This window comes from Sporolactobacillus shoreae, from assembly GCF_004684935.1.
Classification (GTDB): domain Bacteria; phylum Bacillota; class Bacilli; order Bacillales; family Sporolactobacillaceae; genus Sporolactobacillus; species Sporolactobacillus shoreae.
Genome location: NZ_SRJD01000025.1, coordinates 1 through 43,071, shown reverse-complemented (window position 1 = coordinate 43,071; position 43,071 = coordinate 1). Strand labels below are relative to the sequence as shown.

48 protein-coding genes, 1 rRNA gene and 1 riboswitch are annotated in these 43,071 nt (G+C 44.3%); of the genes, 39 read left to right on the top strand and 10 right to left on the bottom strand.

The genetic code is table 11. The features are described 5' to 3' along the window. Positions 1 to 182 precede the first annotated feature (182 nt). From E4665_RS15765 to E4665_RS15755, 3 genes are read left to right on the top strand one after another with little or no spacing between them, the layout of a single operon-like run. Complete coding sequence (locus E4665_RS15765) at positions 183 to 431, top strand: hypothetical protein (RefSeq protein WP_135349759.1); 249 nt, start codon at positions 183 to 185, stop codon at positions 429 to 431. After that, the gene (locus E4665_RS15760; protein ID WP_135349758.1) at positions 428 to 814 is read left to right on the top strand and encodes a phage holin, LLH family; all 387 of its coding nucleotides are present in this window, start codon (positions 428 to 430) and stop codon (positions 812 to 814) included. Before E4665_RS15765 ends, E4665_RS15760 begins: the two co-directional genes overlap by 4 nt. Further along, positions 807 to 1,817 carry a GH25 family lysozyme gene (locus E4665_RS15755; RefSeq protein WP_135349757.1) on the top strand — a complete coding sequence of 337 codons (1,011 nt, stop codon included), beginning with the start codon at positions 807 to 809 and terminating at the stop codon, positions 1,815 to 1,817. The genes E4665_RS15760 and E4665_RS15755 overlap by 8 nt, the downstream gene beginning before the upstream one ends. Positions 1,818 to 1,857: 40 nt before the next feature. Here the strand turns inward: E4665_RS15755 and E4665_RS15750 are convergent, their stop codons facing one another. The 3 genes from E4665_RS15750 to E4665_RS15745 all read right to left on the bottom strand — a co-directional run bounded on the left by E4665_RS15750 (position 1,858) and on the right by E4665_RS15745 (position 3,334). Further along, the gene (locus E4665_RS15750) at positions 1,858 to 2,037 is read right to left on the bottom strand and encodes a hypothetical protein (protein ID WP_135349756.1); all 180 of its coding nucleotides are present in this window, start codon (positions 2,035 to 2,037) and stop codon (positions 1,858 to 1,860) included. A gap of 485 nt (positions 2,038 to 2,522) precedes the next feature. Then, positions 2,523 to 2,696: a hypothetical protein gene (locus tag E4665_RS18230; protein WP_167815227.1), complete on the bottom strand. Its 174-nt coding sequence runs from the start codon at positions 2,694 to 2,696 to the stop codon at positions 2,523 to 2,525. Positions 2,697 to 2,797: 101 nt separating this feature from the next. Then, on the bottom strand, positions 2,798 to 3,334 hold the full coding sequence (locus tag E4665_RS15745) for a hypothetical protein (RefSeq protein WP_135349755.1): 537 nt from the start codon (positions 3,332 to 3,334) through the stop codon (positions 2,798 to 2,800). Between the two features lie 239 nt (positions 3,335 to 3,573). On the opposite strand from E4665_RS15745, the gene E4665_RS15740 reads away from it, so the two are divergent. Beyond that, positions 3,574 to 4,461: an ATPase, T2SS/T4P/T4SS family gene (locus E4665_RS15740; RefSeq protein ID WP_135349754.1), complete on the top strand. Its 888-nt coding sequence runs from the start codon at positions 3,574 to 3,576 to the stop codon at positions 4,459 to 4,461. Then, positions 4,436 to 5,467: a competence type IV pilus assembly protein ComGB gene (gene comGB / locus E4665_RS15735; protein WP_135349753.1), complete on the top strand. Its 1,032-nt coding sequence runs from the start codon at positions 4,436 to 4,438 to the stop codon at positions 5,465 to 5,467. Before E4665_RS15740 ends, comGB begins: the two co-directional genes overlap by 26 nt. On the opposite strand, the gene E4665_RS15730 is transcribed toward comGB, so the two are convergent. Together E4665_RS15730 and E4665_RS15725 are read right to left on the bottom strand one after the other, a co-directional pair. Beyond that, on the bottom strand, positions 5,454 to 6,257 hold the full coding sequence (locus tag E4665_RS15730; protein ID WP_135349752.1) for a YqhG family protein: 804 nt from the start codon (positions 6,255 to 6,257) through the stop codon (positions 5,454 to 5,456). The two genes, comGB and E4665_RS15730, sit on opposite strands and share 14 nt — an antisense overlap. Beyond that, positions 6,235 to 7,911, bottom strand: a complete 1,677-nt coding sequence (locus E4665_RS15725; RefSeq protein ID WP_135349751.1) for a DEAD/DEAH box helicase — start codon at positions 7,909 to 7,911, stop codon at positions 6,235 to 6,237. The genes E4665_RS15730 and E4665_RS15725 overlap by 23 nt, the downstream gene beginning before the upstream one ends. 130 nt (positions 7,912 to 8,041) lie before the next feature. Continuing rightward, positions 8,042 to 8,130: riboswitch (glycine riboswitch) on the top strand. Between the two features lie 182 nt (positions 8,131 to 8,312). On the opposite strand from E4665_RS15725, the gene gcvT reads away from it, so the two are divergent. Genes gcvT through gcvPB form a run of 3 tightly spaced genes read left to right on the top strand, consistent with a single transcriptional unit; the run spans position 8,313 to position 12,247 of the window. Further along, positions 8,313 to 9,410: a glycine cleavage system aminomethyltransferase GcvT gene (gene gcvT / locus E4665_RS15720; protein WP_135349750.1), complete on the top strand. Its 1,098-nt coding sequence runs from the start codon at positions 8,313 to 8,315 to the stop codon at positions 9,408 to 9,410. Between the two features lie 16 nt (positions 9,411 to 9,426). Beyond that, entirely contained in the window at positions 9,427 to 10,782 is a 1,356-nt protein-coding gene (gcvPA, locus tag E4665_RS15715) for an aminomethyl-transferring glycine dehydrogenase subunit GcvPA (RefSeq protein WP_135349749.1), read from the top strand. Next, positions 10,775 to 12,247, top strand: a complete 1,473-nt coding sequence (gene gcvPB / locus E4665_RS15710) for an aminomethyl-transferring glycine dehydrogenase subunit GcvPB (RefSeq protein ID WP_135349748.1) — start codon at positions 10,775 to 10,777, stop codon at positions 12,245 to 12,247. The genes gcvPA and gcvPB overlap by 8 nt, the downstream gene beginning before the upstream one ends. 100 nt (positions 12,248 to 12,347) lie before the next feature. Here gcvPB and E4665_RS15705 read toward each other — a convergent pair whose 3' ends face one another. Further along, on the bottom strand, positions 12,348 to 12,731 hold the full coding sequence (locus tag E4665_RS15705; RefSeq protein ID WP_135349747.1) for a rhodanese-like domain-containing protein: 384 nt from the start codon (positions 12,729 to 12,731) through the stop codon (positions 12,348 to 12,350). A gap of 201 nt (positions 12,732 to 12,932) precedes the next feature. On the opposite strand from E4665_RS15705, the gene mntR reads away from it, so the two are divergent. After that, positions 12,933 to 13,364, top strand: coding sequence for a transcriptional regulator MntR (gene mntR, locus E4665_RS15700; RefSeq protein ID WP_135349746.1), 432 nt, complete (start codon positions 12,933 to 12,935; stop codon positions 13,362 to 13,364). A gap of 104 nt (positions 13,365 to 13,468) precedes the next feature. Beyond that, entirely contained in the window at positions 13,469 to 14,353 is an 885-nt protein-coding gene (locus tag E4665_RS15695) for a patatin-like phospholipase family protein (protein ID WP_135349745.1), read from the top strand. A 60-nt stretch (positions 14,354 to 14,413) separates the two neighbouring features. Here the strand turns inward: E4665_RS15695 and E4665_RS15690 are convergent, their stop codons facing one another. Further along, complete coding sequence (locus E4665_RS15690) at positions 14,414 to 14,821, bottom strand: SA1362 family protein (RefSeq protein WP_241654917.1); 408 nt, start codon at positions 14,819 to 14,821, stop codon at positions 14,414 to 14,416. A gap of 16 nt (positions 14,822 to 14,837) precedes the next feature. After that, positions 14,838 to 15,785: a DUF1385 domain-containing protein gene (locus E4665_RS15685; protein ID WP_135349743.1), complete on the bottom strand. Its 948-nt coding sequence runs from the start codon at positions 15,783 to 15,785 to the stop codon at positions 14,838 to 14,840. A gap of 220 nt (positions 15,786 to 16,005) precedes the next feature. Between E4665_RS15685 and E4665_RS15680 the strand changes: the two genes are divergently transcribed. The 27 genes from E4665_RS15680 to E4665_RS15550 all read left to right on the top strand — a co-directional run bounded on the left by E4665_RS15680 (position 16,006) and on the right by E4665_RS15550 (position 40,223). After that, the gene (locus tag E4665_RS15680; RefSeq protein WP_241654915.1) at positions 16,006 to 16,521 is read left to right on the top strand and encodes a YqhR family membrane protein; all 516 of its coding nucleotides are present in this window, start codon (positions 16,006 to 16,008) and stop codon (positions 16,519 to 16,521) included. A gap of 180 nt (positions 16,522 to 16,701) precedes the next feature. Further along, a complete protein-coding gene (efp, locus tag E4665_RS15675; protein WP_135349742.1) occupies positions 16,702 to 17,259 on the top strand; it encodes an elongation factor P in 558 nt (185 codons plus the stop codon). A gap of 190 nt (positions 17,260 to 17,449) precedes the next feature. Further along, a complete protein-coding gene (spoIIIAA, locus tag E4665_RS15670) occupies positions 17,450 to 18,394 on the top strand; it encodes a stage III sporulation protein AA (RefSeq protein ID WP_277752229.1) in 945 nt (314 codons plus the stop codon). Continuing rightward, positions 18,391 to 18,906, top strand: a complete 516-nt coding sequence (gene spoIIIAB, locus E4665_RS15665) for a stage III sporulation protein SpoIIIAB (protein WP_135349740.1) — start codon at positions 18,391 to 18,393, stop codon at positions 18,904 to 18,906. The genes spoIIIAA and spoIIIAB overlap by 4 nt, the downstream gene beginning before the upstream one ends. A 46-nt stretch (positions 18,907 to 18,952) precedes the next feature. Next, positions 18,953 to 19,156, top strand: coding sequence for a stage III sporulation protein AC (spoIIIAC, locus tag E4665_RS15660; RefSeq protein WP_135349739.1), 204 nt, complete (start codon positions 18,953 to 18,955; stop codon positions 19,154 to 19,156). A 10-nt stretch (positions 19,157 to 19,166) separates the two neighbouring features. Next, on the top strand, positions 19,167 to 19,568 hold the full coding sequence (gene spoIIIAD, locus E4665_RS15655) for a stage III sporulation protein AD (RefSeq protein WP_135349738.1): 402 nt from the start codon (positions 19,167 to 19,169) through the stop codon (positions 19,566 to 19,568). A gap of 1 nt (position 19,569) precedes the next feature. Beyond that, entirely contained in the window at positions 19,570 to 20,766 is a 1,197-nt protein-coding gene (gene spoIIIAE / locus E4665_RS15650; RefSeq protein ID WP_135349737.1) for a stage III sporulation protein AE, read from the top strand. Between the two features lie 10 nt (positions 20,767 to 20,776). Further along, positions 20,777 to 21,409 (top strand): stage III sporulation protein AF, encoded by a 633-nt coding sequence (gene spoIIIAF, locus E4665_RS15645; RefSeq protein WP_135349736.1) that lies wholly within the window; start codon positions 20,777 to 20,779, stop codon positions 21,407 to 21,409. Further along, on the top strand, positions 21,409 to 22,077 hold the full coding sequence (spoIIIAG, locus tag E4665_RS15640; RefSeq protein WP_241654913.1) for a stage III sporulation protein AG: 669 nt from the start codon (positions 21,409 to 21,411) through the stop codon (positions 22,075 to 22,077). Before spoIIIAF ends, spoIIIAG begins: the two co-directional genes overlap by 1 nt. A gap of 14 nt (positions 22,078 to 22,091) precedes the next feature. Continuing rightward, complete coding sequence (locus E4665_RS15635; protein ID WP_135349735.1) at positions 22,092 to 22,619, top strand: SpoIIIAH-like family protein; 528 nt, start codon at positions 22,092 to 22,094, stop codon at positions 22,617 to 22,619. A 343-nt stretch (positions 22,620 to 22,962) separates the two neighbouring features. Then, a complete protein-coding gene (gene accB / locus E4665_RS15630) occupies positions 22,963 to 23,433 on the top strand; it encodes an acetyl-CoA carboxylase biotin carboxyl carrier protein (RefSeq protein ID WP_135349734.1) in 471 nt (156 codons plus the stop codon). A gap of 14 nt (positions 23,434 to 23,447) precedes the next feature. Then, on the top strand, positions 23,448 to 24,800 hold the full coding sequence (gene accC / locus E4665_RS15625; RefSeq protein ID WP_135349733.1) for an acetyl-CoA carboxylase biotin carboxylase subunit: 1,353 nt from the start codon (positions 23,448 to 23,450) through the stop codon (positions 24,798 to 24,800). A gap of 21 nt (positions 24,801 to 24,821) precedes the next feature. Then, positions 24,822 to 25,229, top strand: coding sequence for an Asp23/Gls24 family envelope stress response protein (locus E4665_RS15620; protein ID WP_135349732.1), 408 nt, complete (start codon positions 24,822 to 24,824; stop codon positions 25,227 to 25,229). Positions 25,230 to 25,410: 181 nt separating this feature from the next. Continuing rightward, positions 25,411 to 25,800 carry a transcription antitermination factor NusB gene (gene nusB / locus E4665_RS15615; RefSeq protein WP_135349731.1) on the top strand — a complete coding sequence of 130 codons (390 nt, stop codon included), beginning with the start codon at positions 25,411 to 25,413 and terminating at the stop codon, positions 25,798 to 25,800. Between the two features lie 76 nt (positions 25,801 to 25,876). Further along, positions 25,877 to 26,749, top strand: coding sequence for a bifunctional methylenetetrahydrofolate dehydrogenase/methenyltetrahydrofolate cyclohydrolase FolD (gene folD, locus E4665_RS15610; RefSeq protein ID WP_135349730.1), 873 nt, complete (start codon positions 25,877 to 25,879; stop codon positions 26,747 to 26,749). Further along, positions 26,739 to 28,094 carry an exodeoxyribonuclease VII large subunit gene (gene xseA / locus E4665_RS15605; protein WP_167815226.1) on the top strand — a complete coding sequence of 452 codons (1,356 nt, stop codon included), beginning with the start codon at positions 26,739 to 26,741 and terminating at the stop codon, positions 28,092 to 28,094. Before folD ends, xseA begins: the two co-directional genes overlap by 11 nt. Beyond that, complete coding sequence (gene xseB, locus E4665_RS15600; RefSeq protein ID WP_135349728.1) at positions 28,087 to 28,344, top strand: exodeoxyribonuclease VII small subunit; 258 nt, start codon at positions 28,087 to 28,089, stop codon at positions 28,342 to 28,344. The genes xseA and xseB overlap by 8 nt, the downstream gene beginning before the upstream one ends. Continuing rightward, positions 28,341 to 29,225 (top strand): polyprenyl synthetase family protein, encoded by an 885-nt coding sequence (locus tag E4665_RS15595; protein WP_241654911.1) that lies wholly within the window; start codon positions 28,341 to 28,343, stop codon positions 29,223 to 29,225. The genes xseB and E4665_RS15595 overlap by 4 nt, the downstream gene beginning before the upstream one ends. A 756-nt stretch (positions 29,226 to 29,981) precedes the next feature. After that, a complete protein-coding gene (locus E4665_RS15590) occupies positions 29,982 to 30,605 on the top strand; it encodes a CNNM domain-containing protein (RefSeq protein ID WP_135349727.1) in 624 nt (207 codons plus the stop codon). A gap of 4 nt (positions 30,606 to 30,609) precedes the next feature. Beyond that, on the top strand, positions 30,610 to 32,532 hold the full coding sequence (gene dxs / locus E4665_RS15585; protein ID WP_135349726.1) for a 1-deoxy-D-xylulose-5-phosphate synthase: 1,923 nt from the start codon (positions 30,610 to 30,612) through the stop codon (positions 32,530 to 32,532). Then, a complete protein-coding gene (locus E4665_RS15580) occupies positions 32,529 to 33,362 on the top strand; it encodes a TlyA family RNA methyltransferase (RefSeq protein ID WP_135349725.1) in 834 nt (277 codons plus the stop codon). Before dxs ends, E4665_RS15580 begins: the two co-directional genes overlap by 4 nt. A gap of 186 nt (positions 33,363 to 33,548) precedes the next feature. Next, a complete protein-coding gene (gene recN / locus E4665_RS15575) occupies positions 33,549 to 35,249 on the top strand; it encodes a DNA repair protein RecN (RefSeq protein WP_135349724.1) in 1,701 nt (566 codons plus the stop codon). Between the two features lie 172 nt (positions 35,250 to 35,421). Beyond that, the gene (gene spoIVB, locus E4665_RS15570) at positions 35,422 to 36,708 is read left to right on the top strand and encodes a SpoIVB peptidase (protein ID WP_135349723.1); all 1,287 of its coding nucleotides are present in this window, start codon (positions 35,422 to 35,424) and stop codon (positions 36,706 to 36,708) included. Positions 36,709 to 37,158: 450 nt separating this feature from the next. Further along, a complete protein-coding gene (gene spo0A / locus E4665_RS15565; RefSeq protein ID WP_135349722.1) occupies positions 37,159 to 37,965 on the top strand; it encodes a sporulation transcription factor Spo0A in 807 nt (268 codons plus the stop codon). A 315-nt stretch (positions 37,966 to 38,280) separates the two neighbouring features. After that, a complete protein-coding gene (locus tag E4665_RS15560) occupies positions 38,281 to 38,550 on the top strand; it encodes a hypothetical protein (protein WP_241654910.1) in 270 nt (89 codons plus the stop codon). A 329-nt stretch (positions 38,551 to 38,879) separates the two neighbouring features. Continuing rightward, complete coding sequence (locus E4665_RS15555; protein WP_241654919.1) at positions 38,880 to 39,755, top strand: GRP family sugar transporter; 876 nt, start codon at positions 38,880 to 38,882, stop codon at positions 39,753 to 39,755. 198 nt (positions 39,756 to 39,953) lie between these two features. Continuing rightward, positions 39,954 to 40,223: a phosphocarrier protein HPr gene (locus E4665_RS15550; RefSeq protein ID WP_135349720.1), complete on the top strand. Its 270-nt coding sequence runs from the start codon at positions 39,954 to 39,956 to the stop codon at positions 40,221 to 40,223. A 144-nt stretch (positions 40,224 to 40,367) separates the two neighbouring features. On the opposite strand, the gene E4665_RS15545 is transcribed toward E4665_RS15550, so the two are convergent. Beyond that, the gene (locus E4665_RS15545; RefSeq protein ID WP_135349719.1) at positions 40,368 to 41,048 is read right to left on the bottom strand and encodes an LrgB family protein; all 681 of its coding nucleotides are present in this window, start codon (positions 41,046 to 41,048) and stop codon (positions 40,368 to 40,370) included. Between the two features lie 3 nt (positions 41,049 to 41,051). Beyond that, positions 41,052 to 41,435, bottom strand: a complete 384-nt coding sequence (locus tag E4665_RS15540; protein ID WP_167815225.1) for a CidA/LrgA family protein — start codon at positions 41,433 to 41,435, stop codon at positions 41,052 to 41,054. 147 nt (positions 41,436 to 41,582) lie between these two features. Here E4665_RS15540 and E4665_RS15535 point away from each other — a divergent pair, with 147 nt between their 5' ends. Both E4665_RS15535 and E4665_RS15530 read left to right on the top strand, forming a co-directional pair. Beyond that, positions 41,583 to 42,467 (top strand): LysR family transcriptional regulator, encoded by an 885-nt coding sequence (locus tag E4665_RS15535; RefSeq protein WP_135349717.1) that lies wholly within the window; start codon positions 41,583 to 41,585, stop codon positions 42,465 to 42,467. A 477-nt stretch (positions 42,468 to 42,944) separates the two neighbouring features. Beyond that, positions 42,945 to 43,071 (top strand): 16S ribosomal RNA (locus tag E4665_RS15530); the annotation flags it as partial.

Sequence of the window (43,071 nt, the reverse complement as noted above, 5' to 3'; positions counted from 1 at the left end):
CGATTATATTAATGGTTCGATTCACATCACAGTTGAACAGTTCACCGCGACGGCCGGTAATGTCGATCAGATCAATGCACTGATCGCACCGGCCATTTCTGCACTGAATACGCCGCCGGCAGGCTAAAAGAGGGTGATGATGGGTGAGGTTTTTAGGGATTGACTTGCAGGAGTGGGGGGCATTGTTAGGGATTATAGCCACCGCTATTGCCCTTATTCGGCGTTTTGTTGTTCGTCCGCTGACAAAGTTTATCAGCGACACAGTCAAAGATTATATCGAACCGTTGACCAAGGCGATCACGGACAACACCAATAGCTTAAACCTAGCTAAGGTGGAACATAAGCAGCTTGGTAAGCGGCTGGACGTGGTCGAGGGCACAGTTAGAGATCACGGGGAACGCATTAAAAATGTAGAGGAGCGATTGAAATGAATCATATTTACCTGTTGATTGGAGCGGCCATCTTACTGGTCGCTATTTTATTTGTCTTGGCACTCGTATCCGCACGGATCTGGGCAAGCCTTACGGCGGCACAGCGGAAGCATGTGGAGCAGGCGGCAGCCCGCGCTGTATTGTTGATTGAACAGCAGGCTAAAGAATACTATGATTCACCGTCTGGGCAGGAAAAGCGGAAACTGGCGCTGGAACTACTCGCATCATGGTTGAGCCGGTCATTTTTCCATATCCGGTTTACTCCGGAACAGCTTGAGGGATTCATTCAGGAAGCGTTTGACTTGTCCGGTCTGAAACATCAGGTTGACCAGGTACAGGCGAAGGTGGAAACCGCAGCCAAGGAAGGTGAGCCAGTTGGCTAAGCTATTTATTGACCTTAATCACAGCCGAGGCGTTCGATCGGTGAGTGAATTCCAGCAAATGAAGAAAGACGGTATTTTAGCTGTTACGATCAAGCTATCAGAGGGTCATACCTTTAAGGATCCCATGGCGGCTAGTTACATTAAGAATGCTACGGCAGCAGGGTTACTCGTCAATGCCTACCATTTTTTCCGGGCGAACAGTCCGGAAGAAGCGAAAGCTGAAGCAGAGTTTTTTCTCTCACTCGCTAAATTCTATGGTGTGCCTAAAAATGCACGCATACCGTTGGATATTGAGGTTGTACTCGGTGGGAATATGACGGAGAATGCCCTTGTATTTATCAATACGGTCAAGGCTGCTGGTTATCTTAACGTCACCTGGTACAGCAATCAGCCGTTTACTGATGCACACCTGGACGAAAGTAAACTGCCAGCAAACCCATGGAAAGCAGGCTATCCGGCAAAAGTGGATCTGAACAAACCGCCTTTTAAAAATGTTGGCGCGTGGCAGTATACGGACAAAGTCAAACTTAAAGGGATCAGTGGTACCTTTGACTGCAGTGTGGACTATACTGGCGCATTCACTAGCCGCCCGCAGGCTAAAAAAGCTGTGAAACAGGCCAGCAAACCGATGACGCTGGTGCAGTACCTGGACGCCAAGAAACAGGATAGCAGCTTTAATGCCCGTGCCAAACTGGCCAAGCAGTACGGCATTAAGGCTTACATTGGTACGGCTGGGCAGAACACTCAGCTTTTGTCCTATCTGCAAGCAGGAAAGAAACCAGAGCTGGTTAAGGCAGCACCGAAGCCGACAGTCGAAAAGACAGTGTCCTATATCGTTGCGGCCAGCCTACTGAATATCCGGAAGGCACCGAATGGTCAGGTCGTTGGCACACTAAAGCAAGGTCAGCAAGTCGAGGTTGAGAGAATCAGCAATGGCTGGGCGCAGATTAAGAGCGGTACCGGCCATGTGTACGTCGGAGCGCAATATCTGAAAAAGAAATGACATAATGAAAAAAGCCCGCCGTGGTGGCGGGCATACATAATTATTTTAGGGTGATAAGTTTCCGTCGTTCAGCAATTAATGACTCGAGGTCGTCCAAGTCCTCAGCCGTTGCGTCCTTACGTATAAAGGATTTAGCCGTTGATCGCTTTGATAAGTATCGTTTGTGTTCGCGGTTCTCGTTCGCCCACTCCTTATCATAGCTCAGCTGGTTTTTATGCATGATCACCAGTCCTTTTTAAATAGTTTAAGCAAAATCAAAATGAACCAAACACCCACAGCAATCAGTCCGATTATTTTTATAACGGACAAGTGAGAGAAGTCTGTATCAGATAGCCATGACAAAAAGAGAATGAAAAACAAAATGTCAACAGTTTTGAGTTTTTTCATAATTTAAAGTGGTTATGATATAATAATATGTGGGGGATTTCTCCCCCGGGGTGTTACTTTCGGCGCTTCTTTCGAGGCTTCCGATGATCTTTGATGAGGTAGTAGATGCCGATAACCGCGGCCACGGTTGTTATTGCATTTCTTACCTCATCAATTATTTTATCAACCACTTTTTCACCTCCTTCCATATTTTTATTATAGTACATGTACTATATGAGTGCAAGTCCTTTTGGAAAGTTTTTCAGGGTTTTTCTATAAAAAAATCCCACGCTATAGCGCAGGATAATAGGGATATCGGCGGAGATGCCCACCACATATTTACTGCAATCCGCCCTCAGCGCGCTGTGTACGCTTCACTTTATCAATGGCCTTTTCGATCTCTTCGGGATCATGACCGGTTCGCTGTTCCAGATCGGCGATCTGTGTGACACGGCCCATTGATCGATCGTTGCGCATGATTTGCGCTATTTTCCGCTCAAAATCGCTTAGCATGAGATCATCTCCGCATAGAATGTATGTTCTTATTTTAGCAAAAAATTATTCCCTGCGCTACATGGAAAACGCAGGGAATAAATATCCTTCTTAGAGTTGATTTATTGGAGCTTAGTACAGGCTTTTGATTCATTAAGATATTGTTTTTGATAGGTTTGGAAAGTGAGCGCATAAGTATTGTTAGGCTTCGGATTGTTTACAAAATAATAGAATTGGGAAACGGTATCATAAAATTTTTTAGCGGCGGCTTTTTTCTCTTTGCCCTGTTTAATATTCTTTAGGCTCAACTTCATTAATGAAGTATAGGCAATATCCATTTTCATATTGTAGTCATTTAATTTAAGCGTTTTTCCCTGAGTGAGAAGTCGCGTTTGTTCCTGATCGATTAAACTACTTAAATCACTTCCATTTGCACCAGAATACATAATAATACTTTCGTAATTATGCCCTAAATTGTCTGCTTCAATTCCAGTATTTAAAGCTGTGCCAATAACATTCGAAAAAGCTACATCAAATTGGTCATTGGCTTTGGAGATAGCTTGTTGTTCGTGATACCAATTTATTATAAAAGGGATAAGTATTATAGCTGATATAACAATGCCGAATATGCTGGTAAGGATCCATCGTTTTTTATTCATTATCTTTCCCCCGGTATATTTTTCCTTAATTATACAAAAAATCCCGCACAATGGCGGGATAAAAATAATAATCTGGGCTGTTTTACGTCAGCCCCACGGTTTTAATTGAGGTAATATGCCCCCACAGCTGCCCCAAGAAACATCTTAATCATTCTTAAACATTCGTACCCGTACCGTTAAAAAGCCTTATTTACAGCCTTTTCCGCAAGTAATCGGATTAAAAAATATATTTATCCGGAATGGATATCGGAGAGCGGCGGCTTCCCCAAAGCGGCGCCATGATCACCGTGATCAATCACGATACTTTGTCACTTCGGATGTCAACACTACCAACCCCTTATAATGAAAGCCTGGTTATCCGATTACTCCCCCAAAACAAAACACTTTCCATTAGTGACTTATCCGTATTTGATGAAGCAGTAAAAAGCCTGTCATCACTACTGAATTATGAGAATGGGCTGATACTTGTCTCAGGTCCTACCGGTTCCGGGAAAACGACAACTCTTTATACCTTGATGGCGGCTTTGCAAAAACGTTACCACGCCCGTATCATCACTCTTGAAGACCCCATTGAAAAAAGAAATGAAACCTTTGTTCAAATGGAAGTGAATGAAAAAGCTAATTTCACATATGCCGATGGATTTAAGGCAATTCTGCGTCACGATCCGGACATCGTGATGATCGGCGAAATCCGTGATGAAGAAACGGCAAAGTTAGCTGTAAGGGCGAGCTTGACAGGACATTTAGTACTTTCAACGGTGCACGCCTCTGATGCGGCGGGGACACTCCGACGTCTGACTGAGCTCGGAATACCGCGTTTTGATTTAAGGGATACGTTAGTCGGAGTGATTGCTGAACGCCTTGTGACGATTCAATGCCCTGAATGTGGGAATAACTGTTCACCTGAGTGCGCAAATCGCCATCACCCAAAAAGAACGGGCATTTTTGAGATATTGGCTGGGAGGCCGCTTCAGGAAATTCTTTCATCTGACGATCAGCGGTCCCGGATTCCGCAGTATAAAACAATTGAGGATTATCTGGAAGAAGGGATCGCTTCGGGATGGATTGCGAAAGAGATTCTGAAGGGAGGTGTTTCACCCATTGATTTTCAAAAAAAACTGGACTAAAAAAGAGCAGGCCGAATTTCTGATCCATGTCGGTGAATGTCTTAGTGATGGGTACCCTTTAGAACTTTCTATCCGCCTCCAGTTATTTAATCAAAGCCTGCCTGCCCGGGATGAACTTGAAATGATGCTGGAAAGGTTAAAAAATGGATCATCCTTTTTAGACGCTTTGTCGGATTCTGGGTTTCCAAGAGAAATCTCAAGCTCAATTTATTTTTCGGAAGCAAGTGGGAAACTTGCCCGGGGGATGATTGAGGCGGGGAGGATGATGGAGAGGCGTGAGGGGTATAAGAAAAAACTGTCACAGTTACTCCGCTATCCGATTATGCTCCTATGGATCCTCACGTTAATGTTTATTATTATCGGCCGCTTCCTGCTGCCCAGCTTTAGCCGGCTGTATCAGACACTCTCTATAGATCTCCCTCTGACGACAAAGCTCATTATCTATCTGACAGATCATAGCTACTTTTTAATCGTGCTGCTTGGCTTTGCGGTAGTCTCTTTTACTTTGACTTTTTTTCACTTTCGCAGACTATCTGCTGAGAAGCAGTTAAGTATTTTGATTCATTTTCCCCTCGCGGCCTCTTTTACGCGTCACTATATTACCTATCACTTTTCATTTTATATAGGCAGCCTGCTTCGCGCAGGCCTGTCGATCCGACAAGCTGTGGAAACGTTATCGGAAAAAGGTACGACAGCATTCCTGAAGTACGAAGCGACTCGGATTCGCCGTTCCCTTCTGGACGGAATTCGATTTGAAAAGATTGTGCTGGATTCCCCCTTTTACCTTCCGGAGCTGGCGACTGTGCTTTATCATGGACAGCTGAACAGTATCCCCGGTGAAGCGCTTTGTAAATACAGTACAGTCGTTATGGATCGAATGGAGCGGAGAATCCACACGTTCCTGTCAGTCCTTCAGCCGGCACTCCTGTTGATTATCGGTGGGCTCATACTTGGAATGTTTGCCTCAGTGCTTCTGCCTGTTTTTCAGATGGTCAACGGCCTTTAGAAATGTCAGGAAGAAATGATCTGGATTGAAGATAAAAGAGGCCGGCATTGATCAATCTGATCACTGTGCGTGGCTGATATTGGGCCTTCAGCGCTTCTTTTTCTTGAAAATAGGCTTCCGGTTTCTCTGTCTCGAGTTCATAGAAGGAATCCAGCAGTTCCTGATCCCGTTCCCATCGTTTTCCCGCACTGTCCGACCAGTCTGACGGCTCACAACGTAATTCCGACTCGATCAGCTTTTCTACGCGTCTGATACCGCTTCGAACAGTAATCAGGGGGCTAAGGGTATAACAGTAATCCGGTGCTTTCGGACTGAGGGTAAGCTTAGACAGTATTTCATGGAAACCCTCGACCAGCGTTCCGTTTATCAGCTGAAGTCCGACAGAGTAAATCCGATCCCTTTTCAGGTCACACTGATCACTGATTTTCATGTTCAGACATAACCAGGGCTCAAGAGCGGGTGACGAATGGATTAATGGCTCCTGATAGATTCGGACGAATGGCGCCAGTTTTTTTGCGACTTCGAAGATCTGGTGGAGCCGAGGGGATCCGAAATAGATCAACTCTCCGTCGTCAGACTTTTCATCAGTCCGAAACAGAAGCGTTGCTGTTTCGGGAATTCCACCGGTTTGCCTGATATAATGCCAATAAAAAGGTCGGTTCATCAAAAGTTGGTCCATTTCTTCACTTAGCTTGACCTTAAGCTGTCCACCAGTTTCTGTTGGAAGCAAGGTACAGCCGGAAGTCTTAAAAAAGCGTGTGAGAAAATCAAGTATTTCCGCTTGCTGCATGGTGAACGTCCTCCAAGAAATGACGATTTTCTGAGTTGATCACACTGCTTAGGTTATCCAGCTTTATGCGCAGCTCGCCATCTGACTCCGATTCCTCAAATATCTGCTGCACCTGCCGATCAACGTCTTTCAGGTCAATCTTTTCAAGAATTTCATCGAGTTCGCCAATCACTTGTTCAAACAGATGGATTTTATTGTACAGCAGATTCAGAATATGGCTTTCAACAGTCCCTCGGATTGCCAAATTATAAATGTGTACATCTTTTTTCTGGCCCAGCCGGTGAATGCGCCCGATTCTCTGTTCAATACGCATCGGATTCCATGGAAGGTCGTAATTGATCAGGTGGCTCGCAAATTGAAGATTGATTCCTTCACCGCCGGCTTCAGTCGCTATTAAAACCTGCGCTTGATTCTGGAATAATGTGCGCATCCAGTCTTTTTTCCCTCGTCTGAAACCTCCGCTGAAAGGAACCGAGGTGATGCCATGCTGTTTGAAAAACCACTGGAGGTATAGCTGCGTCGCACGGTATTCTGTAAACACGATGACTTTGTCATTAATTTTGCGGATTAAGTCAAGTGTTTTCTCGGCTTTTGAATTACTTTGCACACCGTTCAGTTTTTCGAATATCGTGTTCCAAAGAACGGCAGTTGAAGGCTCTGCTTTATCTCTGTAAATTTTTCTCAGCGTAACAAAAGCAGCTTCCCGGCTGCTGCAGGCCTCTCTCTGTAGAGTGAGCAATGAGAATCCCTGAATGAGCCCGGATTTCCGGAGCTCAGAAAGCGTATCATAAAAGGTCTGTTCTTCCTTAGAAAAGGACATGTCAAGTGATGTCACAATCCGCTTCGGCCAATCAAGGCCTGTGTCATCTCGGCGATTGCGGACCATCAGCTGATTGACAAGCTGTTTCAGCTTTTCTTCATTCCTGACTGATCGGATTCCGGATTTATAGGTCTTAGCAAAACTTTCTTCGTCTCCCAAATATCCGGGCTTGAGGAGGGAAACCAAATAGAAAATTTCACTGAGCCTGTTCTGAATGGGTGTTGCCGTAAGCAGGAGACAGAACTTTTTCTTAAGCAGCTGGACAAACTGATAGTTTTTCGTCTGATGATTTTTAAGTTTATGCGCTTCATCTATAATGACAAAGTCATAATTCTGTTGCAGAACGAGACTCCGGTGGGGTTCACGTTTCGCAGTATCAATAGACGAAACAACAACGTCGCACTGGCTCCAGACATAGGACTTACGCTGCGGGACAGCGGGTATGGAGAACTTCGTATTAAGCTCAGACACCCATTGAAGCACCAGTGAAGCAGGCACAAGGATCAGTACTTTTTTTGCCAGTCCACGAATCATATATTCTTTGATAATCAGTCCCGCTTCAATCGTTTTTCCAAGACCGACTTCATCAGCGAGAATTGCTTTGCCGTGCATGTCTTCGATGACCGTCTTAGCTGTTTCAATCTGGTGCGGATGGAGCTTGAGCTTCGGCAGCATACCGGGAGCGATCAGGCCGTGAAAAGAGGGAACAATACGCTCACTGTCAGCTTGATAAGCCAGTTCAAACATTTCAAGTTTTCCCCAAGGGCCGTCGTTCTCTATCCGCTTAATAAAGTCTTCCTGCCAAGATCGGTCAAATAATAGGATCGGTTGCATATCTGACACCTTTTATTTGTTAAAATTTTGTGAACAAACCATTGCTTTTCATCTGTTTTTAATGATAGGATAGTAACTGTTAGTATGTGCAACATTGGTTGGGGATAAACAACAATTGAATGTTTTGCGGATGATGTCATGAGGAGAGGGCGCATTCATGCGACGCCGAAGGAGCAAGCGAACAGTGAATCTCTCAGGCAAAAAGACTCGTGGCAGACGCACCTCTGGAGAGTGCTGAATCAGCCACCAAAGGGGATACCGCTTGACGCTAAATATTAAGCGATAAACTTTCAGGTTTAAGGACAGGGGAAAACACAGCTGTGTTTTCCCCTGTCCTGTTTTGTTTCTTTCACTTTTCAATGCAAGTGCACTTCATTTCTCAGAGGGAGGATTTGTAGAGGATGTCCGGTTTGAAAACAACACCGCTTTACGGAACTTACCAAAAAATTGGTGCGAAATTAATCGATTTTGGAGGATATCTGCTTCCAGTCCAGATTTCAGGAATTAAGCAGGAGCATCATGCGGTAAGAAGCACGGCGGGAATATTCGATGTATCACATATGGGCGAATTCAGCCTTGAAGGAGCGGATTCCGAAGCTTTTCTTCAAGGGATGGTCACCAATGATGTTTCAAAAGCGCATCCGGGAGACGCAATGTACACAGCTATGTGTTACCCGGATGGAGGTACAGTGGATGATTTGATGATCTACCGCCTCTCAGCATCCTCGTTCATGCTCGTTGTCAATGCGGCAAATATTGAAAAAGACTTTGAATGGCTGCAGTCCCATCTTGACGGGAAGGCGGTGCTGAAGAATGAATCTGAAAAAATAGCTTTGCTCGCCGTACAGGGTCCTCTGGCAGAATCAGTAATTCAGAAAATTACCCCGTTTGATCTGAAAAGTATCAACCATTTTAAATTTGAACAAAATGTTCCGTTGGACGGTATCCCAGTCCTTATTTCCCGAACGGGTTACACGGGAGAAGACGGGTTTGAAATTTATTGCCCGTGGGATCACGCCGAACAGCTTTGGAACAAGCTGCTGAAGTCTGGTGAAAATGAGGGACTGATTCCGTGTGGCCTTGGTGCAAGAGATACCCTTAGATTTGAAGCACGGCTGCCACTTTACGGTCAGGAGCTGAGCGCCTCGATTTCACCTCTTGAAGCAGGTATCGGTTTTGCAGTGAAAACGAAGAAAATAGACGATTTTATTGGGAAGACTTCACTGACCACTCAGAAACTGAATGGACTGAAAAGAAAAATTGTCGGAATCGAAATGATTGACCGGGCGATACCGCGGACTCATTATGCGGTTTATGATGGTGACCTTCAGATAGGGGAAGTAACGACAGGCACACAATCACCGACATTAGGAAAAAATCTCGGGCTCGTACTGATCGATGAAGCACATACGTCAATTGGTACCGTCATCGATATAGATGTCCGTGGCAAACGGAAAAAGGCAAAGGTTGTCAAAACTCCATTTTATAAGAGAAGCTGAGGAGGCAATTAAAGAAATGGCAGGATTCCGCTACTTGCCGGTAACTGAAGACGACCGGCTGGCTATGCTGAAAACAATTGGTGTGGCTGATGAAGAAGAACTTTACTCCGATATACCGGAGAAAATTCGGTTCAAAGAAGGGCTTAAAGTAGAGAAGGCTTTGTCTGAACCCGAGCTTTTGAGATTTTTTTCTGGACTCGCGGAGCAAAACATCAGCACGAGTCGGCTCCCCTCGTTTTTGGGCGCTGGCGTGTATGACCACTTTATTCCATCAGTGGTAGATAGTGTGATTTCAAGGGGAGAATTTTATACAGCTTACACCCCATATCAGGCAGAAGTTTCCCAGGGGGAACTACAGGCGATTTTTGAATTTCAGACTTTAATCTGCGAATTAACAGGGATGGATGCCGCCAACTCCTCAATGTATGACGGTTCGACGGCACTCGCTGAAGCAGCGCTGCTGTCATACGGAGCGAGTGACCATTCAAAGATCATTGTGTCCGAAACAGTCCATCCTGAATATCGGGAAGTTTTGAATACTTATGCGCACGGACGCCAACTAGAAATTGTGACTATTCCGTCTCTTAACGGAATGACAGACCTTAAGAAACTTGAAAAAGAGTTGGATGAGGAAACGGCATGTGTCATTGTACAATATCCTAATTTTTATGGGCAGATCGAGCCTTTGAAAGAAATTGAAGCAACGGTTCACCGCTTGAAAAAAGCGCATTTGATCGTTTCGAGCAATCCATTGGCATTGGGTTTACTCACTCCCCCAGGTGTTTTCAATGCCGATATTGTTGTCGGAGACTGCCAGCCACTCGGAATATCTGAATCATTCGGAGGACCGCATTGCGGTTACTTCGCAGTGACTAAGAAACTGATCCGAAAAATTCCCGGCAGGCTTGTCGGTGAAACAGTAGATGAAAAAGGCCAGCGTGGTTTTGTTCTGACCCTACAGGCACGTGAACAGCATATACGACGTGACAAAGCTACATCCAATATTTGTTCGAATCAGGCGCTTAATGCTCTGGCTTCTTCAGTTGCAATGATCGCTTTTGGGAAAAAAGGAATTCGCAAACTTGCGGAACAGAACGTGCAAAAGGCACATTATGCAGTCGAGCGGTTGAAAAAAGAACGACTGACCATTGAGAATGAGGGATCCTTCTTTAATGAGTTTGTGATCAATTGTGGAAAACCTGTTAAAGAGGTCAATCAGGCACTGATCAAGAAAGGATTCATCGGCGGTTATGATCTGGGAAGGGATTCGGCCAGCTTAAAGAATAAAATGCTTATCGCAGTGACGGAAATGCGTACAAAAATAGAAATTGATCAATTTGCGGAAGCATTAGGAGGGATTGTCAATGTCTGATCAGAATCAACCGCTGATTTTTGAAGAATCGAAAAAAGAACGGGTTGCATTCAGTCTCCCGGAAATTGATGTTCCTGAGAAAACTTTGAACAGTCTTATTGATGACGAGTATATCAGAAAAAACGATCCGGAATTTCCTGAAGTTTCGGAGCTTCAGCTTGTTCGTCATTACATGGCTCTGTCAAAGCGGAACTTTGGTGTTGACAACGGATTCTATCCGCTGGGATCATGTACCATGAAATATAATCCAAAGGTCAATGAAGTCATCGCCCGTCTTGACGGCTTTACAAAGGTTCATCCCTATCAAGATGAGAGCACGGTGCAGGGAGCTCTGGAATTATTGTACCGTCTGCAGGTTAATCTTGAAGCGATCACCGGAATGGATGCGATGACTCTGCAGCCTGCTGCCGGTGCCCATGGTGAATGGACGGGTCTGATGATTATCCGGGCTTTTCATGAGGCAAACCATGATACAAAGCGGACAAAAGTGATTATACCGGATACGGCGCATGGTACGAATCCGGCTTCGGCATCTGTAGCCGGATTTGAGGCAGTAACAGTAAAATCTGATGTGAATGGTCTTGTTGATTTGGAGGATCTGGAGCGTGTGGCAGACGACCATACTGCGGCGCTGATGCTGACCAATCCGAATACGCTGGGACTTTTTGAAACCCATATTCAGGACATAGCAAGGATAGTCCACGCTGCGGGCGGTAAAGTCTATTATGACGGTGCCAACATGAATGCGATCATGGGTGTCACGCGTCCCGGAGACATGGGTTATGATGTGGTCCACTTAAATCTTCATAAAACATTTACTGGGCCGCATGGGGGAGGCGGACCTGGATCGGGGCCGGTTGGTGTTAAGAAGGAACTGGCACCTTTCCTTCCGAAGCCATTGATTATTAAAAAGGAAGACGGGACCTATGGGTTCGATTATGACCGACCGGATTCTATTGGACGGGTTAAAGCATTCTATGGCAACTTTGGAATCAATGTCCGGGCATATGCTTATATCCGTACGATGGGGGCGGAGGGGCTCAGTCAGGTCTCTAAGGATGCTGTACTGAACGCCAATTATTTGCTTAAGAGACTGTCCGGAAATTTTGATACACCGTTCAAGCAATTTTGCAAGCATGAATTTGTATTATCGGGAAGCCGCCAGAAAAAACTTGGCGTCCGAACGCTGGATATGGCGAAACGTCTGCTTGATTTTGGCTACTATCCGCCGACAATTTATTTCCCGCTCATTGTTGATGAGGCGATGATGATCGAACCCACAGAAACGGAGTCAAAGGAAACTTTAGATGCCTTCGCTGATCGTTTAATAGAGATCAGTTACGAGGCGGAAGAAAATCCGGAGATAGTCCAGGAAGCGCCACATCAGACGGTTATTTCAAGGCTGGATGAAACACGTGCGGCGAGACATCCGATTCTTCGTTATCAAAAGCCAGAAGCAAAATAAGCTGTAAGGTAAAGATTGCAAAGAAGCACAACAAAAAGCGTACATCTCTGATGTACGCTTTTTTCCACTGGTAGAACGGTTAGAACCATGGCACTCGACTTTAATGATTTGCTTTAACTCTTCCATCCCATTTTTTAAAACCGCCCTGCAAGTCGAAAAGATTTTTATAGCCAAGCTTCTTCAAGATACTGGCCGCACGGGAACTGCGGGATCCATTTGAACAGTACAGATAAATAGGCATATCATGGCGGATTTCTGTTTTTCTCATTTTGAGCTGTTCCAGAGGAATATTTCTGGCACCTAAAATATGACCATTTTTGAATTCATTGGCTTCCCTTACATCAATGAGCTGCGCTTTTCTGTACCCGGCTCTGAAATCCACTTCATTTAACGTTGTAAGATATCTGCGCAGAAAATACCTGGATGCAAATGTGTAGCCCAGATACGCGGCAAGCAATACAATAAATGATACCCAACCCAGCATTCTAATTTCCCCCCACAACTATTCAAAATTATTATACCGATTTTTCGACTTTTTTTAAAGAAGCTACATCGTTTCACTTCAAATTTATCAACTGGGCAGGGTAAAATGAGAGAAAAAGACGGTCCAGGCTTTCTTGTTTTTTAAGCGCTCTTATAGTAACATTGGGGAAGTGACTATGGGATGTTGTTAGGGGGAGACATGATGTCGCCTACTCCAAGTATGGAAGACTACATCGAGCGAATTTACTGGCTGATCCAGGATAAAGGATACGCAAGAGTCTCGGATATTGCCGAGGCACTGGACGTCCACTCTTCATCTGTGACAAAAATGGTTCAGAAACTTGATAAAGATCAGTATCTGATTTATGAAAAATATCGAGGCTTTATCCTGACACCAAAGGGAAAGAAAATGGGGAAAAGATTAGTTTATCGTCATGAACTACTGGAAGATTTCCTCAAACTGGTTGGTGTCAGCGAAGAAAATGTCTATAAAGATGTGGAAGGTATCGAGCATCATCTGAGCTGGGATTCCATTGACAGAATTGGTGATGTCGTCCAATATTTTGAGGAAGATCCGAAACGGGTGGATCAGCTGCTGGAAATTAAAGAGAGAAGCGATGATTTTGATGAGTAATGATTGGAATAATTAATGAAATTGATTGACGATGGCCGGAAACTACTGTTTCCGGTCTCTTTTTTAATTTACGATCATCTAATGTATTTATAGGGGGGAAGCCTGTGTGGATAGATATTGTCTTCTCAGGAGGGGGAATCAAAGGCTTTGCATTTGTGGGGGCCCTTGCCAGGTTGGAGAAGTCAGGATACCGGTTTAAGAGAGCGGCTGGTACAAGCGCCGGATCAATAGTTGCGGCACTGCTAATGGCCGGATACACAGCTTCCGAAATGAAAAAATTGATGGACGGAATGGATACGAGGCAACTCCTTGATGCGCCTGCGCGAATTCGCTTCCCGTTTTATAAATGGCTGCGCGTCTATTTCAGAATGGGGTTGTACCGGGGAGAAAAGCTGGAACACTGGTTGGAAAAAGCACTCGCCGACAAAGGTATTTCCGTCTTTTCAGACTTGCCACCGGGGTCATTAAAAATGATCGTTTCGGACGTTTCAAAAGGGAAAATGGTCGTAATACCCGATGACTTGCCAGACTACGGAATTAATCCGGATTCATTTTCAGTAGCGCGAGCCGTGCGAATGAGTGCGGGCCTGCCCTTTTTCTTTGAACCCGTTTCCCTGTTTGATGGAAATGGAGAACGATCGTTAATCGTAGATGGAGGAATTCTAAGTAATTTTCCAATCTGGATTTTTGATATGGAGGAGGGAGGGTTGCCCGCTCGTCCTTATTTGGGTATTCAAACAACACAGGGCGATAAAGGCGAACATGCCGGAATTCAGAATGCGTTCGAGTTATTTCGCGGGATCTTTACAGCGATGCATGAGGCACATGATGAGCGAACGATACAGAGAATTAAAGACTCTAACTTGATTGTGATACCGATAAAGAATGTGACAACAAAGGATTTTCAAATATCTGTAGAAGAGAGGAGCAGGCTTTACCAACTCGGAGTGGAACGGACCGACCGTTTTCTTCAAAAGTGGTCATACTGAATATTTCAGGCATTAAAAAGGATTGGCCGCCGCGCCAATCCTTAATTGTGTGTTTACTAATCAAAATAAAACACGTTTCTTTTTCTTGTTTTTCTTACCTTCGATTACCGTCAGATGGCCATGTTCTTTTATAGATTGCCGTGAAAGCTCTTTGAATGAACGAGAGCCGCTGGATATAACTTTAAATCTTGACGGATGAATGCCGCGAAATTTTCGGCTGATGGAAGTGATTTTCCGGCGCTTCAGTGATTGTTTGGCTGCTCTCCGGTATAGTGCTTGATCTGCGTTCCCTGTCCCTTCCGCCAGCCTTTTAAAGAAAAACAGGCCGACGGCAATAATGGCGGCCAGAATCAAAAGCTGGACGAGAAGAGCAGTCGGATTACTAAAAATTTTTGTGAGCAAACCGAAAATTCCGAGAGCAATGATCAGTGAAAATATGAGCGAGTAGAGAAATGTTTTCACGAACATTCACCTCCGTAAGATTTTACAATACCTGGTTAACGGGAACAACCTGCTCCTTCTCAATTGCTGATTCACAAGCACGCATTTTGTTAAATGCCTCAATACCTATCTCAATTTGCTCATCATTCGGTTCCTTTGTTGTCAGCAGCTGAACACATAGGCCAGGATAACCGAGCCAGCGCAACACCGGAATATGCCGAACACTGTTTGTAAGTTTAAGAATTTCAAAAGCGAGCCCCAGGTCAAGGGGTATCAGTAGAACGCGGGTTACCAGCCGGAGCCACAACGGGTCAGCGGGAACGAAAAAGTAGAGAAAAACACTGATCAGCGCCGTGAATAAAATGAAACTTGACCCGCAGCGGTAGTGGAACCTGGAATGCTTTTTCACATTTTCAACGGTCAATGCTTCACCGCTTTCAAATGTATTTATTACTTTATGCTCGGATCCGTGATATTGAAACAATCTTTTCATTAAAGGTGTCAGTGAAATGAAATAAATGTAGCCGATTAATAAAATGATTTTGAAATTACCCTCAAGCAGCACCTGTCCTGTCCTTCCGCTGATCCACGGTTCAAACAGGCTGGCCACATACGCTGGGACAAGTGTAAAAATAAATTTAGCAAAGAGAAAGGACACTATGCCCACTGCCGTGAGTCCAATCCATGCACTTAACCCTCCATGCACTTTTTCCCTGTTGCTCTTATCGGCGGATGGTTCTTCGCCATAGACTTCAGACGCATAGTTTAAATGTTTCGTTCCAACAGCACTTGCCTCAAAAATGGCCACAATTCCGCGTAGAACCGGGATCTTCTTCAGAAGTCTCAATGACGGATACTGTTTCTTCGCACATTCAAAAAAAGTGACGGAGTTGTCTTTTCTGCGAACAGCAGTAACCGTAGTGTATTTTCCACCCATCATGACGCCTTCGATCACTGCTTGCCCGCCATATACAGGGAGATTTCCTGCCATAATCTGATCAGCCCGATTCTAAAAGTAATAGATTGTTTTCCTAAATTACTTATACATATCTTTATTTTACCCGAAATGTTCAAAAAGCTCTAGGAAGAAGTTTGGATATTAATAAAATTTGACTGAAAAATGCTCTTCGATGTGTTTTAATATTAAATTGGTACAAATTTCGTTGTTTTGGGCATAATTAGTTGCAGAAAAAAATTCCGAGGTGCTCTGAGTGGCGAGACGAATTCTGAAGAAAAAAACAAAGAAAAGCAAAGAGGAAAACAAAATTGGAAAATCCCTGGGCCGTGCAACTGTCATAGGATTCTTCGGGGGACTTATCTGGAGCAGCACCGCAATGGTCTGCCATCTTCTGAATTTTGCATCGGTGGGGCCGGAACTTCTGTTCTTTCCCTTTCACATAGGCGCTTGGAAAAGTGGTATTTTCGGGCAGTTTCTGGCAATTGCGGGACTCTGCCTGCTTTCAATACCTCTCGCTCTTTTATATCAGTTTACATTGAGCAAATTCAAATCTATCTGGATTGGTATCGGCTACGGATTAATTTTATGGGGATTAGTTTTTATTGTCTTGCAGCGCTGGCTGCCCGGTCTTCCGTCCCTAATCAAAATTGGCTGGAATACACTGACTACAACGAGCTGTTTGTTTGCGCTATACGGACTTTTTATCGGCTATTCTATTGCCTATGATATCGAAGAAAAACCGGACTTAGAAAACTATCCAAAAGAGTAGTGCTGTGGTAAAATGTTTAAAGTGGTTTTCAGTCTGCATTTGCCCTAAGAGAATAATACACTGGAGCAGTGATCAATTGTTTTTTAAGCTTTCTGCTGCAAAAAGTGTCTTTGCTGACTGAAAAAAGCCGGCCGGAGATGAACCGGTTCAAGTGCGGAGCAATTTACAAGGAGGAAGACAATGATTTCGGTAAATGATTTTCGAACAGGTCTTACGATTGAAGTTGACGGAGATATTTTGTCCGTCATTGAATTTCAGCATGTTAAACCGGGTAAAGGAGCGGCATTTGTTCGTTCCAAACTGAGAAATCTCAGGACTGGAGCGATTCAGGAGAAGACTTTCCGCGGCGGTGAAAAAGTCAGCCCTGCCCGTATTGACAACCGCAAGATGCAGTACCTTTACGCAAGCGGATCGGCTTACACATTCATGGACATGGAAACTTTTGAACAGATGGATTTGGACGAAAGCCAAATTAAGACTCAGCTTAATTTTCTTAAAGAAAATATGGAAGTCAATGTTCAGTCTTATCAAGGAGAGACAATTGGTGTCGCACTCCCTAATACCGTTGTGCTCGAAGTGGCGGCTACGGAGCCCGGAATCAAAGGTGACACTGCTTCAGGCGGCTCAAAGCCGGCAACACTTGAAACCGGGTATGTGGTCAGCGTGCCGTTCTTCGTTAATGAAGGGGACAAACTGGTCATCGATACAAGATCCGGCCTTTATGTTTCCCGTGCGTGATCGAGCTCTTTTTTAAGAAATAGTGATATTCATATTTTATAAGGCGTCCGTATACTCGGACGTCTTTTATTTTTCCCCTTAATAGAAATTGACGCCGAATGACCGTTCAGACTGACAATTAGCATATAGAGGACAGGCAAGCATATATTGAAACGAAAGCCTGATGCACTTTAAAAAGCAGGTGGATGAATTGGAACCTATTTTGTCATTGTTACCTGAGCCATTTAGATCCGTTATTCTCAGAATGCCAGATGACGCGCGCATAAGTCTGGAAGAGATACGGCTGCGCACAAATTGTCCGCTGGAACTTGTTGTTGCTGACCGGCGTTGGTATCTTCCCGGGGAAGCAATGCCTGTTTTTAAAAGAGAGCATGCTGCAGAAATGCTTCAGAAAATGAGCAGATATTCACTATATACGATGGAAGAGGAACTAAAGCGCGGATATATCACGATCAGAGGCGGCCATCGGATTGGGCTTGCAGGGCGGGTCATTACTGAAAAGGGTCATGTGCTTCGGATTCGCGATGTGACCTTTTTTAATATCCGGCTGGCCAAGCAGAAAATAGGGACGGCCCTGCCGCTGATCCCGTTCCTTTATAAAAAGAGGCGCTGGGTAAGTACATTGATTATAGGAGCACCTCAGACAGGAAAAACAACTTTGCTCCGGGATTTAGCGCGATTGATCAGCAGTGGTCTGCCTGACAGATTTATAGAAGCTGAGAAAACTGGAATTGTTGATGAACGATCAGAAATCGCCGGATGTGTGGATGGAATCCCGCAGAATGATGTGGGGAAACGGACGGATGTTCTTGATGCCTGTCCTAAGGCGGAAGGAATGATGATGATGATCCGGTCAATGAGCCCTGAGGTACTTATTGTTGATGAAATCGGAAGAAAAGAAGATATGGAAGCTTTGTTTGAAGCGCTCAATGCAGGCGTTTCAGTCATCGCGACGGCTCACGGTTTCTCGCTGACTCAGCTGAGAAGCAGGCCATCACTTGCTCCGCTCCTCGAAGCCCATATGTTTGACCGTTACATTATTTTATCAAGGACGGACTTCATTAAAGGCAGCAGGATGTCCGTACTTGACAGCCTCGGGCAGTCAATTGCCACGGAGGAGGGTATCTGGCAATGATACAGCTCCTGGGATCTCTTTTAATCGTCGTATCATCTACTTCAGCGGGGATTGTGATCGCCCGTGGTTTCCGGGACCGTCCGAAAGAAATCAGACAGTGGCGCTCAGCGCTGCAGTCAATTGAAGCGGAGATCGTCTATGGACGCATACCCGTTGACGATATGGCAGGTCATCTGTCCGTCCAGCTGCCGCACCCTATCGCCTTTTTTTTTCAAATTCTACAGAAAAAAATGGTTTCTGAAAAAATGCCGCTTCGTGAAGCCTGGCCCGACGCCATCAAAGTATTTTGGCCGGAAACTTCAATGAGAAAAGCTGAGAAAGAAGTGATTCTGCAGTTTGGATCAACTTTAGGTACAGAAGATGCTGAAAATCAGCAGAAACATATTCAACTGGCGCTCGCGCATCTTGAACGGGAAGAGGAAGAGGCCAGAGCCAGGCAGGAAGCAAATGAAAAAATGACACGCAGCCTTGGTTTCCTTGCCGGCATTCTCATAGTCCTGATCTGTATTTGAAGAGAGTAATGCATGCACTAATGTTTCCAAGAGAGGAGGGACCCGGATGTCACTGGACGTGAACACGATCTTTCAAATTGCGGGCATAGGCATCATCGTAGCGATGATCCAAACGGTGCTGAAACAAATGGGGAAAGACGACTGGGCGCAATGGGTTACTCTGATTGGATTCGTCGTCATTCTGTATATGGCCGCTACAATGATTGACGACTTATTTGAAAAAATCAAAAACGTTTTCTTGTTCATGTAAGGACTAATGTATGGATATTTTGCAAATTGTCGGCCTCGGCCTGGCGGCAACCTTCCTGGCACTCATCCTAAAAGAAAAAAATCCGGTCTTTGCCCTTTTGCTTACTTCGATCGTCGGCACCACTATTTTCATCATGCTTGTGGATCAAATCACACTGGTCATGGACATGCTGAAAAAAATGGCAGAAACAGCTCATTTGAACAGCATGTATGTCGCAACGGTATTGAAGATAATCGGGATCGCTTATATCTCAGAATTCGGAGCACAAATTGCCAAGGATGCAGGGCAGACTGCACTTGCCGGTAAAATTGAGCTGGCGGGTAAAATAGTCATTCTCGTGCTGGCGATTCCGATCCTTACGGCTATCGTCGATACTGTTATGAACTTGGTACCGCGAGTAGGAGGAGGGTAAAATGAAGGCGATCCGTAATTCATCTTTATGGAAAATGATCTTTGCTTTTGCCGTATCATTTTTGCTCTTCTTTCAGGGGCAATTGGCTTTTGCTCAGGGTGATTCTGCCCCATCACCTGCGCAATTGTCTGAACAGCAGTTGGGGAGCATTGGCACGGATCAGATTGAAACTTACTGGAAACAGGTTGTAGATGACAATAATGGGTACCTGCCGGAAACGAATCCAAATTTCAAAAGCTTTGTTCAGTCCGATAAGCAAGGATTTTTAAAAAAGCTTTTTGGTGGGCTTCTCCGTTTCTTCCTTAATGAATTGATTGTCAGCAGCAGCCTTTTGGGTACTCTGATCATGCTTTCTGTGTTCTCCACTTTGCTGCAAGCGATCCAATCCGCTTTTGAAGTCAAGACTGTTTCGAAAGTCGCTTATATTGTGGTCACACTTGTCCTGCTTGTTCTCTTACTTAATAGTTTTAGATTAGCAGCTGGCTATACGGCCGATACGGTTCGTACCATGAGCCAATTTCTTATTGCACTTATTCCGTTGATATTTGGACTGACCGCAGCGGCCGGAGGGGCGGCTTCAGTCGCCTTCTTTCATCCACTAATTATTTTTCTGGTCAATATTTCCGGATGGCTTGTATCCGTATTTATCATGCCCCTCCTTTTCATGTCTGCCCTTCTGGGTATTGTCAGCACTCTTTCAGAATATAAACTCACTAAATTAAGTGACCTCCTGCGAAACATTGCTCTCTTCACACTCGCCGCTTTCTTTGCTGTATTTCTTGGTGTTATGTCAGTCCAGGGGGCGGCTGCAGCAATTTCAGACGGACTGATGGTCAAATCCGCTAAGTTCTTCACTGCAAATTTTCTTCCGGTGGTTGGACGCATGTTTACTGAGGCGGCAGACACAGTCATTGGAGCCTCCGTCATACTTAAAAATACAGTAGGCATTGCCGGCCTTCTCATACTATTCTGTATCACTGCGTTCCCGCTTCTCAAAGTGCTGTCACTGGCATTTATCTATAACGTGGCCGCTGCCGTACTCCAGCCTCTTGGAAAAGGACCAGTTACCGACTCACTGGTGATTATGGCGAAAAGTATGTTTTATCTTTTTTCAGCCCTTGCAATTGTTTCGCTGATGTTTTTTCTGGCGCTTACTATAATCATCACATCCGGAAATATTTCTCTGATGGTGAGGTAGGAGGGACGCTATGGGGTATCTTGAAGGCTGGGTCTCACAACTGGTAATGATTGTCTTATTTGCCGTGATTCTTGAACTTTTGCTTCCTTCAGGGGGATTTCAAAAATATGTGAAGCTCGTTCTCGGACTTGTTCTCATCGTAGCCTTAATGGATCCTGTAATCAAACTGTTCCATATGGATCCGGGACAGATTATAGGAGGCATCCCGACTCAGCACGGAAGCAGCCAATTAACGTTGGAAACAAACCAGCAAAAAAAAGAAATAGAACAGGCGCAGGCAGCATATATTCATGAAGAGGTGGCTGTCCAAATGAAGAATCGCGTGAAGGAGGAGTTAAATGGACGGTACGGACTGGAGATCACAAACCTGGTATTATCCGCGAATCAGGGAAACACACAGAATCTGTCACTTAAAAGCATTACGGTCGTCGCTGCAAAATCGAAGAAAAATGGCGGTACCGGGGGAAATAGTCTTTCAGCTGTCAGGCCCGTTGATGAAGTTTCAATCAACATAGGGGATCAAGTCCGTCAGAATAAGACAGGCAGTACATCCGCTGAGGCGGACAAGATCCGTTCCTTTCTTGCAGGGCAATGGGGGGTTGACGAGAAAATCATCTCACTCCGGATAGAAGGGGGGGATTAATGCCATTGTCTTGGTTGACGGATTTTATAAAAAAATGGCTTAAAAGTGCGCTAGGGAGAGATGGTGAGCCGGAAAGAAAACAAAAATCAGCCATAATCCGGCTAATCGTCCTGACAATGATAGGAGTTGCCCTGCTGCTTGGGAACAGAATGATTGCTGCCCCTCAAAATGCGGCGCAGACAAATGGCAGCCCTGTATTCAGCAGTAAAGATTCGCAAAAGCTGTCTGACATCAAATCGGGTAATGGAAACAATTCCGCAGGATCTATAGCGAATTATGAAGACTACGTGAATCAAAATCTGAAAAACATCCTGGAACAGATACAGGGCGTTTCAGAAGTATCGGTAATGGTTACTTTTTCATCAACTGAAAAAAATATTTATCAGAACAATATAAAAACTCAGGACAATCAGACAGTTGAAAATGATCAGAAGGGCGGAACACGTCAGGTCAATGAACGCAGCCAGGACAGTCAGGTTGTGATGGTCGATAAAAACGGGGTCAAAGAACCGGTTGTGATTGGAAAAGAACAGCCGACCGTGCGCGGTGTCATTGTCGTCGCGAGTGGTGCAGATCAACCGGCCATCCGTGCGGAAATCATGGACGCTGTTGCGACAGTCATGGATATCCAAACTTATCAGGTTAAAGTTTTACAGAAAAATGAATAAGGAGGCTTTAAAAAATGTTAAAAAAACAAACAGTATGGCTGCTTACAATGCTCAGTCTAATTGTCGTTCTGTCTGTATACGCCCTGACTGCCCCGGACAAGCCTGCGAGCAGTCTGACTAATCAACAGAAAAATCAAAGTCAGGCGACAGCAGGGAAAAACGGGGCCGCCGTAACCACAAGCGCAGCGGATAATAAATTGGGACAAATTGAACTGGACAAAGCCGACGAACGAAGCCAGCTGCAGAAAAAATATGAAGGTGTGATTGCCTCTCAGAAGAGTACGGCGGAGCAGGTGAGCGCCGCATATGACAACATGGAGTCCATGAAAACACTGGCTAACGCGGAAATGATGCTGGAAGACGTGATCCAATCTAAAGGCTATAAAAATGCAGTTGTGAAAACAGCAGGGAGTCAGGTTCAGATCTATGTGGATGCCAAAAACCTGACGGATCAGCAGGCCAATGGAATTATCAGACTCGCTAATGAATATCTGGGAGCAGGCAGGGTAGTCAGTGTCAGTTATAATCTTAGTTCAAAATAGAAAGGACACACGGCCTAACTTATACGAGACTAATCCGGAATCTATTAATGTGACCGAATAAGATTTGACAATTTTTGAAGATTTTTTGAACAAAATTAGGTACAATAGAAACTGTTGCGAAAATCCGCAGCAGTTTTTTCAGCTTTTTGCTCCATATGAATTGAGCAAAATCAGGATGGACATCATCTTGATTGGCAGCAGGTAATGCGACTGAATCTTATTCAGAAGATAGAGGACAATATGGATTGCCGTTAAGACTGTATCTGTCATACAATCCGGGAAAAATTGAGGGATGATATGATATAATGAGTTGAAAAGCGGCTAGGACAAAGGAGTGCTTGGTTTGTTAAGTATTGATGAAATTAAAACTTTGATGAAGGAAATGGATTCATCGTCAATTAGTGAATTGAAATATGAATCTGAGGAAACGAAAATTACATTGCGCAAAACATCTGCGCTGACTGAGAAGACTGTAATTCAGCCCACGCCGGTTCAAGTCGCCGCTCAGCCCGCGGCAGCTCCAGAGGTAGCAGCGAAAACGGACAGCAATGCAGCGCCGGAGCAGGAGCCCTCATTACACAAGATTACGGCTCCGATGGTAGGGACATTCTTTTCCTCACCAAAGCCGGATGTGGAAGCTTATGTCCGTAAGGGATCAAAGGTCGATAAAAAGACAGTGGTATGTATTGTTGAAGCGATGAAGTTATTCAACGAGATTGAAGCGGAATGCAAGGGGACAATTGTTGACATTCTTGCAGAAGACGGCCAGCTCGTTGAATATGGTCAGCCATTGTTTCTGGTAAAGGAAGATTAAGGAGTTAGTAGTCCATGATAAAAAAAGTACTCATTGCGAATAGAGGAGAAATTGCGGTTAGAATCATCCGCGCTTGTAAAGAATTAAATATTGAAACGGTAGCCATATATTCACAAGCGGACAAAGAAGCGCTCCATGTCCAGCTTGCGGATGAGGCTTACTGTATCGGTCCGAACGCGCCAAAAGACAGTTATCTGAACTATACCAACATCATCAGCGTTGCCTCGCTGACGGGTTGTGACGCGATTCATCCGGGTTACGGTTTTCTATCGGAAAACGCCGACTTTGCTGAAATGTGCGAGGAATGCGGCTTGCTTTTCATCGGTCCGCCGTCTGACGCTATTAGTAAGATGGGAATAAAAGATGTTGCTAAACAGACGATGAAAAATGCGGGTGTGCCGGTTGTCCCCGGGTCAAACGGCGTGATTGAGGGCGTTGAGGAAGGTGTCAAAATTGCTAAGGATATCGGCTATCCCGTATTGATAAAAGCGACTGCCGGGGGAGGCGGAAAGGGCATCCGTGTGGCGCGAGATGAGAGTGAACTCCGCCATGGGATCGCCATTACCCAGCAGGAAGCGGACACCTCATTCGGTAATCCTGGCGTTTACATTGAAAAATATATTGAAGATTTTCGCCATGTAGAGATACAAATTCTTGCAGACAAACATGGAAACGCGATTCATCTCGGCGAACGCGACTGCACCATTCAGAGAAGGCTTCAGAAGCTGCTCGAAGAGTCACCGTCCCCGGCCCTGGATGAGCAGAGACGTGAAGAGATGGGGATGGCTGCTGTGAGGGCGGCAAAAGCTGTTAACTACAGCGGAGCAGGTACTCTTGAGTTTATTTATGAACCGAATGGTTCTTTCTACTTCATGGAAATGAATACCCGAATACAGGTTGAGCACGGTGTGACGGAATTTGTCACAGGAATTGATCTTGTGAAAGAACAAATCCGTATTGCATCCGGTGAACCGCTCTCTGTGAAACAGTCGGATATCCATCTAAAAGGGCATGCTATTGAATGCAGAATCAATGCCGAAAATCCAGAAAAAAATTTCATGCCATCATGTGGCCGTGTTGATACCTATCTACCACCGGGCGGCCCGGGAGTCCGTATTGATTCCGCAGTTTATCAGGGATATTTTATTCCCCCTTACTATGATTCCATGGTGGCAAAAGTGATTACTTACGGGAAAACCAGGGATGATGCTCTTTCGATAATGAAGCGCGCACTTGGAGAGTATGTTATTGAAGGAATCCATACGACAATACCTTTTCACTTGCGTCTGCTCAATCACCCCGTTTTCGTCAGTGGAAAGTTTAACACTAAATTTTTGAAGGAAAATCCGCTGAATGAACAGGACTAATTTTTTGGAGGTGTGATCATCATGCCGGAAAATGAAAATAGATCGGTTGAAGTGGAAGATCAGAGTGAAGATCTCGGAAAGATTGAAATTTCTCCCGAAGTCATTGAAATAATTGCGGGACTTGCGGCTGTTGAGGTTGCAGGTGTCGGCGATATGCATGGCAACTTTGCATCAGGTGTCGTTGAGAAGTTGAGCGGCAGGAAGTACGGCAGAGGAATAAAAGTAGATCTCACTGATGAAGGCATTGTTATTGATGTTCAGCTGACAATGAATTTCGGCGTTCCGATACCTGAGGTTGCTGAGAAGGTTCAAAGCAACATAACACGTACGCTAAAGAGAATGACAGCACTTGACGTTCATGAAATCAATATCCATGTTGTCGGCATTCACTTCAGCCAAAAGGATAAGAAAGAGGCAGAGGAGGAATAAGAAGCAAGGGGAAGTCAAGTTTCCCTTTGCTTCTTTCCGTGTCTCTGATAAAGAAAACTTGGCGATGCCAAGCCTTTGGTGCAGGCTGAGCCCTAGTTGCCTTTACACTATAATCCTTAAATTTTAATACTTTCCTATAGTGTAAAAAAATCGCGATGCAGATTGAGAGAGGAAGTTTGTGATGAATCGGAGACAGGCGAGGGAAATGGCCCTGCAGGTGCTTTTTCAGATGACGCTGAGCAGCACAGACCGGGAAACGGCAATTGATGCCGTGAATGAAAATGGATTGCCAGTCGATCCTTATGTCAGCCGTCTGCTTGATGAGATCGGCCTGCATGAGAAGGAGATTGATCAGCTGATCAAAGAACATCTGGTTAATTGGTCATTCGACCGGATTGGAAATATTGATAAGACAATTTTACGGCTGGCGGTCTGTGAAATGATGTATTTTGAAGATGTTCCGACGACGGTAAGCATTAATGAAGCGATCGAGCTGTGCCGTAAGTATAGCGATGAAGTAACCAGAAAGTTTGTGAATGGCGTTCTTTCAAGCATTTCCAAAGAAATATAATTCAGAATCAGAAAATTTATGGCACAGACTGGATATCAATAAATTCACTGTTTCGTATAAGAAGGGCGTGGGAAATATGACTGCAAAACTGATTGACGGGAAAGCCATCGCGGCTGCTAAGCGGTTAAATATGAAAACAAGGGTATCCCAATTGAGGTCGGAGGGCTTGCTTCCCGGATTAGCTGTAGTGCTTGTCGGGGAAAATCCGGCATCGAAATCCTATGTTAAGGGGAAAATCAGAGACTGCGAGGAAGTAGGAATCCATTCTGAACTGATCCGATTACCCGAATCCGTCTCTGAAAAAGAATTGCTTGATAAAATAAGTCTATTGAATCAACGCGATGAAATTCATGGCATCCTGGTTCAGCTTCCCTTGCCCAAGCAGATCTCTGAAGAAAAAGTAATTCAGGCAATAAGCCCCGAAAAGGATGTTGATGGTTTTCATCCGGTTAATCTTGGAAGAATGATGACCAATCAGGATTGTTTCGTTCCATGCACCCCTGCGGGAATTATGGAAATGCTTAAAGCCATCAATGTTTCTGTGACTGGTAAGCATGCAGTGATTGTGGGGAGAAGCCATATTGTGGGAAAGCCGGCTTCTCAGCTTTTTCTGAATCATAGTGCCACAGTTACGATTTGCCACTCAAAAACCAATCCGCTTTCAAATTACACGAAACAGGCTGATATCCTTGTAGTTGCAGTTGGACACTCCGACTTGATCCATGCTGAAGATATCAAACCCGGTGCGGTGGTCATAGATGTCGGAATGAATCGTAACAGCGAAGGTAAACTGGTCGGAGATGTTGCGTTTGATGAAGTTTGCCAGAAGGCGGGCTTTATTACGCCAGTTCCTGGCGGAGTAGGCCCGATGACTAGAGTCATGCTTCTTGAGAATACGCTGAAGGCGGCTGAAAAAATAGTCAAAGAACGGGCCTGTGATGGAGAATGATCGTTACGTCACGGTCACACGGCTGACTAGATATATCAAGCAGAGGATGGAATCGGACAGTACGTTGCAGGAAGTTTGGTTGAAAGGTGAAATTTCAAACTTCAAAAGGCACTCCCGTGGGCATCTTTATCTGACGCTGAAGGATAAGAATGCGAGAATAAAAGCGGTTATGTTTGCGGGTAACGCGAAACAGCTGGCGTTTGAACCAGAGGATGGCATGAAAGTGCTGGTCCAGGGTTCCATTTCGTTGTACGAACCCTATGGAGAATACCAAATTTATATTCGACAGATGGAACAGGACGGGCTTGGAAGGCTCTATCTGGCCTATGAGGCCCTTAAGCAGAAACTCCAGGCTCAGGGGATGTTCGAAGCTTCTCATAAAAAACAGATTCCTGAAGTTGCTTATAGTATTGGTATTATCACTTCCCCAACGGGTGCCGCTATCCGTGATTTGTTCACAACGATCAAAAGGCGGTTTCCCGCAGCACACTTGACTGTGTTTCCGGTGTTGGTCCAGGGAGCTGACGCTGCGCCATCCATTGCCGCGGCCATTGATCAGGCTAATCGGCTGGAGAAGCTGGATCTTCTGATCGTTGGGCGGGGCGGAGGATCGATAGAGGATCTCTGGGCGTTCAATGAAGAGATTGTCGCCAACGCGATTTTCAGATCCGGACTTCCGATCATCTCTGCTGTAGGTCACGAGACTGATTTTACAATTGCAGACTTTGTGGCTGACAGAAGGGCACCCACACCGACGGCAGCCGGAGAATTCGCAGTTCCTGATGTACGGGAATTGAATCGGCACATTGATCATGATTTTATTCGTCTCACACAAACGATGAAAAACCGAGTGACTAGGGAAAAAGAACGCATGAAGAGAATCAGTCAGTCTTACGCTTTCAGATTTCCGGGTCAGTTGATTCTTCAGAAAGAGCAGGAATATGACCGGCTTACGGAACGCTTTAACAAAAATAAGGACAGACTTTTGACCGCTAAGAAAGAACAAATAGTGATTCTTGAAAGACTTCTCGGAAAAAATCGTCCGGATGAGCTTCTCAACAGAGCCGAGAATTCGTTAAAAGACCGAATTGAAAGGTTGCTAGTCTCCGGCCAGAACTATCAGCGGACCAAGCGCTCTTCGTTCGATCGGCTGACCTTGCAACTGAATGCGCTCAGTCCGTTAAAGATTATGGCAAGAGGCTATAGCCTGGCTTATAATCAGGAAAGTAAGCTTGTAAAATCTGTGAAAGATGTAGCACCAGGGGATCCGCTCATTTTGCGGATGAATGACGGAAGGATTGACTGCCAAATATGGGGGATCGAGGAGGAAAATGAGAATGAGTGATCCGAAGGAACCTGAAGAAAAAAAAGAGCCTACATTTGAAGAAGCCATGGGAAAATTGGAAACCATTGTCCGGCAACTGGAAGAAAATGATGTCCCCTTGGAAAAGGCGATTGACTTGTTTCAGGAAGGAATGTCGCTTTCCAAACTTTGCCATGACAAGCTGGAAACGGTCAGTAAAAAAATGGATCAGCTGATTGACAGCAGTGGACAATCAAGGCCGTTCACTGTTCAGGGAGATGAAGAGCAGTGACACTGCCCTTAATGGATTATATGGCTTCGAGAAAAGCGTGGATTGAAAAAGAACTTCCCGTTTTCCTGCAAAGAGCATCGATTCCTTCGAAACTTAAGGATTCCATGGTTTATTCGTTAATGGCGGGAGGAAAACGCATACGTCCTGTCTTACTTTTCGCAACACTTGACACTCTTGGGGAGAAAGAAGAAAAAGGGTTGGCAACTGCCATTGCCCTTGAAATGATACATACATATTCTCTGATTCATGATGATCTTCCCGCTATGGATAACGATGAACTCAGAAGAGGGAAACCAACAAATCATGTTGTCTTTGGTGAGGCAACGGCTACGTTGGCGGGAGATGGTCTCCTGACCTGTGCTTTTCAGATTATTGCGGCTGATGATCAGCTCAGCGATGCGTGCAAAAGCGGGTTGGTTTTGCGGCTTGCACGCGCCGCAGGACCGGAAGGAATGGTTGGAGGGCAGGAAGATGATCTCGAAGCGGAGGATAAGTTTCTGTCACTTGAAGAGCTAATGTCGGTGCATCGTCGGAAGACAGGAAAGTTAATCAAATTTCCTGTTGAAGCAGCTGCCTTGATTGCTGGTGCTTCGGAACAGGAGGAAAAGTCTCTCTCAGGCTATGCGGATCATCTTGGACTCGCTTTTCAGATTGGCGATGATATTCTGGATATTGCCGGAAATGAGAAAGATCTTGGAAAACCGATAGGAAGCGACTTGGTTAATCATAAAAATACCTATGTCAGCCTGCTGACTGTGAACGGTGCGAGAGAGAAGCTGGCTGAACATATCCAACGGGCGAAAGGATTCCTCAGCGAGGGAAAATTTGATGGAGGCATTCTTTCAGAACTGGCGGACTATCTGCTGCACCGCACTTCCTGACGCTTTTCCAAAGGGATATTTGAGAAACGAATGAAAATATGTTAATATATTTTGTGTATCTCACGCAGGTGGTGCAGTATTCTAGTCACTCCACTTTATTTGAAGACGGGGCTAAAAATCCGTCAAAGGGCACATCGATGAAGTTCCTGGTGCCGGCTTAAGGCGCCCAGCTTTGGGCTAGTGCTGGGAGTAAAGGGCGTAGGGCGATCCGCAATGGCATGTGGGCGAAGACCCTGCGTCCGTGGAGACACGTACGTTGTTTGCTTTTAGCATAATGACTAAGTGGAAAACCTGTTTGTAAGTACTTTTATAAGGAAAGGCAAACAGCGTAGCCTGCCTTGAGTGGAAAAGAGGGGATAGAGGCGCGTAACCAATGATTGCTTGGCCGGCGTCACTGGCGTGCGACTTCTTGAAATCAATTCTGCAAAAGAGGCTAGAATAAAGTTCAAGAGTGCCTGAGGAAATCTCCTAGACTGTCTGTACTTAGGTGTAGCGTCTGAAAAGGATTATAGTGCGGTCTGAGTGGCGTTCCAGTTCGGCGTGCGGGCGACTTCGCTGGTCAGGCTTTAAAAGGAAACTGCCCGTATGGCAACATCGGGTGGCTTGACGGGAAAACCTACTGGACCTAAGCCGCAATGTTTACTTTTCAGATGACCTCCTGCTTTACATAATAAGCATCAGAGATGAATATGGTTTATATAAGGATGTGAAAGGCCTGTTTTTTGATCATGTGGATGATTGAAAACTGGATTATTAATGAAAAATGAACTGAAAAAGTCATTAAAATGGGCTCTGCCCTTAGCCGTTATCACGCTCGTGCTGGCGGCTATTTTTTCAATTATATCGACGGCAGTGCTGAACAATGCCGGAGTTATTTCCGGTATTGCGGTTGTGCTTGTCATTATTCTTATTGCTCTTTTTTTTGATATAATTGGCGTGGCTTCAACTGCGTCCAGTGAAGCGCCGTTCCATTCAATGGCTTCAAAGGGAATGAAGGGAGCCAGATATGCGGTCTGGCTGACAAAAAATGCGGATCGTGTGAACACATTCTGTACGGATGTTATTGGTGATATCAGCGCGATCATCAGCGGAACTGCCGCATCCGTGGTAGTCGTCGAACTGCTGGCAGTCATTGCTTCTAAGGACGGCGGAGCGCTGGAATATGTGCTGTCTGTTATTGTGACATGCCTTGTCGCTGCGACAACAGTGTTTGTAAAAGCACTTGGTAAAACTTATGCCATCAAAAATTCGACGAAGATTATCTACAAAACAGGCTATGTCATCTACTTTGCAGAATGCCAGCTTCATCTTCCAATCCTCAATATCCTTGACAAAAAGGGAATTAAAGAAAAAACAAAAAAAAGGAAAAGGGGGAAGTGAGCCAATGGATGTGACTTTGATTAAAAACCCTAAGTTTCTGAAGAAAATGTCCATCGGGCAGATGAACGCCCTTGCTGCGGACATTCGGCACTTTTTAATAAAAAAACTCTCAAAAACAGGCGGGCACCTCGGACCCAACCTTGGTGTCGTTGAACTGACGCTGGCACTGCATAGAGTGTTCAACAGTCCGTCTGATAAACTGATCTGGGATGTCGGGCATCAGTCCTATGTTCACAAGATACTGACTGGCAGAGGCGACCAGTTTGACTCTCTCCGTCAATTTCATGGTTTATGCGGCTTCCCTAAAAGAAGTGAAAGTGAACATGATGTCTGGGAGACTGGCCACAGTTCAACTTCTTTGTCAGCTGCATTGGGTATGGCGGTAGCAAGAGATCTGAAAAAAGAAAAATTTGATGTTATTGCGATCATCGGAGACGGTGCGCTGACTGGGGGAATGGCCCTTGAAGCGCTTAATAATATCGGCCAGCTAAAAAAAGATATGATTATCATTTTGAATGACAATGAAATGTCAATCGCTCCGAATGTCGGTGCGATGCACAACATGCTCGACAGGATCCGCTCTGCGGAAAAGTATAACCGGGCAAAAGAAGATATTGAATACTTGATGAAGAAGATACCAGCATTCGGGGGGCGGCTTGCCTCTGTCGCGGAACGTGTGAAAGACAGACTGAAATACATGGTTGTATCCGGTGTGTTTTTTGAGGAGCTGGGTATTACTTATCAGGGTCCGGTTGATGGCCATAATCTGAGCACTTTAATTGATAATTTAGAGCTTGCGCGCAAAAGAAAAGGTCCTGTATTGATTCATGTTCTGACACAAAAAGGAAAGGGATATAAGCCTGCAGAGATGGATTCAATCGGTACGTGGCATGGCCCCGGGCCCTACAAAATCGAGTCTGGAGCGTTTATTAAACCTGTTACCGATGCTCCTTCATACAGCAAAGTTGTTAATGATTCCTTGGAAGAACTGGCGAGAAAGGACAAGCGGATTGTTGTGATTACACCTGCCATGGTTGTTGGTTCCAAACTGGAAGGCTTCGCACGGGAATTTCCTGATCGGCTTTTTGACGTCGGAATTGCCGAACAGCATGCGGCAACTTTTGCGGCAGGGCTGGCAACGCAGAAAATGAAGCCGGTTTTGTCCATCTATTCCACGTTTATGCAGCGTGCGTATGATCAGATGATCCATGATGTCTGCCGTCAGAATCTGAATGTTGTCATCACCGTTGATCGAGCGGGTCTAGTTGGCGCGGACGGGGAGACGCATCAGGGTGTATTTGATATCAGTTTTCTCCGCGCGTTACCTAACATTACAATTATGATGGGCAAAGATGAAAACGAACTAAGAAATATGATTTATACCGCCATTAATTACGATAATGGACCAATTGCAGTCCGTTTCCCCAGAGGTAACGGGTATGGGGTTGCATTCGATAAAGAACCAGTCAGGCTGGAGATCGGAAAGTGGGAAGTTCTCCGTGATGGAAACGATGGGGCGATCCTTTCTTTCGGTCCGATGCTTAAAGTGGCTATGGAAGCTGCTAAATCATTGCAGTCGGAGGGTATTCAAATCTCTGTGATTAATGCCCGCTTCATTAAACCACTTGATACAGAATTACTGAAAAAGCTTGCGGCTCATAAAATGCCAATTCTGACCCTTGAAGAGAGCATTTTGGCCGGAGGTTTTGGATCAAGTGTACTTGAATTTTATTCAGAATGCGGCATTCATGATCAGACGGTTGAACTGATGGGAATTCCCGATCGGTTCGTAGAACACGGCAGTGTTAAGGAATTACTGAAGGAACTCGGACTGACCAGTGAGAGAGTATGTACGCGGATCAGGCAAATGTTGAAAAATTCAAAGGAACCTGACCAAACAGAACGTCAGAGGATCACACTGCCATGAAGGATAAGGAACGTGTGGATGTACTTCTTGTAAGAAACGGACTATTTGAATCCCGTGAAAAAGCTCAACGCGCTGTAATGGAGGGTATCATCTATATAGGGGACCAGCGCGTCGATAAACCGGGCAGCAAGCTTGACAGTGCTGCCAAACTTCAGGTGAAGGGTCATACGCTTCAATATGTAGGACGCGGCGGCCTTAAGCTGGAGAAAGCACTGAAAGTTTTTCCTATTGATGTCAGAGGAAAATTGATGCTGGATATTGGGGCGTCAACGGGGGGGTTTACTGATTGCGCACTGCAGAACGGAGCATCAAAGGTCTATGCGCTTGATGTCGGTTACAATCAGCTCGCCTGGAGACTACGCAGTGATCCGCGTGTCATTGTTATGGAAAAAACCAACTTTCGATATGCTGAACCTGCCAATTTTCAGCAGGGCATTCCGGACTTTGCGACGATCGATGTATCCTTTATTTCACTTAAAAAAATTCTCCCACCCTTGATGAAGATCCTCATACCCGGGAGTTACGTTGTGGCTCTGGTCAAGCCACAGTTCGAAGCAGGAAGAGATGAAATCGGTAAAAAGGGTATTGTCCGGGATCCGAAAATCCATAATCAAGTGTTGAATCAGATCCTTCATTTTGCTATTGATCTGGGTTTCAGTCTCTGCGGTCTCGATTTTTCTCCCATCACGGGCGGAGACGGCAACATTGAATTTCTTGCCTTGCTTAAGACGGATAACAAGAAGAATGATGAGGGAATTTCTGATCAGATTGAATCGGTTGTCACGCGAGCTCATCAAATACTGGACAAACGAAAAAAAGAACTCGAATGAGCGCACAGCCGTGCGTTCTTTTTTTCGGATGAACATCGATAAGGCGTGCCCTTTGTCAATCATTATAATCGGGCAAATTTTCAGTAGAGTGCAGCAACCTTTCTGTTTCGAAAATATTGACGAAAAACAAAAAAAAAGAGAGAATATTCATAGAACCTACGTTCGTTTTTGAAAGGGGCGTCTGTATTGCTGCTGGAGCTTCAGGTTATTAACTTTGCGATTATAGATAAACTCAGGATTTCATTTGAAAATGGGATGACAGTCTTCACAGGTGAGACTGGAGCAGGCAAGTCAATAATTATCGATGCAATCGGCCTACTCGCTGGAGGACGTGGATCCTCAGAATATGTGCGACATGGGACTGACAAAGCGGAGATCGAAGGATTGTTTGAGATTGACGGGCAGCATGAAGTTCTTCCGATACTCGAAGAACTAGGCATTGACCGGAACGATAATCTGATCATCCTGCGCAGAGAAATTTCTACCAGAGGTAAAAGTATCTGCAGGGTTAACGGGAAGCTGGTCACACTCAATGCGCTTCAGGGAATTGGTCATCGATTGATTGACATTCATGGACAGCATGAGCATCAACTTCTCCTAGAGCCCGAACGTCATCTGCCGTTGATTGATCTGTTCGGTGGAGAAGCGTTGGCTCAGCTTAAACGGGATTACAAAGATGAATATGAGAAGACGTCGGATATTGCGGCTCAATGCGAACGATTTAATAAAAATGAAAAGCAGACAGCCCAGCGAATTGACCTGCTCCAGTATCAGATCAAAGAAATCGGTGAGGCGCAGCTTCAGGACAGTGAAGATGATAAGCTTACCGAAGAAAAACGCCGTCTTGTGAATTTTGAAAAGGTATTTCAGGCACTAAAAACGGGCTATGAAGCACTTGAGGGCGAGAATAGGGGCCTGGACTGGCTAAGAAACGCATCCGGGTGTCTGGAATCGGTACAGGATCTGGACAGCAATTTGAAGAATTATGCAGAATCCATTTCTAATTCGTACTATATTTTGGAAGAACAGTCCTCTTTGATCCGTGATTATCTGGAGCAAATGGAATATGATCCGGAACGCCTTGATGATATTGAAGTCAGATTGAATGATATCCATCTTCTCAAGAGAAAATATGGTACAAGTATCAGAGAAATTCTTGATTATTTCAAAAAAATACAAAACGAATATGAAGACCTGACTCATCGTGATGAAAGATATGATGAATTAAATGAAACTTTTCACAAACATATGGATAAATTGCGGAAAAAAGCGCTGGTCATTTCGAGTATGCGAAAAAAAACAGTAATCCAATTAAATCAGGCCATAAACCATGAGCTGAAGGATCTCTATATGGAGCATGCTCAGTTTGATGCCCGACTGCATCAAAAGGACGATCTTGAATCATTTATCAATTATCGGCCTGATGGCATTGATGATGCTGAATTTTTTATAACGACCAATCCGGGTGAACCTTTAAAACCGCTTGCCAAAATTGCTTCAGGCGGTGAACTGTCACGTATTATGTTGGCCATTAAATCAAACTTTAAAGAAATTATGGGTGTCACCTCAATCATCTTTGATGAGGTGGACACAGGGGTCAGTGGTCGTGTAGCTCAGGCCATGGCTGAGAAAATTTTCAGCCTTTCAAAATCGTCACAGATTTTCTGTATCACTCATCTGCCTCAGGTTGCGGCAATGGCGGACCAACATCTATATATTTCAAAACAAGTTACATCCGATCAACGGACCGTTACGTCCGTCAGAAAACTTAATGAAGATGAGAAAGTATCTGAAATCGGCCGAATGATTTCTGGAACGAAAATGACGGATTTGACGCGTGAGCATGCACGTGAGCTTCGTAAAATGGCGGAAAAAGTAAAAATGTAAAACCCGGGTGAATTACAATTGGCCATTCAGCGACGTTCTTTCACGTTGGTACAGCTATCCTTTATTGGGAGAAATCCATTGTTCTCCCTGCTCATAATTCTGCCCTCCTCAGGCAATTTTAATAAATGCACCGCAAGATAAGGATGCGGGACAGGAGCGAGGAGAGTGAGTCATGGGAAAGAGAAAGAAAAAGTTAGGGGTTTTAGCTGGCCTGATTCTTCTTGGATTCCTCATTGCTTTTTTCTGCATGAAGACCGGACAAATCACAGGCTATGTGTTAAAAGCAGCTGATACTGCAAAAGTTGAAGGGCAAAGTTTTCGTTCAGGACTGGCAGCCGGTTCACCAATTGCGATGGAAGTTAAAAAAATAAAAACTTTCGCTGTTCATGAGCGGCAAAAATATGTAAAAACGCAAACGGTGTTTTTCATGAAGAAACCAGAAACTTTTTCGGAGGCACATACAGGAGGAGAAATACATCTGATTCCAGGCGGGCAATCAATTGGTGTCAGGATCAGTACCCGAGGTGTACTAGTTGTCGGCTACCATCTTGTTTCCGGACCTGATGGAAAATTGTCGCCAGGTGAGAACGCGGGCATTAAAATTGGCGATGTCATTACAAAAATAAATGGTAAACCCATTACGACAATAGCGGATGTCCGGAGTCTGGTTACACATGTGGCTAAAAGTCAAACACTCACCGTGGACGTACTTCGAAGAACAGCATCGCTTCAGAAAAAATTGATACCTGTGAAGGACAGTGAAGGAAGCCTGTATGAATTAGGGCTTTATATACGGGATTCTGCATCAGGGATTGGAACAATGACTTTTTATGATCCCGAAACTTCTTCATATGGCGCTCTTGGGCATGTTATATCTGACAAGGATACAGGGCAGCCGATCATCATTAAGACAGGCCATATTGTCAATTCAACCGTTCAGGCAATTGATAAGGGGGCTGAGGGGAAACCGGGCGAAAAAATTGCTTTTTTTTCCGAAAATGCGGCAAATATCGGAAGCGTTGAAAAAAATACACCTTTCGGCATATATGGTCATCTAAAAGGGCGAGGGATGCTCAGAAGCAGCGCCTGGGATAAAGGATTGCCAGCCGCTTCTGCAGATGAAGTAAGAGAAGGCCCTGCTCAAATTCTGACTGTATTGAATGGAACTCGTGTCCAAGCCTTTGACATCCTCATTTTAAACTCGGTTCCTCAAAAATATCCTGCCACAAAGGGATTAGTCATCAAAGTCACTGATAAACGTCTGCTTCAATCAACAGGCGGCATCATTCAGGGGATGAGTGGAAGCCCGATAATTCAGAACGGGAAATTGGTTGGGGCAGTCACTCATGTTTTTGTCAACGATCCAACATGCGGCTATGGCGTTCACATCGAATGGATGCTACAGGAAGCCGGTATGGATTCATCGAAGAACCAGAGAATGCAGCAAGCGGCGAGTTAGTTCTCTATACCCCCAAACAATGGGGCAGTCTACACCAGATTGGTTAGGTTTCTTTACGCAATAGGAAGTAGAAAAATTTAAAGGAATATAGTATAAGTGCACTACGGCTTAGCCTGCGCCAAAGGCATTGCTTCGCCAAGAAGCGGTTATGTTAAAGTTGAATGATAATGCTTCTCTATGGATTGGAACGGGGGGCGCGAAATTCTTGCGGGATCAGCGAATGACTGGAGCGAAAAACAACAGACAAGATTAACAAAGCCTAAAAAATAAAATATTGTCCGACAATAGCCTGTTGTAAAAGAACGTAAAATGTCAAAATTAGTCGAATATTGGCGAATTAAGGGAAAAAAGTGAGAAAAAAGTATATCGATTTACTTCAACTGAAAAAGGAATGCCCTCCTCATTGTCGAAAAGCTAAACTGTAGAACTTTTCATGAGGGGGATTTTCTTTTGCAAACAATAAAAGTGTGCTTGACGGATGACAATCAGGAATTGATTATGCTGATTTCGGAGTTTCTGAAGACTCAGGAAGACATTGAAGTTGTGGCCACGGCAAGGAATGGACAGGAATGTCTGGAGACATTAAAAAAAGTAAAACCGGATGTACTCTTGCTGGATATTATCATGCCGCATCTTGACGGCCTTGGGGTTTTAAGGCAAATTCGCAGGAGCGAGGATCTCGCGAAACCTAAGATAATCATGCTTACCGCTTTCGGACAAGAAGATGTAACGAAAAAAGCGGTTGAACTCGGCGCTTCATATTTTATTCTCAAGCCTTTTGATATGGAAAATCTGGCGAACCAGATCCGCCTAGTGGCTGGTGAAAGAGAAACTGACGCTGTTGTTTCGAGTAGCAGCAGAATAACCACATCGGTACAGCAGAGTAACCACGATCTAAACGCGAGTATTACTGAAATTATCCATGAAATTGGCGTCCCGGCACATATTAAGGGATATATGTATTTAAGGGAAGCTATTTCCATGGTTTATCACAATATAGAACTGCTTGGATCCATCACCAAAGTGCTCTATCCCGATATTGCAAAGAAATTCAAAACCACACCAAGCCGGGTGGAACGTGCGATCCGCCATGCAATCGAAGTGGCATGGAGTCGCGGCAATGTTGAGTCCATTGCATCTTTGTTTGGTTATACGGTCTCGATGTCTAAGGCGAAGCCCACGAACAGTGAATTCATCGCCATGGTCGCCGACAAGCTTCGAATTGAGAACAGACAGGAGGAAACCCTGATTCATTAATCCGGTTACTCAAGAGGGCTTCAAGAATTGATTATATAAATTGCCACCTGTCTTAAAGCAGGTGGCAATTTAATTATTTTCTTCTTGATTGGTACTGATAAGTCAAGGCAGATAAAAATATAGCTGAGACCCAGGATTTGTCTTAAATGAATCTCTACCCTAAAAAAGAGTGAGAAATCCCATTATGCCCTGACCTTTAATTGAACCAAAATTTATCTGACGGTTTAGGACAATATTAATTACCATTAATTTTTTTTGTTGTAATATAAATTTAGTAAGTAAGATCAAAAATACATGCCAGAGAGGGTGGATATATTGAGTAAAGTAAATGATTTAAAATCAATAGTGGAGAAAATATTACGCAAAAAAGAGAGCAAACTTTCTGATAAAAATATGAATGAATTAAGCGAAGTATTCAACAATCTGAACCCTGAAGACAAAAAAAGATTAATGGACAGCGGGCCAGAAGAAGTGGCAAAAAAATGGGAAGAGCTTTATGAATTGCCGATTCAGCAAAGTAAATATTTATTAAACGATCTTTTTTTCAGGCGTTCCGGGCAAAATAACGGAGATTCAAAGCATTAAAAAGCGGAACACATCTTTAGATAATCATTTTCAAGTAATTTGAAGAGTAGGTTATGCTCTTGTGCGAGTCAAGAGGAGAAATAGGCTCTGATCATTAACTGCTTTCTTAAAGAGAAGCGGTTTTTTGTTTTGTAAATATAACTTTTGTGTTATATTAAATCAATGTGAAAAAAATACTGATACAAGTCGGTTTTGCGAGTCCTGTCCCCCCTCATTCTGTTATCCGATTCGAGTGAAGGCATTGATTTTCTGAGCATGTGAACCGTACATATTTTTCAGAAATTGTGGCAAGTTATCAACAAGCTGAACGTGTTGAGGTCTTGGAAGGTGTGAATGTTTTGACCGGTATCCTGATCGCACTGATTCCGGCTCTGCTATGGGGTACACTCCCTCTGGTTAGCACAAAAATGGGAGGAACGCCTCATCATCAGGTCTTCGGTATGACGATCGGAGCACTTGCTTTTTCAATTGTGCTTTCTTTTATTGTACCGCCTAATTTTGGCATTACAGTTATCGTTGTAGGTTTTATCTCAGGTCTTTTTTGGGCCGTCGGACAATTCTATCAGTTCGGAGCCATGAAAGTAATCGGTATTTCGAAAACGATGCCGATTTCAACCGGTATGCAACTTGCAGGGGCTTCTCTTTGCGGAGTTCTGATTTTTAATGAATGGAATACAGCCTTCCGGCTTTTCGTCGGTTTTGGTGCTTTGACTCTTATTGTGTGTGGCGTGCTGTTGACTTCACATGAGCAAAAGAGAAATGCTGAAGCAGGTGGCTCGAGCAGCATCTTGAAAGGTATTGGCTTACTGGTTTTATCCACTCTGGGCTTTATTTCTTACCTTGTCATTCTCCGCATATTTGATATAAACGGTTGGTCGGCTATTTTGCCCCAATCATTCGGAATGATATTTGGGTCTTTAATTCTTTCCGGCGGTAAAATCAGAGAATTAGCTGATAGGCGTACTTTGCTGAATGTCACATCCGGACTGATGTGGGGAGGCGGGAATATTGCTCTTCTGGTCGCAACAAAAATTGAGGGTATTGCAACGAGTTTTTCGATGTCACAGATCGGAACTGTATTGTCAACGTTAGGTGGTATATTCCTGCTGGGTGAGAGAAAAACGAAGAAACAAATGATATTCATTTTAGCGGGCTGCACATTGATCGCAATCGGTGGACTACTGCTAGGATTGACCAAGCGCTGATCCACTGATAATTTTTTGATAGCGTTCTTATTTTTTTCATCTTTTCTCATGACAGGCGGGAGAAGGAATGATAAAATAAAACTAAGGTTTTGCGGAATGTTGTCACAAAAAAGATGTAAACGGTTATTCGACTGATCTTTTTTTGGTAGCATTTTGTTCAATTTTACTATTAAGAAAATGAATGGAGCGAGTAAACAAATGGAAAAAACTTATGTCGTCACTGATGAAACTGGTATTCACGCGCGTCCGGCAACGGTACTGGTTAGTGAAGCCAGCAAATTCGAATCGAATATCAATATCGAATACAACGGCAAAAAGGCAAACCTGAAGAGCATCATGGGCGTTATGGCTCTGGGAATCATGCAGGGTGCTGAATTTAAAATTATTGCTGACGGTTCTGATGCTGATGATGCATCTGCAGCCATCGATAAGGTAATCAACGCACAGGGTATCGGCAAAGAAAAATAATTAAAGATACAATTAAACAAGAAAAGAAGGCAAGCCTTGCGATAAACTTATCGAGGGGCCTGCCTTCTTTTTTGAATTCTTAAATTGAAGTGTGTGAAAAGATATTTAGCTAAAAAAGATCCGGCGCTAAACCGGATCTTTTTGCTAAAGGATAAGCGGCGTAAGTAATGGTGCAAAAACAAGGGTAAATATGGCTGCAAGCACCATAGCAAGACTGGCGGCGGCACCTTCCTCGCTTCCAAACTCAAGAGCCTTGGATGTGCCTGCTCCATGGGCACCCATCCCAAGAAGAAGCCCTTTGGCCAGCTTTTCCTTGATATGCAGATATCTGATGACCATAGGGCCGATGATCAATCCGGAAATACCTGTTACAATGACAAATATCGCAGTCATTGTCGGCATTCCTCCGATGTCGACGGACACGGCCATGGCAATAGGAGTGGTGATCGATCTTGGCAGGAGGCTCAGAAGGTAACTGTCATTCAAATGCACGAGATGACTGAAAACACCCGAACTGATCAGGGCGACAGTCACACCGGTTGTCATGCTGATGGCAATAACTTTTAAATACTTTTTCATTACCTTTCTGAATTTATATAATGGAACTGCGAATCCAACAACGGCCGGTTGAAGCATATTGCTTAGCCAGCGGCCTCCGCTGTCATAATCGGAGTAATTGATATGAAACCCAACGAGTAACGACGATAGGATACAGGGCGCTACCAGAAGTGGAGTAAGAAAAGCGAACCTGAATCTCCTGTATATTTTTTTTGAAAGATAATACACAGTGGCAGTCAGAACAATACAGCCCAAAGCGATAAGCATGGATCAGATCTCTCCTTTTTTTCCGGCAAACCTGTGAACATAAAATTGGGCAACAACACCGGTCACAATCATGACGGTGACCGTGCTCAGAATAATGACGATCAGAAATTGTGAACCGTGCCGGAGAATCTGATCTTTGTACTGAATAATTGCGACGGCCGAAGGTATGAAGAAAAGCAGCATTTCAGACATGAGAAAACTTGCGCCGCGTTCAACAGCTGATAACTTTAAAACATTGAAATGCAGTAAAGCGAGTACTAAAAAAAGGCCGACTATACTTCCTGAGACAGGAAGGTGAGTCCAATTAACGATTAAATTGCCGAGCAATGCAAAGAAATAGAGAATGGCAACCTGGATAATCGTTAGAAAAACTTTTTTCAAAGTCACAAGACACTTCCTTATGGTTGACATATTTAAATGTGACGTTTGTCACTTTCCAATTATACAAAACATGAAATTACAGGTACAATAGATTGATAGAATGTTCGATATGCCTATCAGCTATGGGAGGCGGTCACAACGGATGTCAAGCATTTGCATTATTTTTTGGAGGTAGCTATCCAGAAAAGCTTCACGAAGGCTGCCCATCACTTGTATGTTACTCAGCCAACGATCAGTAAAATGGTCAAGGATATTGAGGACGAATTGGGCATGATTTTGCTCGACCGCTCGGGAAAAGAAGTTGAACTGACTGATGCCGGACGGATTGTGTTTGAACAATCAAGAAAAATTGTCCGGTCATTTGATCATCTGTCTGATGAATTGACCGATCTGACAAATGCCAGAAGAGGGAAACTGACGGTAGGATTACCGCCCATGATCGGGGTACATTTTTTCCCCACTATATTGGGGAAACTACGGGTCGATTACCCGGGAATTGATTTACATATTGTAGAATATGGTGCGAAAAAGGTAGCTGATTGTGTCTCGGAGGGATCACTTGAAATAGGCGTTACAGTCGGCCCGTTTGACAGGAGAACTATGGATTCATTTGTGTTCTATAATGATCCTCTTTGCCTTGCTGTTCATGAATCCAGTCTGCTTGCTTCAAAAAAAAGCGCAAGAATTCAAGATCTTAGGGCTGAATCTTTCATTCTTTTTCCTGAAGAATTTGCCTTGCGCGGAATGATTACAAAAAGCTGTGAACATGCCGGTTTTCAGCCCAGAATTGTTTTTGAAAGTTCTCAATGGGATTTCATGATTAAATTAGTTTCCGAAGGTTTCGGCATTACATTGCTTCCTATGAGTATTGTAAAAAAAGCCAAAGTGCAATCCGTCACTCTTATTCCGCTTAAAGATGAATCGCTGTCCTGGCGATTATCCATGGTATGGAAAAAAAATCATTACCTTTCTTTTGCGGCCAGAACATGGATATCAGAAACTCAAAAAGCCTTAAGCCTTAAATGGAAAAAAGGATGAAATACTGAGTGATTATTAAAAAAGAACTGATAAATATGATGTGAATATCTGGGATTAACTTTGATATCATGGATTCTAAGGGGACAATCCTTGTCAGTATGTTTATTTGTTTTGAAAAAAATCTGTCAATGTGTGCTTTTTACAAAAAAATATTTTATTTCGGAATAAATGGTTGACAGTGAAAGCAAAGATTGTTATATTGATCTGGTTGCTGTCAACGAGTATAAATTTTCGTTGACAGATGGCTGAGTAATAGGTATAATAAATACAGGTTGTCACGAATGAATGGTTGACTTTTTACATGTTATTTGATAATATGTAAAAGTTGTCTTTTAATAGTGACAACGGAATGTTCCTTGAAAACTGAACAAAAGCCAAGCGTGATGTAAAGGGTAAACCCCTTATGTCAATTCAATTTTGCTGAGGATCGAATGAACGAAGAAGAAACAAACGGAAACTGTGGTTTCCGATGCACTATTTTTGGAGAGTTTGATCCTGGCTCAGGACGAACGCTGGCGGCGTGCCTAATACATGCAAGTCGAGCGCACAGAAGGGAGCTTGCTCCCGGAAGTGAGCGGCGGATGGGTGAGTAACACGTGGGCAA

What these genes read in the sequence shown, in the direction of transcription:
- E4665_RS15760 (WP_135349758.1), top strand. Translation starts at nt 428, where the DNA reads ATGAATCATATTTACCTGTTGATTGGAGCGGCCATCTTACTGGTCGCT.
- E4665_RS15750 (WP_135349756.1), bottom strand. Translation starts at nt 2,037, where the DNA reads ATGCATAAAAACCAGCTGAGCTATGATAAGGAGTGGGCGAACGAGAAC.
- E4665_RS18230 (WP_167815227.1), bottom strand. Translation starts at nt 2,696, where the DNA reads ATGCTAAGCGATTTTGAGCGGAAAATAGCGCAAATCATGCGCAACGAT.
- E4665_RS15745 (WP_135349755.1), bottom strand. Translation starts at nt 3,334, where the DNA reads ATGAATAAAAAACGATGGATCCTTACCAGCATATTCGGCATTGTTATA.
- E4665_RS15740 (WP_135349754.1), top strand. Translation starts at nt 3,574, where the DNA reads ATGGATATCGGAGAGCGGCGGCTTCCCCAAAGCGGCGCCATGATCACC.
- E4665_RS15730 (WP_135349752.1), bottom strand. Translation starts at nt 6,257, where the DNA reads ATGCAGCAAGCGGAAATACTTGATTTTCTCACACGCTTTTTTAAGACT.
- E4665_RS15725 (WP_135349751.1), bottom strand. Translation starts at nt 7,911, where the DNA reads ATGCAACCGATCCTATTATTTGACCGATCTTGGCAGGAAGACTTTATT.
- gcvT (WP_135349750.1), top strand. Translation starts at nt 8,313, where the DNA reads ATGTCCGGTTTGAAAACAACACCGCTTTACGGAACTTACCAAAAAATT.
- gcvPA (WP_135349749.1), top strand. Translation starts at nt 9,427, where the DNA reads ATGGCAGGATTCCGCTACTTGCCGGTAACTGAAGACGACCGGCTGGCT.
- gcvPB (WP_135349748.1), top strand. Translation starts at nt 10,775, where the DNA reads ATGTCTGATCAGAATCAACCGCTGATTTTTGAAGAATCGAAAAAAGAA.
- E4665_RS15705 (WP_135349747.1), bottom strand. Translation starts at nt 12,731, where the DNA reads ATGCTGGGTTGGGTATCATTTATTGTATTGCTTGCCGCGTATCTGGGC.
- mntR (WP_135349746.1), top strand. Translation starts at nt 12,933, where the DNA reads ATGTCGCCTACTCCAAGTATGGAAGACTACATCGAGCGAATTTACTGG.
- E4665_RS15690 (WP_241654917.1), bottom strand. Translation starts at nt 14,821, where the DNA reads ATGTTCGTGAAAACATTTCTCTACTCGCTCATATTTTCACTGATCATT.
- E4665_RS15685 (WP_135349743.1), bottom strand. Translation starts at nt 15,785, where the DNA reads ATGGCAGGAAATCTCCCTGTATATGGCGGGCAAGCAGTGATCGAAGGC.
- efp (WP_135349742.1), top strand. Translation starts at nt 16,702, where the DNA reads ATGATTTCGGTAAATGATTTTCGAACAGGTCTTACGATTGAAGTTGAC.
- spoIIIAB (WP_135349740.1), top strand. Translation starts at nt 18,391, where the DNA reads ATGATACAGCTCCTGGGATCTCTTTTAATCGTCGTATCATCTACTTCA.
- spoIIIAC (WP_135349739.1), top strand. Translation starts at nt 18,953, where the DNA reads ATGTCACTGGACGTGAACACGATCTTTCAAATTGCGGGCATAGGCATC.
- spoIIIAD (WP_135349738.1), top strand. Translation starts at nt 19,167, where the DNA reads ATGGATATTTTGCAAATTGTCGGCCTCGGCCTGGCGGCAACCTTCCTG.
- spoIIIAE (WP_135349737.1), top strand. Translation starts at nt 19,570, where the DNA reads ATGAAGGCGATCCGTAATTCATCTTTATGGAAAATGATCTTTGCTTTT.
- spoIIIAF (WP_135349736.1), top strand. Translation starts at nt 20,777, where the DNA reads ATGGGGTATCTTGAAGGCTGGGTCTCACAACTGGTAATGATTGTCTTA.
- spoIIIAG (WP_241654913.1), top strand. Translation starts at nt 21,409, where the DNA reads ATGCCATTGTCTTGGTTGACGGATTTTATAAAAAAATGGCTTAAAAGT.
- E4665_RS15635 (WP_135349735.1), top strand. Translation starts at nt 22,092, where the DNA reads ATGTTAAAAAAACAAACAGTATGGCTGCTTACAATGCTCAGTCTAATT.
- accC (WP_135349733.1), top strand. Translation starts at nt 23,448, where the DNA reads ATGATAAAAAAAGTACTCATTGCGAATAGAGGAGAAATTGCGGTTAGA.
- E4665_RS15620 (WP_135349732.1), top strand. Translation starts at nt 24,822, where the DNA reads ATGCCGGAAAATGAAAATAGATCGGTTGAAGTGGAAGATCAGAGTGAA.
- nusB (WP_135349731.1), top strand. Translation starts at nt 25,411, where the DNA reads ATGAATCGGAGACAGGCGAGGGAAATGGCCCTGCAGGTGCTTTTTCAG.
- folD (WP_135349730.1), top strand. Translation starts at nt 25,877, where the DNA reads ATGACTGCAAAACTGATTGACGGGAAAGCCATCGCGGCTGCTAAGCGG.
- xseA (WP_167815226.1), top strand. Translation starts at nt 26,739, where the DNA reads ATGGAGAATGATCGTTACGTCACGGTCACACGGCTGACTAGATATATC.
- xseB (WP_135349728.1), top strand. Translation starts at nt 28,087, where the DNA reads ATGAGTGATCCGAAGGAACCTGAAGAAAAAAAAGAGCCTACATTTGAA.
- E4665_RS15590 (WP_135349727.1), top strand. Translation starts at nt 29,982, where the DNA reads ATGAAAAATGAACTGAAAAAGTCATTAAAATGGGCTCTGCCCTTAGCC.
- dxs (WP_135349726.1), top strand. Translation starts at nt 30,610, where the DNA reads ATGGATGTGACTTTGATTAAAAACCCTAAGTTTCTGAAGAAAATGTCC.
- E4665_RS15580 (WP_135349725.1), top strand. Translation starts at nt 32,529, where the DNA reads ATGAAGGATAAGGAACGTGTGGATGTACTTCTTGTAAGAAACGGACTA.
- spoIVB (WP_135349723.1), top strand. Translation starts at nt 35,422, where the DNA reads ATGGGAAAGAGAAAGAAAAAGTTAGGGGTTTTAGCTGGCCTGATTCTT.
- E4665_RS15550 (WP_135349720.1), top strand. Translation starts at nt 39,954, where the DNA reads ATGGAAAAAACTTATGTCGTCACTGATGAAACTGGTATTCACGCGCGT.
- E4665_RS15545 (WP_135349719.1), bottom strand. Translation starts at nt 41,048, where the DNA reads ATGCTTATCGCTTTGGGCTGTATTGTTCTGACTGCCACTGTGTATTAT.